This is a genomic window from Amycolatopsis sp. lyj-109, from assembly GCF_046548995.1.
In the GTDB taxonomy this organism is placed as follows: Bacteria; Actinomycetota; Actinomycetes; order Mycobacteriales; family Pseudonocardiaceae; genus Amycolatopsis.
In genome coordinates this window covers 280362-336446 of sequence record NZ_JAJPWR010000007.1, presented here as the reverse complement: position 1 = coordinate 336446, position 56085 = coordinate 280362, and the positions used below count along the sequence as shown (strand labels likewise).

At 67.9% G+C, this 56085-nt stretch carries 53 protein-coding genes and 6 pseudogenes (2 of these 59 running past the window's edge); 26 read left to right on the top strand and 33 right to left on the bottom strand.

Annotated elements, in window-relative coordinates:
• From ACLJQF_RS18505 to ACLJQF_RS18460, 10 genes and pseudogenes are all read right to left on the bottom strand, one after another.
• Positions 1 to 366 carry the beginning of an extracellular solute-binding protein gene (locus ACLJQF_RS18505; RefSeq protein WP_410610171.1) on the bottom strand. The gene continues 1008 nt to the left of window position 1, outside the view, so the window shows 366 of its 1374 coding nt (coding positions 1-366); the start codon lies at positions 364 to 366; the stop codon falls past the left edge of the window.
• A 276-nt stretch (positions 367 to 642) separates the two neighbouring features.
• A complete protein-coding gene (locus ACLJQF_RS18500; protein WP_410610169.1) occupies positions 643 to 1011 on the bottom strand; it encodes a DoxX family protein in 369 nt (122 codons plus the stop codon).
• Positions 1012 to 1060: 49 nt separating this feature from the next.
• Positions 1061 to 1828, bottom strand: a complete 768-nt coding sequence (locus ACLJQF_RS18495; protein ID WP_410610168.1) for a VOC family protein — start codon at positions 1826 to 1828, stop codon at positions 1061 to 1063.
• A gap of 70 nt (positions 1829 to 1898) precedes the next feature.
• Entirely contained in the window at positions 1899 to 2744 is an 846-nt protein-coding gene (locus tag ACLJQF_RS18490) for an ABC transporter permease (protein WP_410610167.1), read from the bottom strand.
• Positions 2741 to 3706, bottom strand: coding sequence for an ATP-binding cassette domain-containing protein (locus ACLJQF_RS18485; protein WP_410610166.1), 966 nt, complete (start codon positions 3704 to 3706; stop codon positions 2741 to 2743). The genes ACLJQF_RS18490 and ACLJQF_RS18485 overlap by 4 nt, the downstream gene beginning before the upstream one ends.
• A 103-nt stretch (positions 3707 to 3809) precedes the next feature.
• Positions 3810 to 4403 carry a PadR family transcriptional regulator gene (locus tag ACLJQF_RS18480; RefSeq protein ID WP_410610164.1) on the bottom strand — a complete coding sequence of 198 codons (594 nt, stop codon included), beginning with the start codon at positions 4401 to 4403 and terminating at the stop codon, positions 3810 to 3812.
• An 89-nt stretch (positions 4404 to 4492) separates the two neighbouring features.
• Complete coding sequence (locus tag ACLJQF_RS18475) at positions 4493 to 4912, bottom strand: DoxX family protein (RefSeq protein WP_410610163.1); 420 nt, start codon at positions 4910 to 4912, stop codon at positions 4493 to 4495.
• Positions 4913 to 5010: 98 nt separating this feature from the next.
• Positions 5011 to 5604 carry a PadR family transcriptional regulator gene (locus tag ACLJQF_RS18470; protein WP_410610161.1) on the bottom strand — a complete coding sequence of 198 codons (594 nt, stop codon included), beginning with the start codon at positions 5602 to 5604 and terminating at the stop codon, positions 5011 to 5013.
• A gap of 96 nt (positions 5605 to 5700) precedes the next feature.
• Positions 5701 to 6791 (bottom strand): annotated as a pseudogene (locus tag ACLJQF_RS18465) (Tn3 family transposase).
• Complete coding sequence (locus ACLJQF_RS18460; RefSeq protein ID WP_410610160.1) at positions 6743 to 7396, bottom strand: hypothetical protein; 654 nt, start codon at positions 7394 to 7396, stop codon at positions 6743 to 6745. The pseudogene ACLJQF_RS18465 and the gene ACLJQF_RS18460 overlap by 49 nt, the downstream one beginning before the upstream one ends.
• A gap of 122 nt (positions 7397 to 7518) precedes the next feature.
• On the opposite strand from ACLJQF_RS18460, the gene ACLJQF_RS18455 reads away from it, so the two are divergent.
• Positions 7519 to 7686, top strand: coding sequence for a hypothetical protein (locus ACLJQF_RS18455; protein WP_410610158.1), 168 nt, complete (start codon positions 7519 to 7521; stop codon positions 7684 to 7686).
• Between the two features lie 47 nt (positions 7687 to 7733).
• On the opposite strand, the gene ACLJQF_RS18450 is transcribed toward ACLJQF_RS18455, so the two are convergent.
• Genes ACLJQF_RS18450 through ACLJQF_RS18440 form a run of 3 tightly spaced genes read right to left on the bottom strand, consistent with a single transcriptional unit; the run spans position 7734 to position 10688 of the window.
• Entirely contained in the window at positions 7734 to 8366 is a 633-nt protein-coding gene (locus ACLJQF_RS18450) for a dTDP-4-dehydrorhamnose 3,5-epimerase family protein (protein ID WP_410610157.1), read from the bottom strand.
• Between the two features lie 27 nt (positions 8367 to 8393).
• Complete coding sequence (locus tag ACLJQF_RS18445; RefSeq protein WP_410610156.1) at positions 8394 to 9503, bottom strand: DegT/DnrJ/EryC1/StrS family aminotransferase; 1110 nt, start codon at positions 9501 to 9503, stop codon at positions 8394 to 8396.
• A 36-nt stretch (positions 9504 to 9539) separates the two neighbouring features.
• Positions 9540 to 10688, bottom strand: a complete 1149-nt coding sequence (locus ACLJQF_RS18440; protein WP_410610154.1) for a DegT/DnrJ/EryC1/StrS family aminotransferase — start codon at positions 10686 to 10688, stop codon at positions 9540 to 9542.
• 281 nt (positions 10689 to 10969) lie between these two features.
• On the opposite strand from ACLJQF_RS18440, the gene ACLJQF_RS18435 reads away from it, so the two are divergent.
• From ACLJQF_RS18435 to ACLJQF_RS18420, 4 genes are read left to right on the top strand one after another with little or no spacing between them, the layout of a single operon-like run.
• Positions 10970 to 12625, top strand: a complete 1656-nt coding sequence (locus ACLJQF_RS18435; protein WP_410610152.1) for an MFS transporter — start codon at positions 10970 to 10972, stop codon at positions 12623 to 12625.
• Complete coding sequence (locus ACLJQF_RS18430; protein WP_310974013.1) at positions 12622 to 13368, top strand: class I SAM-dependent methyltransferase; 747 nt, start codon at positions 12622 to 12624, stop codon at positions 13366 to 13368. The genes ACLJQF_RS18435 and ACLJQF_RS18430 overlap by 4 nt, the downstream gene beginning before the upstream one ends.
• Positions 13365 to 14207, top strand: a complete 843-nt coding sequence (locus ACLJQF_RS18425; protein WP_410610150.1) for an alpha/beta fold hydrolase — start codon at positions 13365 to 13367, stop codon at positions 14205 to 14207. The genes ACLJQF_RS18430 and ACLJQF_RS18425 overlap by 4 nt, the downstream gene beginning before the upstream one ends.
• An 11-nt stretch (positions 14208 to 14218) precedes the next feature.
• Positions 14219 to 15583 carry a nucleotide disphospho-sugar-binding domain-containing protein gene (locus tag ACLJQF_RS18420; RefSeq protein ID WP_410610149.1) on the top strand — a complete coding sequence of 455 codons (1365 nt, stop codon included), beginning with the start codon at positions 14219 to 14221 and terminating at the stop codon, positions 15581 to 15583.
• Between the two features lie 329 nt (positions 15584 to 15912).
• Here the strand turns inward: ACLJQF_RS18420 and ACLJQF_RS18415 are convergent, their stop codons facing one another.
• Complete coding sequence (locus ACLJQF_RS18415) at positions 15913 to 16470, bottom strand: hypothetical protein (RefSeq protein WP_410610148.1); 558 nt, start codon at positions 16468 to 16470, stop codon at positions 15913 to 15915.
• 251 nt (positions 16471 to 16721) lie between these two features.
• On the opposite strand from ACLJQF_RS18415, the gene ACLJQF_RS18410 reads away from it, so the two are divergent.
• The 5 genes and pseudogenes from ACLJQF_RS18410 to ACLJQF_RS18390 all read left to right on the top strand — a co-directional run.
• Complete coding sequence (locus ACLJQF_RS18410) at positions 16722 to 18476, top strand: amino acid adenylation domain-containing protein (RefSeq protein ID WP_410610146.1); 1755 nt, start codon at positions 16722 to 16724, stop codon at positions 18474 to 18476.
• A 17-nt stretch (positions 18477 to 18493) separates the two neighbouring features.
• Positions 18494 to 18706, top strand: coding sequence for an MbtH family protein (locus tag ACLJQF_RS18405; RefSeq protein ID WP_410610145.1), 213 nt, complete (start codon positions 18494 to 18496; stop codon positions 18704 to 18706).
• On the top strand, positions 18706 to 19761 hold the full coding sequence (gene hppD, locus ACLJQF_RS18400) for a 4-hydroxyphenylpyruvate dioxygenase (protein WP_410610143.1): 1056 nt from the start codon (positions 18706 to 18708) through the stop codon (positions 19759 to 19761). The genes ACLJQF_RS18405 and hppD overlap by 1 nt, the downstream gene beginning before the upstream one ends.
• 263 nt (positions 19762 to 20024) lie before the next feature.
• Positions 20025 to 21416, top strand: coding sequence for a condensation domain-containing protein (locus tag ACLJQF_RS18395; protein WP_410610141.1), 1392 nt, complete (start codon positions 20025 to 20027; stop codon positions 21414 to 21416).
• 195 nt (positions 21417 to 21611) lie between these two features.
• Positions 21612 to 22059: pseudogene (locus ACLJQF_RS18390) on the top strand (IS5 family transposase); the annotation flags it as partial.
• Between the two features lie 47 nt (positions 22060 to 22106).
• Here ACLJQF_RS18390 and ACLJQF_RS18385 read toward each other — a convergent pair.
• From ACLJQF_RS18385 to ACLJQF_RS18355, 7 genes and pseudogenes are all read right to left on the bottom strand, one after another.
• Positions 22107 to 22427, bottom strand: a pseudogene (locus tag ACLJQF_RS18385) (AMP-binding protein); the annotation flags it as partial.
• Between the two features lie 48 nt (positions 22428 to 22475).
• Positions 22476 to 23024 carry a hypothetical protein gene (locus ACLJQF_RS18380; protein ID WP_410610140.1) on the bottom strand — a complete coding sequence of 183 codons (549 nt, stop codon included), beginning with the start codon at positions 23022 to 23024 and terminating at the stop codon, positions 22476 to 22478.
• Positions 23024 to 23197 (bottom strand): DUF6222 family protein, encoded by a 174-nt coding sequence (locus ACLJQF_RS18375; RefSeq protein ID WP_378195736.1) that lies wholly within the window; start codon positions 23195 to 23197, stop codon positions 23024 to 23026. Before ACLJQF_RS18375 ends, ACLJQF_RS18380 begins: the two co-directional genes overlap by 1 nt.
• A pseudogene (locus ACLJQF_RS18370) lies at positions 23194 to 23678 on the bottom strand (flavin reductase family protein). The gene ACLJQF_RS18375 and the pseudogene ACLJQF_RS18370 overlap by 4 nt, the downstream one beginning before the upstream one ends.
• 100 nt (positions 23679 to 23778) lie before the next feature.
• Positions 23779 to 24232: pseudogene (locus ACLJQF_RS18365) on the bottom strand (acyl-CoA thioesterase).
• 2 nt (positions 24233 to 24234) lie between these two features.
• Complete coding sequence (locus ACLJQF_RS18360; protein WP_410610138.1) at positions 24235 to 30060, bottom strand: SDR family NAD(P)-dependent oxidoreductase; 5826 nt, start codon at positions 30058 to 30060, stop codon at positions 24235 to 24237.
• 221 nt (positions 30061 to 30281) lie between these two features.
• Positions 30282 to 30552 (bottom strand): annotated as a pseudogene (locus tag ACLJQF_RS18355) (4-hydroxyphenylacetate 3-hydroxylase N-terminal domain-containing protein); the annotation flags it as partial.
• 106 nt (positions 30553 to 30658) lie between these two features.
• Here ACLJQF_RS18355 and ACLJQF_RS18350 point away from each other — a divergent pair.
• The 9 genes from ACLJQF_RS18350 (at position 30659) to ACLJQF_RS18310 (ending at position 36605) form a co-directional block, all read left to right on the top strand.
• Positions 30659 to 31054, top strand: a complete 396-nt coding sequence (locus ACLJQF_RS18350) for a thiamine pyrophosphate-binding protein (protein WP_410610137.1) — start codon at positions 30659 to 30661, stop codon at positions 31052 to 31054.
• Complete coding sequence (locus tag ACLJQF_RS18345) at positions 31051 to 31173, top strand: hypothetical protein (RefSeq protein WP_410610136.1); 123 nt, start codon at positions 31051 to 31053, stop codon at positions 31171 to 31173. The genes ACLJQF_RS18350 and ACLJQF_RS18345 overlap by 4 nt, the downstream gene beginning before the upstream one ends.
• 62 nt (positions 31174 to 31235) lie before the next feature.
• A complete protein-coding gene (locus tag ACLJQF_RS18340; RefSeq protein ID WP_410610135.1) occupies positions 31236 to 31376 on the top strand; it encodes a hypothetical protein in 141 nt (46 codons plus the stop codon).
• Positions 31377 to 31439: 63 nt separating this feature from the next.
• Positions 31440 to 31913: an SgcJ/EcaC family oxidoreductase gene (locus tag ACLJQF_RS18335; RefSeq protein ID WP_410610134.1), complete on the top strand. Its 474-nt coding sequence runs from the start codon at positions 31440 to 31442 to the stop codon at positions 31911 to 31913.
• Positions 31914 to 31963: 50 nt separating this feature from the next.
• Positions 31964 to 32419: an SgcJ/EcaC family oxidoreductase gene (locus ACLJQF_RS18330; protein ID WP_410610132.1), complete on the top strand. Its 456-nt coding sequence runs from the start codon at positions 31964 to 31966 to the stop codon at positions 32417 to 32419.
• 158 nt (positions 32420 to 32577) lie between these two features.
• Complete coding sequence (locus ACLJQF_RS18325; protein WP_410610130.1) at positions 32578 to 33042, top strand: AMP-binding enzyme; 465 nt, start codon at positions 32578 to 32580, stop codon at positions 33040 to 33042.
• Positions 33043 to 33059: 17 nt separating this feature from the next.
• The gene (locus ACLJQF_RS18320; protein ID WP_410610129.1) at positions 33060 to 34604 is read left to right on the top strand and encodes a 4-hydroxyphenylacetate 3-hydroxylase family protein; all 1545 of its coding nucleotides are present in this window, start codon (positions 33060 to 33062) and stop codon (positions 34602 to 34604) included.
• 34 nt (positions 34605 to 34638) lie between these two features.
• The gene (locus ACLJQF_RS18315) at positions 34639 to 35880 is read left to right on the top strand and encodes an acyl-CoA dehydrogenase family protein (protein ID WP_410610128.1); all 1242 of its coding nucleotides are present in this window, start codon (positions 34639 to 34641) and stop codon (positions 35878 to 35880) included.
• A gap of 38 nt (positions 35881 to 35918) precedes the next feature.
• On the top strand, positions 35919 to 36605 hold the full coding sequence (locus ACLJQF_RS18310; RefSeq protein WP_410610126.1) for an O-methyltransferase: 687 nt from the start codon (positions 35919 to 35921) through the stop codon (positions 36603 to 36605).
• A gap of 497 nt (positions 36606 to 37102) precedes the next feature.
• On the opposite strand, the gene ACLJQF_RS18305 is transcribed toward ACLJQF_RS18310, so the two are convergent.
• Genes ACLJQF_RS18305 through ACLJQF_RS18295 form a run of 3 tightly spaced genes read right to left on the bottom strand, consistent with a single transcriptional unit; the run spans position 37103 to position 38572 of the window.
• A complete protein-coding gene (locus tag ACLJQF_RS18305) occupies positions 37103 to 37861 on the bottom strand; it encodes an IS3 family transposase (RefSeq protein ID WP_410610124.1) in 759 nt (252 codons plus the stop codon).
• Positions 37861 to 38325 carry a hypothetical protein gene (locus ACLJQF_RS18300; protein WP_410610123.1) on the bottom strand — a complete coding sequence of 155 codons (465 nt, stop codon included), beginning with the start codon at positions 38323 to 38325 and terminating at the stop codon, positions 37861 to 37863. Before ACLJQF_RS18300 ends, ACLJQF_RS18305 begins: the two co-directional genes overlap by 1 nt.
• Before the next feature lie 49 nt (positions 38326 to 38374).
• Entirely contained in the window at positions 38375 to 38572 is a 198-nt protein-coding gene (locus ACLJQF_RS18295; RefSeq protein ID WP_410610122.1) for a hypothetical protein, read from the bottom strand.
• Between the two features lie 227 nt (positions 38573 to 38799).
• Here ACLJQF_RS18295 and ACLJQF_RS18290 point away from each other — a divergent pair, with 227 nt between their 5' ends.
• The 3 genes from ACLJQF_RS18290 to vanX are packed head-to-tail and all read left to right on the top strand — an operon-like array spanning position 38800 to position 41388.
• Positions 38800 to 39780: a D-isomer specific 2-hydroxyacid dehydrogenase family protein gene (locus ACLJQF_RS18290; protein ID WP_410610121.1), complete on the top strand. Its 981-nt coding sequence runs from the start codon at positions 38800 to 38802 to the stop codon at positions 39778 to 39780.
• The gene (vanA, locus tag ACLJQF_RS18285) at positions 39767 to 40783 is read left to right on the top strand and encodes a D-alanine--(R)-lactate ligase (RefSeq protein ID WP_410610120.1); all 1017 of its coding nucleotides are present in this window, start codon (positions 39767 to 39769) and stop codon (positions 40781 to 40783) included. Before ACLJQF_RS18290 ends, vanA begins: the two co-directional genes overlap by 14 nt.
• On the top strand, positions 40780 to 41388 hold the full coding sequence (gene vanX, locus ACLJQF_RS18280) for a D-Ala-D-Ala dipeptidase VanX (RefSeq protein ID WP_410610119.1): 609 nt from the start codon (positions 40780 to 40782) through the stop codon (positions 41386 to 41388). The genes vanA and vanX overlap by 4 nt, the downstream gene beginning before the upstream one ends.
• 255 nt (positions 41389 to 41643) lie before the next feature.
• Here the strand turns inward: vanX and ACLJQF_RS18275 are convergent, their stop codons facing one another.
• Both ACLJQF_RS18275 and ACLJQF_RS18270 read right to left on the bottom strand, forming a co-directional pair.
• Complete coding sequence (locus tag ACLJQF_RS18275; protein WP_410610118.1) at positions 41644 to 42717, bottom strand: sensor histidine kinase; 1074 nt, start codon at positions 42715 to 42717, stop codon at positions 41644 to 41646.
• Positions 42718 to 42727: 10 nt separating this feature from the next.
• Positions 42728 to 43405, bottom strand: a complete 678-nt coding sequence (locus tag ACLJQF_RS18270; protein ID WP_410610117.1) for a response regulator transcription factor — start codon at positions 43403 to 43405, stop codon at positions 42728 to 42730.
• A gap of 87 nt (positions 43406 to 43492) precedes the next feature.
• On the opposite strand from ACLJQF_RS18270, the gene ACLJQF_RS18265 reads away from it, so the two are divergent.
• Positions 43493 to 43969 carry a D-alanyl-D-alanine carboxypeptidase family protein gene (locus tag ACLJQF_RS18265; RefSeq protein WP_410610116.1) on the top strand — a complete coding sequence of 159 codons (477 nt, stop codon included), beginning with the start codon at positions 43493 to 43495 and terminating at the stop codon, positions 43967 to 43969.
• Here the strand turns inward: ACLJQF_RS18265 and ACLJQF_RS18260 are convergent, their stop codons facing one another.
• Complete coding sequence (locus tag ACLJQF_RS18260) at positions 43970 to 44824, bottom strand: SDR family oxidoreductase (RefSeq protein ID WP_410610115.1); 855 nt, start codon at positions 44822 to 44824, stop codon at positions 43970 to 43972. It abuts the gene before it with no gap.
• A gap of 62 nt (positions 44825 to 44886) precedes the next feature.
• Between ACLJQF_RS18260 and ACLJQF_RS18255 the strand changes: the two genes are divergently transcribed.
• Together ACLJQF_RS18255 and ACLJQF_RS18250 are read left to right on the top strand one after the other, a co-directional pair.
• Positions 44887 to 45795 (top strand): helix-turn-helix transcriptional regulator, encoded by a 909-nt coding sequence (locus tag ACLJQF_RS18255; RefSeq protein WP_410610114.1) that lies wholly within the window; start codon positions 44887 to 44889, stop codon positions 45793 to 45795.
• Between the two features lie 48 nt (positions 45796 to 45843).
• A complete protein-coding gene (locus ACLJQF_RS18250; protein WP_410610113.1) occupies positions 45844 to 47226 on the top strand; it encodes a hypothetical protein in 1383 nt (460 codons plus the stop codon).
• Between the two features lie 9 nt (positions 47227 to 47235).
• On the opposite strand, the gene ACLJQF_RS18245 is transcribed toward ACLJQF_RS18250, so the two are convergent.
• The 4 genes from ACLJQF_RS18245 to ACLJQF_RS18230 form a co-directional block, all read right to left on the bottom strand.
• The gene (locus ACLJQF_RS18245; protein WP_410610349.1) at positions 47236 to 48588 is read right to left on the bottom strand and encodes a hypothetical protein; all 1353 of its coding nucleotides are present in this window, start codon (positions 48586 to 48588) and stop codon (positions 47236 to 47238) included.
• A complete protein-coding gene (locus tag ACLJQF_RS18240; protein WP_410610112.1) occupies positions 48585 to 49181 on the bottom strand; it encodes a hypothetical protein in 597 nt (198 codons plus the stop codon). Before ACLJQF_RS18240 ends, ACLJQF_RS18245 begins: the two co-directional genes overlap by 4 nt.
• Positions 49178 to 50119: a ParA family protein gene (locus tag ACLJQF_RS18235; protein WP_410610111.1), complete on the bottom strand. Its 942-nt coding sequence runs from the start codon at positions 50117 to 50119 to the stop codon at positions 49178 to 49180. Before ACLJQF_RS18235 ends, ACLJQF_RS18240 begins: the two co-directional genes overlap by 4 nt.
• 120 nt (positions 50120 to 50239) lie before the next feature.
• Positions 50240 to 51538: a cytochrome P450 gene (locus ACLJQF_RS18230; RefSeq protein WP_410610109.1), complete on the bottom strand. Its 1299-nt coding sequence runs from the start codon at positions 51536 to 51538 to the stop codon at positions 50240 to 50242.
• A gap of 314 nt (positions 51539 to 51852) precedes the next feature.
• Between ACLJQF_RS18230 and ACLJQF_RS18225 the strand changes: the two genes are divergently transcribed.
• On the top strand, positions 51853 to 53976 hold the full coding sequence (locus tag ACLJQF_RS18225) for a putative bifunctional diguanylate cyclase/phosphodiesterase (protein ID WP_410610108.1): 2124 nt from the start codon (positions 51853 to 51855) through the stop codon (positions 53974 to 53976).
• Here ACLJQF_RS18225 and ACLJQF_RS18220 read toward each other — a convergent pair.
• Both ACLJQF_RS18220 and ACLJQF_RS18215 read right to left on the bottom strand, forming a co-directional pair.
• Positions 53919 to 54839: a DMT family transporter gene (locus ACLJQF_RS18220; protein WP_410610106.1), complete on the bottom strand. Its 921-nt coding sequence runs from the start codon at positions 54837 to 54839 to the stop codon at positions 53919 to 53921. The two genes, ACLJQF_RS18225 and ACLJQF_RS18220, sit on opposite strands and share 58 nt — an antisense overlap.
• A 27-nt stretch (positions 54840 to 54866) precedes the next feature.
• Positions 54867 to 56085: the 3' portion of an MMPL family transporter gene (locus ACLJQF_RS18215; RefSeq protein WP_410610104.1), read on the bottom strand. The gene runs 902 nt beyond the window's last position; the window shows 1219 of its 2121 coding nt (coding positions 903-2121); its start codon lies beyond the right edge, outside the window; its stop codon occupies positions 54867 to 54869.

The following is a 56085-nucleotide window of genomic DNA, read 5'->3' as shown; positions in this document are numbered from 1 at the left end:
ACGCTCCCCCAGCACTTCCTTGCGGCCGCCGAGAGCCCTCTCGATGGACGTAAACACCGGCTTACCGTCTGGCGTGTAGGTATCGTAGGCGAGTTGGGTCGCGGTGGCGTAGTACTCGGCGATGTCCGGTGCCTCCCCGCGCTCGGCGGCGCGCGCGACTTCTTCCGCCATCGTCCAGGGATCGTGACCCTCGACGCGCACCGCGTACTCTGGGTGGGCCCGCTCGAACTCGCGGGCCATTTCCAGAATCGGTTGGAGGTATTCTTCACCGTCGTAGGTTCCGGACGGGCGAGCTTCACCACCGGGCGGAGTGAATTGATGTTCGATGATCCACGCGGTAATGACGGTCACGCCTGACCCGGTCATATTCTGCTCCGTTCTCGCCTACGTGAACTGCCAGTGTCCAGACGCCGCATGCGCGAGGACGCGCCGCTATTGTTTCAGCGGCCGGACGGATCCGGCGTCTTCTCAAGTGCGACGTGACTTGCCTTGGGTCGAGGCATACGGCAATCCGTGAGTTCGGCGATGAGCAGACCCGGCTCGACCGCTGGGAGCCCGACCTGAATGACGTTGGGCCGGGGAGTTGCGTGACACGTGAGTGGACGCGGCAGCTCCGGATCGAAGCTGCCGCGTGACGACCTCCTAGAGGGTCTCTATCCAGAACCGGCCGACAGCAACGAACGCCGCGAGCAACCCGAGCACGAGCGGCGAAACGAACTGTTCCTTGCGCCGGATGTGCACGACTATCGCGCCGATCATCGTCAGGAGCAGGCCTGTTGCGGCGGTTGGGACGAGCCAGGTAGCCCCCGAGACGAACGCGGGCGCAATGAGGCCGATCGCGCCAAGGATTTCGAGCGTGCCGATGGTCTTGATCTGGGCGTCGGAGAAGTCCTCGACGTAGGTCATGCCCTTGTCGTACAGCTTCTTCTTCGGTGTGGCGAGCTTGCTGGCTCCCGCCCCCAGGAAGGCCAAAGCGAGCAGTCCGGACACGATCCACAGTGCAATGTTCATTGCGATTCCTCTCGAACTTGATGCTTCAAGAAAGTAGCTGACCGCCAGTTCAGTTCGTCATCGCCGCACCGACATCGAACTCCGTGCCGAACGGGTCCGTGATGTTCGCGACCCGCCCGTAGATCATGTCGTAGGGCTCGGCCGAGGTCCCACCCGCGTCGACCGCTCGCCGCGCCGCCGCATCGGCGTCGTCCACCTGGAACAAGGTTCCCCAACGGGACTTCGTGGCCTTTGGGTCACCTGCGATGCCGCCGATCTCGTGGCCATCCGGTCTGCGCAGGAACGTGAAGTCGAGCTCAGGCATGTCCGGGTTGGCATCCAACGTGTAGCCGAAGACCTCGACGTAGAAGTCGCGCGCGGGCCCGGATTCCGCGGTGACCAGGTCGTTGCGGAGCAGGGTGTTCGGCTCGTTGACGATCTCGCAGCCGATGTGGGCATCGGCCTGCCACAGTCCACACTGCGCACCGGTGGTGTCCTTGATGATCGCCGTCCGGCCCTGGTCCAGCACGTCCATCGGGCCGGTGATGATCGAGCCGCCCGCGTCCCGGGCTCGGGCGGCCGCGGCGTCACAGTCATCCGTCGCGAAGTAGACGTTCCACCAGAAGTCCGTGGCGTCGGGATCGGGGTTCGGCCTGATGGCCGCGACGGGCCTGCCCCGTAGCAAGCACTGGGTGTAGTGGCCGAACTCCGCCGGTCCCACATCGAACTCCCAACCGAACAACGCGCCGTAGAAGGTCATCGCGCGGTCGAGATCCGGGATGCCCAGGTCGATCCAGGTCGGTGTGCCAGCCGGCCGCGTGGTGGTCAGCTCGCTCATCGTCTCTCCTTGTCGTGTCCGGGCCTGGTACCGGTGTTGGCGTTGGCCGGGTGGGCCGGGTTGTCGGGATCTATTTCTTGTTGCGGTAGAGAGCCATGGTGATGGGGCCGAAGACCGCGATGAGAAGTATGGCTGAGATGAGCACCCAGCCGATTTCCCCGGCGGGGACCGAGCCGTGCATCAGGCCGCGTACCACGGTCGCCAGGTGGCTGATCGGGTTGACGTCGATGACGGCCTGCATCCACCCGGGCATCGTCTTCGGGTCGACGAAGATGTTGCTCACGAATGTCAGCGGGAACATGACCATCATGCTGACCCCCGCGACCGAGTTCGGTGTGCTCATGATCAGGCCGAGCATCGTCCACAGCCACGACAGGCAGAACGAGAACACCAGCAGCAGCGCGACCGAGAGCACCACGCCGGCGGCGCCACCCTCCGGCCGGAATCCGAGGAGCAGGCCGAGCGCGATGACGATCACCGACCCGATCGAGTAGCGCACCAGGTCGCCGAGCAGGGCGCCGACCAGCGGGGATGGTCGCCAGATCGGAAGTGACCGGAACCTGTCGAACACGCCTTTCTGGATGTCGGTGTTGAGCGTGATGCCGGTGTTCATGGTGATCATGACGTTCGCCTGCACCAGGATGCCGGGCAGCAGGAACTGCAGGTATTCCTGTGTCGATCCGGCGAGCGCGCCGCCGAAGAGGTAGGTGAACATCAGTGTGAACATGATGGGGAACATGGTCACGTCGACGAGCTGTTCCGGGAGGTGTTTGATCTTCAGCAGGGCGCGCCAGCCGAATGTCAGCGAGGTGCGCACCGGGCCGGGGCGGGCCGGGCGCTCACTGGCCAGGAGCACACTGCGCAGCGCGTCCTCGGTGACTGGCGCCGATGCCTTTTCTGCGGACATGGTGGTCATGCTGCATCCTCCTCGGGGGTCTTCTCGGCGGCGTGTCCGGTCAGGGTGAGGAACACCTCGTCCAGGCTCGGCTGACCGAGCGCGAACTCGGTGACGTCGATGCCGCTGCGGGACAGTTCGGCCAGGGAACGGGCGACCCGTTCGGGGTCGGAGATCCTTGCCGACAGCGCGGCCGGGTCGGCGGAGAGCTCGATCGGCTCGTCGAGCGCGGCGGCGAGGACCCGTTCGGCGTCGGCCCGCTGCTCGGGCGCACGTAGCCGTACGTTCAGCGAGCCGGCGCCGACCGATGCTTTGAGCTGGCCGCTTGAGCCCTCGGCGATCACCTTCCCGTGGTCGATCACCGCGATGCGGTCGGCGAGCTGGTCGGCCTCGTCGAGGTACTGGGTGGTCAGCAACACGGTGGTGCCTTCGGCGACCATGCCCCTGACGATCTCCCAGACCTGGTTCCTGCTGCGCGGGTCGAGTCCGGTCGTGGGTTCGTCGAGGAAGATCAGTTCGGGGGTGACGACCAGGCTCGACGCGATGTCGATGCGCCGGCGCATCCCGCCGGAGTACTTCTTCACCTGCCGGTCGGCGGCATCGGCGAGGCCGAACGCGTCGAGCAGGTCGGCCGCCCGCGCCCGGCCTTGGTGGCGTGAGAAGCCGAGCAGCCTGGCGAGCAGCAGCAGGTTCTCCGCCCCGGTGAGGTCCTCGTCGACCGACGCGAACTGCCCGGTGAGGGCCACCTTGCTTCGCACCGCCTGGGCGTCACGCACGACGTCGTGGCCGAGCACGTGCGCCTCTCCGGCGTCGGGTTGCAGGAGCGTGGCCAGCATGCGGATCGTGGTGGTTTTGCCCGCCCCGTTCGGACCGAGCACGCCGTACACGCCCCCGGCGCGCACGGCCAGATCCACACCGGCGACCGCGTGGGTCTTGCCGAAGCTCTTCTTCAACCCTCTCGTCTCGATCGCGAGCTTTCCCATGGGTTCGAGTCCTTCTCTCGGTGTTGCGAACGGATTAGTTGAGCCTAGTCAAGCTTGACTACTTGATCAGAGTATACGAGGAGGAACGTCTAGTCAAGTTTGATTAGAGGTGCATCTTGAGGTGATCGGGGACCGTTTGCCACGAACCCGGATCATCGGCCATGGTGTAGGCGCCCTCAGACAGTCGTTTGCTCAGGCTCTTCGCCCACTCCAGTTCGGTGCGTGCGTGTCCCGCCCACAGTTCGACCTGCTCGCGGACGTGTTCGGGAATGTCGGGGTTCGGGTTCTCCCACCCCTCGGCCTGCACTACGAGCTCCGCTTCCAGGTGCGCGACCCGCTCGCTAACGTGCGCGATGGCATCTGTCCTGGTCAGCATGGGCAACATGGCGATGGACGCGTTGAGCATGTCCGGGTCCTGGGTGCGCCGCAGACCGTCGCGGACCAGTTCGACTATCTCGTCACGTCCCCGAGCTGTCGCGCGGTACAGAACGCGCTCCGGCCCGGAGTTGCCCGGCTCGGCGTGTTCGGTGAGGAGGCCATCAGCCGCCGCCTTCTTCAGTGCGTGATAAATCGAGCCGGGCTTGATCTTGGCCCAAATCTCCGCACCCCAGCTCTGCAGTTCGGACCGCACCTGGTAGCCATGCGCGCCGCCGGAGAGGTGCACGATACCGAGTACCAGGAGCTTCGTCGCCGACATGCGCCCACTCTGCTGAATGTGCCGTCGGCGGACGTCACGCGGAGTGTCATCTCGTTCATGGCTTCGCCCCACTTCTCGATGCGTGTTCGTCACCGTCGGAGCATGTCGACCAGGCTTGAGGTCCTGGATCTGCGAGCCCAGGCGATCACCGCAGCTCCGACCAGGAGGGCCAGTGGCAGCCACGGGCTCTCCTCCAGAAGGAACACGTTGGTGATGGCCGCGCCGACCATCACGGCGGCCAGCCCGAGAGCGGCGAGGCTCGAGAGCAGCGGGATCAGCAGCCCGACCGCGCCGGCGATCTCCAGGACGCCGACCACGTAGCGCAGCCACTGACCCGCTCCGATCTCGGTGAACATTTCAACCATGACGGGTGCGCCGGTGACCTTCATGATGCCGCCCCCGGCGAACTGGAAGGCCAGGCCTGCCTGCAGCACCCACAACCCGACGTTGGTTGCGCGGCCAGGCTTGCGGGCGATCGCCGGAGCGTTGGTGTGCACTGTGGTGCTCATCGCACGGTCTCCTTCTATCGGCGAACGGATTGGTCGAGCTAGTCAAGTTTGATTACTTGGCCAGAGTGCCACGAGGAGGAACGTCTAGTCAAGGTTGATTAGAAGCGCATCTTGAGGGGATCGTGGACCGTTTGCCACGAACCCGGATCATCGGCCATGGTGTAGGCGCCCTCAGACAGTCGTTTGCTCAGGCTCTTCGCCCACTCCAGTTCGGTGCGTGCCTGTCCCGCCCACAGTTCGACCTGCTCGCGGACGTGTTCGGGAATGCCGGGGTTCGGGTTCTCCCACCCCTTGGCCTGCCCTACGAGCTCCGCTTCCAGGTGCGCGACCCGCTCGCTAACGTGCGCGATGGCATCTGTCCTGGTCAGCATGGGCAACATGGCGATGGCCGCGTTGAGCATGTCCGGGTCGTGGGTGCGCCGCAGGCCGTCGCGGACCAGTTCGACTATCTCGTCACGTCCCCGAGCTGTCGCGCGGTACAGAACGCGCTCCGGCCCGGAGTTGCCCGGCTCGGCGTGTTCGGTGAGGAGGCCATCAGCCGCCGCCTTCTTCAGTGCGTGATAAATCGAGCCGGGCTTGATCTTGGCCCAAATCTCCGCACCCCAGCTCTGCAGTTCGGACCGCACCTGGTAGCCATGCGCGCCGCCGGAGAGGTGCACGATACCGAGTACCAGGAGCTTCGTCGCCGACATGCGCCCACCTCCGCTCAATCTGCTCGGACTCGCTCCGCGCTGCTCGACAAAGTTCAATCGCCTCGGCAGCCAGCGCAAGCGCTGCCTGCGCTCGGTTCACTCACTTACAGGCTCTAGCATATGAGCATCCCGGTACTGACCGCGGTGAGCACGCCGAACCCGATGCGGGCTGACCGTGCCGGAGGCGGCGACATTGCGCGATCTGGTGTTCGCCGGTGCGGCGCTGCACAACGCCGTCGAGCGGGACGAAGCCGGGACAGCGCACGCCTCCTCGGCGACGACGTCCTGCAGGAGCAGGGTGTTGATGTGGACCAGGGCGGCTTGTAGGATCCGCAGGCAGGCCACGCTCATCTCCTGCTCGTCGGCCCGGTTGGAGGCGATCTCGGCGCCCTTCCCGTAGTACAGGACCGCCTTGGCCCGGTTGAACGCCTCGACCACGTTCAGGCCTTCGGTGATCTCGCGTTGCAGCTCCCGGTTGCGCACGTAGCGGGCCACAAAGATCGTGCGTTGCGCGCGGCCGACTTCGAGCATCGCCTGGTATGTCGGGTGGGACGCGGACCGGGTGAAGCGGCGCAGGATCGCCTCGGTGGAGGCGGTGCCGGTGCGGATTGCGGTGGCGTACTTGATCATCTGGTCGTACTGCTGACCGATCAGGTGCCACCGGATCGGACGGGTCAGTGCCGGTCCCAGCCGCGGGTAGGCCTCCGGCTGCCCGGCGACCGGTCGGTTGAGGCGGATCTTGTTAGTCGCCTTGATCCGGCGCAGCAGGTCAAACCCAACAGCCGGGTGATGCCGAAGACGATCTCGGACTGGCCGTGGGAGTCGACGTAGTTGCTCTCCACGCTCATGGTGTTGCCGTGCCGGACCGCACCCTCGACCATCGCGTGCACCTCCGAGGCCGACGCCCGCAGCCGCTGGGAGTGCACCACCATCGAGCCGCGCTCCACGTGCCAGTAGATCAGGATGCCGCGGCCTCCGTAGCGGGAGTGCCACTCGGTGAAGATGTTCTGATCCCAGGAGCTGACGTGGGTCGGGTCGGAGGCGACCGTGGTCGACCCAGGCCCCCACAGCGACTCCCGCCGCGACGCGAAGGTGGCGTTCGCGATCGCGACGGCGACCTGAGCGGCGGCCTCGCGGGTCACGTAGCGGCGCCGGGCGTAGCGCAGCTGTTCCCTCGCTGTGGGCATGCCCGCCGCCGGCGGCGACCGCGCGGATGCCGGTGTTGGTGCCGTAGGCGTAGATCGCCAGCATCAGCCGCTCGCCGAGCACGTCGACCGGCAGCGCGCCGCCGACGGCGACGGCACTGACCTGGTCCAGGCAACCGGTGCGCAAGCACCGTCTCTTTCAACACGTCGATCAGCGCGACGGTGCCCCATCCCCGGCCGACCTCGGCCTTCAGCCGGCGCAGACTCACCGGCTCCGGTGCCGCCTCGTGCTTGGACAAGGTGATCGGCCCGGACGCCCGGTCGGTGACCTCCAACCAGTCCAGCCCGGGCAACGCATCGTCGAGCTGTTCGAGGGCGGTGGTCATCTCGGTGCACAGCTGGTCGATGAACACACTCGGGTCCAACGGCTTGCGCAACTCGCGATAGTGCTCCTGACGGCGCTGGGCGAAGTCGGCCGGCAGATCCTGTTCGGGGTTGCGCCACGCCTGAGCGTCGACCACCCAGATCTCCTTGCACCGCAACAGCTCCCGCAGCGCCTGGAACGTGGCAACCTCGTACACCATCCGGGCCACCCGTACCAACTCTCGTAGCGTCGTCTCGCCGCCGGTCACCGCCGGGAACACCACCTCTCGGACCGCGTCATCGGGACGCTGCAGAGAGCATCGGCAATCTGAAAGAGGATGTTCTCCTTACCGGTCACCTTCTGCACTACGACGGGCGCGGGGTCTGCCGTATCTACGAGATGGCGATGAGCGATCACGAAGGGAAGCTCTGGCGCAACGCTGACCCGTACCCGCAGCGCTTTACGGCGACGATCAGCCCGGATGGCAACACGATCACAGGTCGCTGGGAGAAGGCCACCGATGGTGAGACCTGGGAAACCGACCTTGATCTGATTTATCGCCGAGCGACCTGAATGCAGAGCTCACCCCCAGGTGCGGGCGCGCCGTGAGGCGCTGATGGTCAGGCGGACTTGAGATCCTCGCCGTCGCCCTGTCGCCGCAGCTCGGCGTCGAGCTGGACGCACCGGTCGTACTCGGGCAACAGTCCCTGCCGGGCGGCGTCCTCGAGCGAGATGGCGTCCCGGTCCCGGGGCGAGAGGATCATCTCCAGCCCGTCCGGGATCGGCAGCGCCAATCGAGGGTCCAGCGCCGAGACTGCGAGTTCGTCCTCGGGGACGTAGCCGCCAGTCAGCATGTAGGACATCACCGTATCGTCCTCGAGGGCGATGAAGGCGTGTCCGACCCCCACAGGGAAGTACACCGACCGGAACGATTCCTGGTTCATCTCGACGCACTCCCACCGTCCGTAGGTCGGTGAGCCCACGCGCAGATCGACGACGATGTCCAGGGCGCTACCGTGGGCGCAGCTCACATACTTCGCGACTCCGGGCGGCGTTCGGGTGTAGTGGATCCCGCGGAGCGCCCCGCGCCGGGACCGGCTCTGGTTAGCCTGTCGCACGGGAAACGTGTCCTGGTCCCGCGCCTGGGCGAGTGCGGGTCCTTGGAACGGTGCCACGAAGAGCCCCCGCTCGTCGGGGTACGCCGAGGGCGTGAACTCGAGCGCACCCTCGACAGCCAGTTCTCGGATCTCCACGTGTCTACTCCCTTTCGTCGAGCCGTCTCAGATTCTTCCCAGCACGTCACGAAGGGCTTCGACGGTGTGGTCCTGATCGTCGCGCCGCAGCGAAGCAAACATCGGCAGGGAAAAGATCTCGCCCGCGAGTTTCTCCGTTACCGGTAGCGAGCCCTCTCGGTACCCGAGATAGGCGAACCCCGTCATCAGGTGAACCGGCCACCGGTAGCTGACGTTCAGCTGAACACCATGCTCCCGCATCGCCGCGATGATCGAATCGCGTGCCGGGTGCCTCACCACGTAGACGTAGTAGACGTGCTCGTTTCCCTTCACGGTCGACGGCAGCGTCAGCGCGGTATCGCCAAGATCGCGCCCGTAGCGCGCTGCGACCGCGCGTCGTTGGTCGATGTAGCGATCCAGCCGGGTGAGCTTCTTCCGCAAAATCTCGGCGTGCACTTCGTCGAGTCGACTGTTGTGCGCCGGCGTCGCGACGGTGTGGTAGTCGGACTCCATGCCGTAGAAGCGCAAGCGGCGCAGTGCACGGTCGGTCTCCTCGTGCGGCGTCAGCACCGCACCGCCGTCGCCGTACGCACCGAGGACCTTGGTCGGGTAGAACGAGAAGCTGGAGGCATCCCCCCAAGTACCGGCAACCTGTCCATGCTGGCGGGCGCCGTGTGCCTGGGCGCAGTCCTCGACCACGACCAGTCCGTGCTCACGGGCGATCGCGCTCACAGCGGCCATGTCGACGCACTGTCCGTAGAGATGGACCGGGACGATCGCCTTGGTCCGAGCCGTGATCGCAGCACTGATGAGGGTCGTGTCCATCAGGAAGTCATCCTCGCGGACGTCGACGAAGACCGGTGTCGCACCTGTCGACACGATCGCGACAACGGTGGGAGCCGCGGTATTGGACACGGTGATGACTTCGTCTCCCGGACCGATGCCGAACGCCTCCAGTGCAAGCTTGATGGCGTTCGTGCCGTTGTCGACGCCTACGCAGTGTGCGACGCTATGGTAATCGGCGAACTCCTGCTCGAACATGTGCACGCTCTTGCCGAGGATGAGCTTTCCGGAGCTGAAGACCGTGTCGACACACTCGAGTATCTCCTCGCGCTCCTGCTGGTACTCGTCGAGATAGCCCCATACGTGGACCGTCATCGTCAACTCCATTTCTGCTTTCGGTCGCGGGGCGTCTTATCGCGAGTTCGCGGAGGCCGACGACACCGCATTGCGGAACTCCGCGGCAATGCGTTCTACGTCAGCGTCGGTCAGCGCCTGGTGCAGGGGCAGGCAGAGCGTCCGGTCGACAGCGCGCTCGGCGCGGGGCAGGCTCGCCGCCGATCCGTAAGCCCGGACACGGTGCAGTGCCGGGTAGCGGAAGGTGGTGTAGATGCCGCGGTCGAGGAGCGTTTTCGCCACCCGGTCGCGCACCTCGGGCTCCATCTGGACCCAATACAAGTAATAGGACGACCGGTGGTCGGCGGGGAGCGGCGGGGGAGTGCGAACACCGGTCAAGTCGACGAGTTCGCGGTCGTAGAATTCGGCGACCGCCCTGCGGCGCTTGACGAATGCCTCCACCTTGGGGAGCTGCACCAGCCCCATCGCCGCCTGCATGTCATTCATGACCGAGCGGCCGGAGAACGACGAGACCTCGAACTCCCACCAGCGCGAGTCGACCAGGGGTGCTTGCGACAGCCCGCTGAACTGTTCCAGCCCCAGGTACGCCAGCTTCCTGGCGCGCGCGACCATCTCGGGGTCGCGGGCCCACAGCATGCCACCGTCGCCGGTGACCAGAATCTTCATGCTGTCGAAGCTCCACAGCCCGATATCGCCCACGGTTCCACACGCCTGCTCGCCTGCGCGCGACGCGACCGAGCAGGCCGAATCCTCGATGAGCAGGATGCCGCGCTCCCGGCACAGACGGGCGATCTCGACGACATCGCCCGGGTAGCCTCCGTAATGGAGAAGGACCACTGCCCGGGTCCGCTTGGTCAGTGCTGCCTCGACGTCGTCGACGGTCGGGTTCAGCGTCCGCTCGTCGACATCGCAGAAGACAGGACGCGCACCCGTCGCGGCCACTGCATTGCCCGCGGCGACGTAACTGACGGTCGGCAGCACTGCCTCACAGTCCGGGCCGAGATCGGCGAGCTTCGCAGCTATGAAAAGGCCTGCCGTGCACGAACTGATCGAGGCCACCTGTTCGGCGTCGACATCGAGGTGCCCGGCGAACGCCTGCTCGAAAGCATCCGCCCGAGGACCCTTGCCCAACCAGGACGAGTCGAAGACCTCTGCGAGCGCGGCAAGTTCGTCCTCGCCCACTGTCGGCTGGAAGATTCTGATCACCGAGGCCTCCTGTACTCCGACGTCTCCAGCCGGTGGCTGGTCCTTTTCGTCTGTGATAATGAGTATGCAGATCACCGTTGCCGGTGACCAGGCTGCCGTGCACTCGCCGACTATGAGAATCTCACGAAACCGGTGGGATAGGTCCAGGTTCGGTTCGTGGAATTCTCCGTTTCGCCGTCCGATGGACCGTGTTACTCTTTTTAATAAATATTTGAGGGAACGGCCTTTCGGCGTGGCACGATGCGAATCGAGCAACGTCCGACACTATCGGAGGAGTACTCGTGGCCGAATTAACCCCAAGCGAGCACGGGAAACGAGCGGTATTCGGGCTCGTCATCCTGGCGCTGCCGACGCTGATGATGGCCATGGATCTCAGCATTCTGTACGTGGCGGTGCCGGCTCTGTCGGTAGATCTCGGTGCAAACTCGACGGAGCAGTTGTGGGCTCTGGACATCTACGGTTTCGTGGTCGCCGCACTCCTGATCACCATGGGGAATCTCGGTGATCGCATCGGACGTCGGCGCCTGCTTCTGATCGGGGCGGGCGCGTTCGCCGTGGTGTCGGCGGTGGCCGCGTACTCGCCGAGCATCGAGGTGCTGATCGCGGCGCGTGGTGTACTCGGCATCGCCGGAGCAACTCTCATGCCTTCGACGCTGGCGCTCCTCAACAGCCTGTTCACTGACAAGCGGCACCATGCCATGGCCATCGGCGCCTATATGAGCTGCTTCATGGGCGGTATCGCGCTCGGCCCGGTCGTCGGCGGCGTCCTGCTCGAGCACTTCTGGTGGGGCTCAACGCTCCTCCTTCCAGTACCTGTGATGGTCCTGCTGGTGGTGGCCGCTCCTTTCCTGCTGCCCGAGGCGCGGGGCGGCGAGATCCGCGGCCGCATTGACCTGCTCAGCGTCGTACTCTCGCTCGTCGCGATCCTCCCGTTCGTCTACGGCGTGAAGGAGATCGCCAAGAACGGCCTCACGGTCATCGCCGTCCTTGCCCTCGTCGTCGGGGTACTCGCGGGCGTGATATTCGTGCGGCGGCAGAGTCGTCTCGCCGAGCCGCTCCTCGACGTCTCGCTGTTCCGCAACCGGGTCTTCGCCTCGGCAGCGACCCTCATGTTGCTGATGGGGATCATGTCCGGGTACGCCTTCCTCGTCGCGCTGTACCTCCAATCGGTGGCCGGTTACTCCCCGCTCTCGACGGGCTTGTGGCTGATCGCCCCCACGTTCGCGGGCATGGTCGGGTCCATGCTGGCCCCGGCGTTCACGCGCCGCATCCCGCCGGGCAAAGTGATCGTTGCGGGCATGATCATCTCGGTGCTCGGGCTCGTCGCGGTGACCCAGGTTGGCCCGGAGAGCGGCGTGGCCCTGCTCATGTCCGGGTTCGTGGTGGCGTCGCTGGGGTCCGGTCCGGCGGGCGCATTGGGAGCCGGGCTCATCATGACTTCGGCTCCGCCGGAGAAGGCGGGCTCGGCGGCTGCTGTCTCGGAGACCAGTGGTGACTTCGGTGTCTCCCTCGGCATTGCCTTGACAGGCAGCATCGCCGCGGCCATTTACCGCAGCGCCTTCAGTGACCCTGTTCCGGGCGTCGACGCCGCGACCGCACGGGAGAGCGTCGCCGGCGCGATGTCGGTGGCCCAGGGTACTCCAGGGCCGGCCGGTGAGGAGCTGGCGCGTAAGGCGGCCGAGGCATTCACCGATGGGCTCAACGTGGCCGCCGCCTTCGGGGGTGTAGTCGCGCTCGTTCTCGCAGTCGTCGCGGGCATCTCGCTGCGCCACGTCCCAGCCCACGGGGACGGCAAGGATGGGGCCGACGATGGCGGCACCGCCTCGCCCACGGATACGGATGCGTCGACCGACGACCGCGGCACTGTTCGCGACCTCGTGGACGAGCAGGGCATCGACGGCGCCGAAGACACCGAGCATTCGCGGACGAGCCGATGACGTACGGAGCCGATTTCGTCGACATCTACGAGACGGTCTACAAGGCTCGTGGCAAGGACTGGGTGCGTGAGGCCGAGGCGGTCGTCGCGCTCGTGCGCGAGCGGTATCCGCACGCCGGATCGTTGCTCGACGTGGCCTGCGGGACAGGAGCCCACCTGGAGACGTTCGCAGAGCTGGTGGGCGACGTCGAGGGGGTCGAGCTCTCGGAGCCGATGTTGCGGCGCGCATGGGACCGCTTCCCGTCCCAGGTGCACCGCGGCGACATGCGCAACTTCCGGCTGCCGCGCCGGTTCGACGCCGTCACCTGCCTGTTCCATGCCATCGGGTACGTCGAGAGCCGCGAGGAACTCCATGCGGCGATCCAGGCGATGGCCGAACACCTGGTTCCCGGCGGCGTGCTCGTCGTCGAGCCCTGGTGGTTCCCCGAGAATTTCCTCGACGGGTACCTCGCCGCCGACTCGGCGCATGTCGAGGGGAGCGCCATCGCTCGGGTATCGCACACCTCGAGTCAAGGTCGTCACTCGCGGCTCGAGACCCGGTACCTCATCGCCCGCGCCGAAGGGATCCGGGAGGTCACCCAGGTCCACGAACTCATGCTCTTCACCCAGGATGAGTACCTGCAGGCCTTCGAGGAAGCCGGCTGCCCCGCAACGTACTCCGCCGAAGGCATCAACGGGCGGGGCATCTTCGTCGCAGTCAAGGGTTCCAGCACCGAAACCCAAGGCGAGGGGGAGCCGTCATGAGCACCTTCGGTACAGTGCGCTCCCCGGACGGGACGCGGATCGCGTACGAGCGCTTCGGCAGTGGTCCCGCCGTGGTACTCGTGTGTGGGGCGATGGACGACGGCACCGAGAACGCTCCGCTCGGTCTCGAACTCGCGTCGCGGTTCACCGTCTACAACTACGCGCGGCGCGGCCGGGGCGACAGCGGGGACGTCGCACCGTACGCCGTTCGCCGCGAGATCGAGGACTTGGCCGCGGTGATCGACGAAGCCGGCGGGTCGCCCCATGTCTTCGGGGCGTGCTCAGGTGGGGCGCTGGCGTTGGAGGCAGCGGCGGCTGGTGTCGCGATGAACAGGCTGGTCGTCTACGACTTGCCCTACGACATGGGTGCGGACGCGGAGGTTCAGCACCGTCGGTACATACAGCGCGTACGGGCCCTGCTCGACGAGGGCCAGCGGTCCGAGGCGTTCGAGCTCTCGATGCGCGCTTGGGGCTCGCCGGAGGAGTCGGTGCGGCGAGCAAGGAAGCATCCGAAGTGGTCACACCTGATCAGTCTGGCTCATACGCTGCCTTACGACGCCGCCTGCATGGGGACCACCAATCAGCCACCGGCCGAGCGGTTCTCACGGATCCGCGTGCCCACGCTTGTGCTCAACGGCAGCGCGTCGCAGGACCACCCGACAATGAGCGAGCTCCGACCGAACTTCTTCGGTGAGGCGGCCGACGCCGTGGTCGCCTGTGTCCCCTCGGCACAGCGCGGCGTCGTCGCCGAAGGACCGCACGTCATCGACGCCGAGAGGCTGAAGGGCCCGGTCGGCGACTTCCTGCTCGACGAGTCCCCTGCCCGCACAACTGTGTGAATGGAGAAGCCATGCGTGTCATGATCACGTGCTTTCCGGCGCCCGCTCACTTCTGGCCGCTCGTACCCTACGCGTGGGCGTTGCAGAGCGCGGGTCACGATGTGCGGGTGGTGGCGCCGTCCGGGTTCCCCTCCCCCTCCGGCATCATATCCACGGACTTCGCGCAGCGCGTAACCGAGTCCGGCATCGTCGCTGTACCCTGTGGGCCGCAGACACCGCTGGCGGTACACGATTGCGACGACCCGGGCTACGCCGACGTGCTCCCGAACCCGGACGAGACCGAGCGATACGTGCGGGCGTTGTCCGTGCACGAGCGCGTCGAGCGTGACATGTGGGACGTCTTCTACCACTACGCGATCCTCGCCATCCGGAACTACCAACCGCCGCGGCCGCGCGAGGACATCGACGATATCGTCGCTTTCGCGAAAAGCTGGCGCCCGGATCTCGTGCTGTGGGAGCCGTGGTTCCCCTGCGGCGCGGTCGCAGCCAAGGCGAGCGGAGCGGCCCATGTCCGTACCCTCATCTCTCCCGACTACACAGCGTGGGCTCACGAGCGGTTCGTGAGCAGGGGACTGCCGAGCATGCTGGCGGAGGCGATGCAACCGCTGGCCGACCACCACGGCGTGACGGTCGACGACGAGCTGTTGCTGGGGCAGGCGACGCTCGATCCGATCCCCGCGGGCATGCGGCTACCCACCCGGACTCCCACCGTTCCCGTCCGGTACCTGCCCTACAGCGGCGGGAGCGTGTCCGAGCGCTGGTTGCGGGACGAACCAACGCGACCGCGAATGGCGATCAGTCTCGGGGTCTCCGCCCGGGCCGTCGACAAGGGCGACAGCACGGGCCGGATCCCGGCGCTGCTCGAGGCGGTGGACGGGCTGGACGTCGAGGTGATCGCAACCCTCAACAAGGACCAGCTCTCCGATCAGGTCGGGACGCTGCCGGACAACGTTCGCGCCATGGACTACGTCCCCTTGTCACAACTGCTGCCGACCTGCTCCGCGCTGGTCAACCACGGGAGCTTCGGGACCGTCATAGCTGGTCTCGCCAATGCCGTACCGCAGATAGTGTGCGACACCGACGAGCCGACGAGGTTCTTCGGCCGCGCGACCCCGGACGGCGTCGAGTGGGATCGAACGTCGCCCAAACAAGGCTACTCGACCCTCACATCGAACTACCTGGCCGACCGGGGTGCGGGGAGCCGGCTCGACCACCAGAAGCAGTCAATCTCCGAGATCCGCTCGATGCTGCGTCGCGTCGTCGAGGACCCCGAAGTGCGCGACGCTGCGCTCCGACTTCGGGAGGAGGAGTGGGCGTCGACACCGACTCCCGCACAACTCGTGCCGTGGCTCGAGAAACTCGCCCAGGAACGCTGATTGTGGATCTCGACTGATGCGCCCCGGGTTCTGTGCAGGCTCTGATCTCACGGAGCGATCGCGGCCGAGGGTCAGCGGATGGCGGCGATCTGCCGGGTCGCGGGCCAGTTGGACGTGCACCCGGGGGCGTTGCGGACGTGGGTCTAGCGGGCCGAGATCGACGCCGGCACGGCACCCGGCCGCACCAGCGATGATGCGGCACGGATCGCCGAGTTGGAACGCGAGGTGCGTGAGTTGCGGCGGGCGAATGAGGTCCTGGAGACGGCCTCGGTGTTTTTCGCCGCCGCGGAGCTCGACCGCAAATCAAGGAGCGTCTGACGATTCCACGCCTAAATGGGAGGTTCCGCTCGCGGTGGTCGTCGACTATGTCGACGGCCACCGCGAGCGAGTTGTCGAGGGGAAGAAGCTCGGGGTCGCCAGCAGGTGGACCGGCCGGCCAGCCGCACCCAGACCTCGCCGAAGTCGACCTCGGCGTCCGCGCCCGGCCGATGAGGCTGCGGGATGAACACCTCGGCCGGCTCCCGGCCCGACTCGCGCCGGACCTCGGCGCGGCGCCAGCCCATGTAGTCCGACACCGTCGCATACGAGATGCCTTCCAGTTCGTGCTCAGCGACCAGCCGATCGAAGATCCGCCTCGCGGCATGCCGTTGCCTGCGAGGAGCGTCCAGATCCGCACGCAACATCGCGTCAACCGCCGGCTTGAACGGATCCAGCCGAGACCGACGCGGCGGCTGCTTCTTCCGCGGCTTCGGAAACGCCGAGGTCAACGCTTCGCGCACCGTCCGGCGATGCACCTGATACTTGCGCGCCAGAGCCCGAACCGACAAGCCCTCGATCCTCGAGTCCCGCCGGATCGCCGCGAACAACTCGACCTTGCTCCGTTGCACGCTGCGCCCCCACGGTCAACAGCGACGGCATCCTCCTCCGACGACTTTGGTGGGGCCAGAGCACGCCCGTAGACGGGGCCAGAACTCACCCTTCGAACCACGCTGGGGTGTGTTGGCCTGGTCGCAATATCGAAGACGCAGCCTTCGTTGGCGGCTGGAAGACTCAGAGAGTAGGGCAGGCCGGAGCGGCATGGACTTGTGCAGACCGGCAGTCCTGCCGCGCCGGGAAATATGCCGATGGGAGCTTCGATATGGCCGCTACACTGCCAGAGACCTTTTTGAATCAGGTTCGCCGGCGGCCCGAAGCGGTTGCCGTGCGGTCAGCCGACGGGTTTCTGACCTTCGATGAACTGAACCGCCGGGCCAATCGCTTAGCGAACCTTCTGATCGAGCGTGGAGTGGAAGCAGAGCAGCCCGTAGCGGTATGTTTCGACCGGTCGTTCGACCTGGTCGTTGCGACACTCGCGGTGATCAAGGCGGGCGCCACGTATGTGCCCCTGGCCACAACGATGCCGACGGAGCGACTGCGGTCGATCAGCGACCAACTCAAGGTGCGGATGGTAATCACCGACGGTTCGACGCCCGCGGCCACGCTGTCCAGCTTCGGCGAGGTGATCACGGCCAGTGACGCTGAACAAACGCCAGAGTCCGAACCGGTGGTTTCGGTAGCTGAGGACCAGCTTGCCTACGTTCTCTTCACTTCAGGATCGGGTGGCGCGCCTAAAGGTGTCGGAGTTTCTCACCGCAGTGTGATCGGGCTCATCGAAGACCAGACCTGGAACGATTCAGTGTTCAGTCGGATTCTCATGATCGCACCGTATGCATTCGGAATGTCGACGTTTGAATTGTGGGCACCGCTATTGCGTGGTGGACAAATTGTCCTGGCACACCCGGGCGAGTTCGACATCGATGCGCTGCGCGACGATCTTAAGCGGGGCGACGCGACCGCAGTTCACTTGACATCGGGGCTCTTCAGGCTCGTTGCCGAGGAGGATCCTGCCTGTCTTTCATCCGTGCGTGAAGTCATGACCGGTGGTGACGTCGTCTCGCCAGAGGCGGTGCGTCGGATCCTTTCCGCAAATCCGGATATCCGGGTTAGAGTGATGTACGGACAGACTGAGACCACTCTGTTCGCCACCCAGTTGCCGTTGACGCAGCACGCGCAGGTCGGTGCTTTCGTCCCGCTCGGTCAGGCTCTCGATGACAAGCGACTTTACGTGCTCGATGAGAGCTTGAACCGAGTAGCCGAAGGTGGGGTCGGCGAACTGTACGTTGCGGGCGGCTGCCTGGCGCGGGGGTATGTCGGCCGCCCTGATCTCACTGCGGAGCGGTTCGTTGCGGACCCGTTCGGCGCTCCGGGCGAGCGGATGTTTCGTACCGGTGATCTGGTCCGGCAGACCGCCGGCGGCTCGCTCGAGTTCCTCGGGCGGGCTGACCAGCAGATCAAGATCCGTGGCTTCCGGGTCGAGCTGGGAGAGGTCGAGGCCGCACTTCGAACGCATCCGGCCGTGGCGGATGCGGTGGTCGTCGGCACCTCGAGCGACGAGGATCAGCGGTTGGCCGCCTACGTCGTCCCCTGTGCGGGCGGCGTCGACTTCGGCGGGCTGCGCACCCACCTGGCCAGGGCTCTGCCCGATTACATGGTGCCCGCCGCGTTCACCGCCATCGACGCGATACCGGTAACCGTCAACGGGAAGGTGGATCGAGATACTCTGCCGGAGCCGGAGTTCGACCGGGCCAAGCAACATCGTGCGCCGCTCAGCCCACGTCAGGAAACGCTGTGCGCCATCTTCGGCAAGACCTTGAATGTCGACCAAGTCGGCCTCGACGACAGCTTCTTCGATCTGGGCGGGCAATCGCTCCAGGCGGCGCGACTCGTGTTGCGCATCGAGGCTGAGCTGGGCGTGAAGCTCAGCGTAGTGGAGATATTCGATATCCCCACCGTCGCGCTCATTGACCAGCACATCACCGCGATTCACGGCGACCAGGTCGCCAGGGCGAGCTAACAGGAAGGATTCCGGATATGTCGAATCCGTTCGACCGCGAGGACGGCCAGTTCATCGTGCTGGTCAACGAAGCCGGTCAACACTCCCTCTGGCCCGAGTTCGTGGTGGTGCCCGCGGGCTGGCGGGTGGCCCTCGCTGCGACAGATCGCACGTCCTGTCTGCGTTACGTCGCGAAGAACTGGACCGACCTCCGCCCACGTGGTGCTGGCCGCAACCAGGGTGCGGCGTGATGGCGCTCGAGCAGAACTCTGTCTATACGGGCATGAGGGTCGACCACGTTCGGTTCTTCGTCCAGGATTCCGCATCAGCGGCGGACCTGTGGACCCGAGGCTATGCCTTGTCGGAGTTCCAGCGGATCGAAGACGGCCGAAGCCGCACCGTCGGAGTTGGGCGCGGTGACATCCGGTTGCTGTTCACCGAGCCGCGTGTACCTGACCATCAGGCCGCCATCTACGTCTCCCGACACGGAGACGGAGTCGCCGACATCGGGCTCGGCGTGGCCGACGCTCGGACTGCGTTCCACGAGGCGGTAAGTCGCGGCGCTGTACCGCTACACGGGCCAACCGAAGATGACGGGGTGGTGACGGCGCGCGTCTTGGCCTTTGCGGATGTCGCCCATACCTTCGTGCAGCGCGCCGCGAGCGGACCGCTTCCCCTGGCCGGTCCGCCTTCCGCGCGTGACATCGGCGCTCCTGCTATCGACCACTTCGCTGTCTGCCTGCCCGGCGGGCAGCTCGATTCGACCGTGGCGTTCTACGAAGAGGTACTCGACTTCCGCGTCGTGTACGAGGAGAAGATATTCGTTGGTAGACAATCTATGAATTCCAAGGTTGTGCAAAGTACCTCCGGCGCCGTCACCTTCACTCTGATCGAGCCGGACTTGGCCAAGTCGCCAGGCCAGATAGACACCTTCCTGCGTGACCACGCCGGTGCGGGGATTCAGCATGTGGCGCTCCGGGTGACGGACATTGTGCGGGCGGTCGACCAGGTCCAGGCGGCTGGTGTTCAGTTCCTTTCAACGCCCGGACAGTACTACGACCGTTTGGATGAACGGATTGACCTGGAAAGGCATTCAATAGAAGAACTGCGCGTACGTGGCATTCTGGCTGATGAGGACCATGACGGGCAGCTGTTCCAGATCTTCGCCAAGCCGGTCGGCCCGCGCAATACCTTCTTCGTCGAGCTGATCGAACGCCTTGGCGCGACAACTTTCGGGAGCGGAAACATCAAGGCGCTCTATGAGGCGGTCATGCAAAGCCACGGTGCAATCGAGGGCGCAGCATGAGCGATGACACGTTCCCGCTTTCGCACACTCAGTCGCTGGTCGTGGTTGACCCAACAACGCGATCAGCAGCGCCGCGCCACCGGTGTTGAGGTCGACCGCCCAGGTCACCGGCACGGTCACCTCCGCATTCGGTTGGGTCATGGTCCCAGCAGACGACCTCGCCGACGTGTCCTTACACAGCGATCAGCTCGCACATCCCGATTAGCGGTCGAGCCGCGAACCCTACGACCGGCCCGAAACACCTGGCCAGAAGGTAAGAAACCATGACGACCATGGAAACTTCGACTGGCGCTGGCGAGCGGTGGCCGCTGTCAGCGAATCAAGAGTTCCTATGTGCCCTCGATCAGGGCGACGCCGAGGGGCCGTTTGGTCCTCGTCACCATATCGTCCACGGGTGGCGCATCCATGGACAGGTCGACGTGCAGGCGTTGCAGAGCGCGCTCGATGACATCATCGTGCGCCACGATGCGTTGCGCTCTGTGATCATCCGTGATCCGGAAGCGCGGTGCCAGGTCGTCCATCAGCCGACTCCCGCGGAACTGACCGTTCGGGACCTTCCAGGGATCGAGCCGGAAGAGCGGGGACGCCGAATCGACGCCTTGCTTGTCGAGGAGGAGACGGCCGACTTCGGCGCATCCTCGGTACCGAAACTTCGCGCGGTCCTCAACCGGTTCGACGACCACGACGCCCTGCTCGTGCTCGTCGTGCACCATGCGGCCGCGGACGGGTGGTCCGTGCAGGTTATCTTTCGCGATATCGCGGCCCGATATGCGACCCGGACCGGACACGAGGGCCATGAGCTCGCAGAGCCGCAGCAGTATCGCGACTTCACGACGTGGCAGCTTGCGAGATTGGGCGATCCCGCCGAGAATTCGTCGCGTCATTACTGGCAGGATAAGCTGCGAGGTGGGGAAACCCTGACCATGCCTGCGGACCGGCCGCGATCGAGGGGCTTGCCGCAGACAACAGCCATGTACCGGTTCGAAGTGGACGCTGAGCTGATGGCTGGCGTGTCCGCGCTAGCCAGGGAAGTGCGTGGGTCCTCCTTTATGGTGCTCCTCGCCGCTTTCACGATCGCGGTCAACCGGATGTCCGGAGCGACGGACATCTCCACGCCGACATTGACGCCTGGCCGTGAATATGGCCGTTTCGACGAGGCGGTCGGTCTATTCTTCAATTTCGTACCGATCCGCATGGATGTCACGGCATGCACCAAGTATCGGGACGTGCTGCAGCTCACTCGAAACACCTGTCTGGAGGCATACGTCCACGACATTCCGGCGATCCCGGGCGAAGCACCCGAGTTCATGCGACCGATGGCGGTGGACAATGAGGTTCCGATCATCTTCCAAGTCTTTCCCTTTCCCTTCCCTCTCGACGGCACCCGAGTGGGGGACCTGGAGTACAGTGAGATTCGGCGGCGGCTCGGCTCACAATCACGCACGTCGGATATCCCGGACGGCGTATTGTGGACACTCACCGTTGACACGACGGGCGAGCTTATCGGTAACATCGCGTACAAGGACGGGCTCGTTGACCGAAGCTCTATCGCGCAGTGGGTGAGCCGATTCCGTGCTGAACTGAAGAACTTGGTGACCGGCCCCGACGGCGTGGTGCTGCTTCTGCGAAGTGCGTCGCGTAATTTGGTCGAGTGATTGGAGCAGCGGTGATGAGCCCATTCGACGACAAGTGAGCGATTCATAGTCTCGGCAACACCGGCAATCAGCACGCATTTGTGGCCACAACTCGTCAGGAACCAATTCCTCAACCATGCCAACAGGATCTAATACAGCCTCTCTAAGAGCGTGTCTCACGTGGATTTTATGATCTTGTGTCCATGATCTTGGGTCGTGGTTGATCGGTTGTCGATGCGGTTGGTGCCGGACGAGTTGTGGGTGCTGGTGGAGCCGTTGGTTCCGGAGTTCCGGGCTTGTCGGCAGGGTGGCGGGACGGCGCCGTTGCCGGCTCGTGCGGTGTTCACCGCGATCGTGTACGTGTTGGCCAGTGGGTGTTCGTGGCGGGATCTGCCGCCGTTGTTCGGGGTGCCGTTTCAGACCGCGCACCGACGTTTCGGCCAGTGGACCAAGGCTGGGTTGTGGCGTCAGCTTCACCATGCGGTATTGGAGGAGTTGGGCAGCTGTGGGTTGATCGACTGGTCCCGCGTCATCGTTGATGCGGCATCGGTGCGTGCGAAGAGGGGGATCGCTGACCGGGCCGAGCCTGGTCGACCGCGGCAAGCCCGGTTCGAAGATCCACGTCATGTCCGAACGCGGTGGGGTGCCACTTGTCGTTGGTGTGGTGTTCACCGCACCGCGGTGGTTGATCATCACGCCCTTGGGTGCACCGGTCGAACCGGAGGTGTAGATCACGTAGGCGAGGTCGTCCGGGCCCCGGTCCGGCGTGCTCACCGGCTCCCGCGTGCCCGGCTCGGTGTCCGGGACGTCCAGCACGACGGCGCCGTCCGGCCAGTCCACCCCTTCGACCAGGCAGGGCTGGGTCACCACGACGGCGGCGCCCGCGTGGTCGAGCAGGTGGTGCAACCGATCCCGCGGCACCCGCGGATCCACCGGCACGAAGAACCCGCCCGCCGCGGGCACCGCGAGCGAGGCGACGACCTGCTCCCACCCCTTGCCCATGACGATCGCGACGGCGTCACCGGGCCGCATACCCGTCGCGAGCAGCCGGGCGGCGAGCCTGTTCACCCGGTCGCCGAGCTACCGGTAGGTCAGCTGCCCGCCCGGGTGGATGACCGCCGGCTCTTCGGAGTGCCGCAACGCGGCGTGGTGGAACAATTCGTGCAGCAACCGCTCGGAATCGGCGAATTCCGTGGCCGTATCGTTCGATTCTGCAATCATGTCGTTGTCGTCCACCGACAACAGCGTTCCGCCGATCGAAATATACGCGCCCAACATAGTGTGTCGCTGAATTGTCGATAGAATGGAAGTGGTATGCCGAATTTTCCGGCGCGCCACGATATTGCATTTTTCCAAGATGTCCAGTTCGGTGGACGAGTCCGGATCGAGCAGCAGCTCCAGCCGTTCCCGCGCGGTGCGCTTGCCGAGCGAGTGCTGCCGCTCGACCGCCTTCCGGTTCCCCGCGACGATCTCCGCGCGCAGCAGGCCGTGCCGCTGCCTGAGCGAGCCCATCGTCGGCGGGGCCTGCTCCGGTTCCGGCTCGCCGACGTCGCCGGGCCGCACCACCCGCAGGCTCGCCGCCCGCACTCCGGCCGGCGGCCGCGAGTGCTCGGCCGGGTCGGAACTCATCAGGCGGCCCTCCGGTCCTCCCGGACGTCGTGGTTCTCGCGGCCTCGCCGCGCCCACTCGCGTTCCATTTCGGCGACGAGGTCGCTCCACACGATGCCCCGGCCGAGCCGGCCATCCGGTTCGGGGGTTCTCGGCTCGATCGGGACGGGCACCGCGGCCTGGTTGGTAGTCACGAGATGGCCTTTCTGTCGTGGGCTGGCACGGTGCCGGTGTGCTCGAACCGGCCGCCGTGAAAGAGCAGCGCCGAATCACCCACGCCGCGAGTGGCTTCGAGCACCTCGCCGACGAAGATCGAGTGGTCGCCCCCGCCGTACACCTTGACCAGCTCGCATTCCAGCCAGGCAAGGGCACCGGCGACCAGCGGGGTACCGGTACGCGGGCCGCGCACCCACTCGATGGCGTCGAACTGGGCCCGGCCGCGCGGCCGCCGCGAGTCGGCGAAGTGCCGCGCCACCTCCTGCTGGTCCCCGGCGAGCACGGAAACCGCGAACGACCGCGCGGACATGATCACCTCGTGCATCCGCGCCGCCTTGGCCACGCAGCACAGCACGAGCGGCGGCTCCAGCGACACGACGTGAACGCGTTCGCCGTCATCCCGTGGCCGTCCCGGCCGCCCGCGGTGAGCACGGTGACCCCGGTGGCGAACTGCGCCATCACCTCGCGCTGCGAGGCCTGCCTCGACAACCGTTGCGTCGGCGGGCGCGGCAACCTGGCTATCGGCCGATGGTCACCTGCGGAACCGTCGTCGGCCACGTCATCCTCCCGCGGTCAGCATGGCCGCGTTCGCCGAGTACGGAGCGAGCGCGGCACGCAGCTCCTCGGGAACCCTGGCCGGGACGGTGTTCGTGTTCGGGCCGCGCATGCACGCGATCCGCTGCCTGCCGCGGGCGACCAGGATCTCGCCGTCCTCGTGCAGGTGCACGTAGTCGAAGCTGAACTGGATCTGGGTCTGGGTCAGCTCCTCGAGCCGCATCCGGATGGACAGCTCGTGGAACGCGGTGATCTCGGCGAAGAACTCACACTCGACCTTCAGCGTGAACAGCTTCAGGTCGTCGCGAACCTCCGCCAGCACGGTCGGTGCCTTGATCCTTGAGGAACGTCTCCCGGCAACGTCCCTGCCAGCGCAGGTAGTTCACGTAGTAGACGTTGCCGACCAGGTTGGTCTCCTCGAACCCGACGGTGTGCCGGATCTCGTAGTAGTCCGTCATGCTCAGGCTTCCTCTCCCGCGAGTACCGCGAACACCACCGGGGCGGGCCGGTCGTGCACCACCGTCGCCCAGGTCGCGATCTTCGCCCCGCCAGCGGACAGCACGGCCCAGCCGTCCTGATGCACCCGGTGCACGGCCAGCGACTGGGTCAGCTCACCGGTCTTGCGGACGCACTCCAGCGCGGTCCACACCCTCGTGCGCGACACCGTCACCGGCTCGCCCGACTCGACGGCGAGCAGGTCGCTCACCGCGAGCAGCTCGGCGCCGAGCAGGCCGGCCCAGTCCTGTTCGCCGCGCTCGGTGGCGGCCTCGGCGTCGCAGGTGAGCTTGCCGGAACCGGCCACCACGAACGTCAGGCCCGCGGTGTGCGAGGCCGAGACCTCGAACCCGTCCGCCTCCGGCTTGCCGTCCGGGCGGTAGCGCAGCCGCACCAGCCTGCCCGCCGCCCTGCTCGCGGCCAGCTCGGTCTGTGCCCTGCGCTGCGCGGTCGTGCCGACGTCGCCGTCGGCGGGGTCGGGCTCGACTACCACCGCCCGGTGGCCACCGAGCACCCGCTCCAGCGCACGCTCCACATAGGATCCGAGTACGGCCGGAACCCACGGTCCGGCGCCGTCCCGCTTGCGGACCGCCCGCAGGGTCAGCCCCTCCCAGCGCTCCACCAGCTCGCCGTCCTGGGCCCGCACGTCGAGGTCGTAGACGTAGGTGTCGCCGTCCTGCGACCGCTCCACCGCGTCCAGCACCACGTACTCCAGGGCCTGCTGCCGCTCGCGGTCGGCGAGGTACAGCCGCTCGATGCCCTGCGGCAGCAGCGTCGCGTCCGGGACGCAGCACTGGATCGCGTGCATCATCGCGTCCCGCGTACCCGGGTCGGCCAGGATCCGTTCCTGCGGAAGGAACGGCGCGAACCACGCGGCCTCGGACCTGGTGGAGATCTCGGCCACCGCCTGCCGCGCGCTCGCCCTGCGGTAGGCCAGCAGCCGCTGGAACCGCTTGCCCTGGAACAGCACGCTGCCGTAGAGCTCGGTCACCGGGTCCACCGGAACCGCCGACAGCTCGTGCGCCCCGGTGACCTCGCCCCGTTCCGGCTCGGGGCCGGAGTACCTTAGCCTGGCCCGGAAGTGGTCCGCGCCGAACCCGGTGTCCCCGCTGCGGATCACGACGTCGACCGTGTCCTGGTCGCGGACCAGTGCGGCCACCCTGATCGTGGTCGAGCCCGTGCGGGGCACCACGATCGGCCGGAGGAACTCGACGCCGTCCAGCCGCGGCGAGCCCGTCCGCCCGCTCACCGCCGCGGCCACCTGGGTCATCGCCTCCATGCCCAGCACCGCGGGGAAGAGCAGGTCGCCGTCGAGCAGATGGTCGCCGAGATAGGGATCGCTGCCGTCGGCGAGATCGGCCTCGGTGATCAGCTCGATCCCGGGGTAGTGCACGACGGCCCTGTCCACGAACCTGGTCAGCGGCAGCTCGGGCCGCTCGATGGGCAGCGTGGCCAGCCCGCCCGTGCGGCCACCGACGACGAGCACCGGCGGCGCCCCTGGGTCGGCGAGCACCTGGCGCAGCACGTCGATGCCGTTCTCGGTGGAGATCGGGGTGATGCCGTCGCGCTGCAACGCCTCGACCACGCCCAGCTTCTCGCCCATCCCGGCGCCGGACCACACCGACCACTCCATCGCCACCACACGGGCCCCTGGGTGTTCCTGGCCGAACCGCAAGGTCAGCTCGGACATCCAGTCGTTGGCGGTGGCGTAGTGCGCCTCTCCGCGCAGGCCCGCCCTGCCGATGATGCTGCCGAAGGTCACCAGCAGCTTGATCCGGTCGGCGTCCACAGCGGACAGTACCGCTTTCAGGCCGTCCACCTTGGGCGCCACCGTCGAACGGAATCCCTGCTCGGTAAGGGAGAACAGGGCCGCGGGTTCGTTCCGCCCCGCCCCGTGCAGCACCGCGGTGACCTGGCCGAGGCTGGCCTGCACCTGCTCGACCGCCTCGCCCACCTGCCCGGCCGACGTCACGTCGGCCCGCACGTAGCGGTACCGCACACCCGCCGCGTCGAATCTGGACAGGTTGGCCGCCAGCTCGGTGTCCTCGGCCGGGTCGGCCCTGCCGAGCAGGGCCAGTTTCGCCCCGGAATCCTTCGCGATCGCCAGCGCGCACTCGGCCGTGATGCCCTTGCCGCCTCCGGTGACCAGCAGTACGTCGCCCTCGCCGAGCGGCGACGTGCCGGGTTCGACCGTCCTCGCCTGCCTCGCCTCCAGCATCGGCACGGTCCGCCTGCCGTCGGCGGTGTACCGCACCTCGGCGAAGTCCGTCGTGGCCGCCACCTCGGCGACCACGGTGGACACCGCGTCGGCGAGCGCGTCGCCCGAGGGCACGATGTCGTCGAGGTCAACGATCGTGGTTCGCGTCGAAGGGTCCTCCAGCCGCAGCGTCCTGGCCAGCCCGGCCGCCCCGAGCCCGCGCTGCACCACGACGAACCGGGTACCGGTCGGTGCGGCCAGCGCCGCCCTGCCCGCGTCGAGGAACAGGCCGAGGTGGCCGGCACCGCAGTCGGCGGGCAGGCACAGCAGCACGCCGTCGCCGACCCCCGCGCCGGCCAGCGCGGCTCGCAGCGGTTCGGCCAGCGGGTGGCCGTCCGGGGCGAACACGGTCCACTCGTGCGTCGCGCCCCCCGCCGAGCCGAGATCGGCGCCCGGGCGCGGCCGCTCGACGTAGTCCACGGCGAACGAGCGCACCCACGGCTCGACGCCCGGCACCTCGCCGGCCCCGGACGTCTTGTCCTTGGCCTGCTCGGTCTCGGCCAGCTCGTCGATCATCTCGGCCAGGTCACCGAGGCACGCGGTGGCGACGTTGGGCATGCCCTCCAGCGGCGGGCGGCCGAGCGCCCTGGTCACCTCGTTGACCAGCTGGCCGACCGTGATGGAACTCAGGTGCAGGTCGTCCAGCGGGTGGCTGTCCGCGGTGACGGTCTCCAGCGGCAGCTCGACGCGCTCCGCGGCCAGCTTGCGCAGCAGATCCAGCGTGCTGCCACCGCCACCGGTCGGTTCGGCCGCTTCCTGCCTTGGCCGCTCGGCGGGTTCGGCGGACACCAGCGCGGCGTCGATCGCCGGAGCCGACTCACATGGGCTGGCCAGGAAGGTCATATCGCCTTCGAGCGAGATCGGCCGCACAACCCTGCCCTCGAACAGGGCCTCGGTCCGCACGGGCGCGCCGAGGCTGAACGCCGCGCCCGCGACGGAAAGCAACGACGACAACGAGCCGCTGTCGGTGTCCACCGACAGCACCGGGGTACCCGGCGCGATCGACTCGAGCAGCCCGGCGAGTACCCGGCCGGGACCGACCTCGAGCACGAGATCGCAGCCCTCGGCCGCCTTCGCCGCGGCCTCGCGGAACCGCACCGGCAGCACGACCTGGTCGCGCAGGAGCTCGCCGAGGTCCTCGGCGCCGTGCAGCACCTCACCGGTCACGGTGGACACCACCGCCCCGCTGAGCCGGTCGAACCCGAACCCGGCCAGTTGCTCGGTCAGCGCCTCGGCGGCCGGTTCGACGGCGGGCGAGTGGAACGCGTGCGAGACGTTGATCCTCGTCGCGGTCACGCCGGCGGCCCGCGCCTTCGCGCACACCCTTTCCACCGCCTCGGCGGGGCCGGAGATCACGGTCTGCCTCGGCGCGTTGTACCCGGCGATCACCACGTCTTCGCCGTCGGCGAAGCGCTCCACGCCGTTCGGGTCGGTGGCCAGCCCGGCCATCGCCCCGTCGCCGTGGCTGGCGCTCGCCATCACCTTGCCGCGGATCGCGGCGAGCCGGAGCACCTGCGCCTCGTCCATCGCCCCGCCCCAGTGCAGCGCGACCAGCTCGCCGAGGCTGTGCCCGGCCGCGATGGCCGCCTCGATACCGAGCTCGCCGAGCACCCGCAACGCCGCGAGGGAGCCGGTGACGATGCGGGGCTGGGCCACCTCGGTCGCCACCTGGTCGCCGCCCTCGGGCAGGTTCGCGATCCGGAAGATGTCGTCGGCCGAGAGGAACCGGCGCCGCAGCGCGCCGGCGGTACCCCGGCCAGAGCCCTGCCCGGGGAACAGGTATGCGATGCGCGGGGCACTCGTCCTGGCCGCGGCGAAGACGCCCTCACCGGCGGCGAAAACACTGGTCGCCCCTCCTTCGAGCGTGCTGAGCAAGCGGGTCAGCTTGCGCTCGGCCTCGTCCGGCGTGCTCGCCACGACCGCGGCCCGCGCGGCCCCGCCGGTCAGCGTGCCCGCCAGCGCCCCGGCCAGGTCGGTCAGCTCGGCCATCGCCAGCTTGCCGACGAACCCCGCCACCTTTTCGATCCGCTCGCGCAGCTCGGCGAGGTCGCCCGCGTCGAGCAGGAGCAGCTCCGCGTCCTGCCTTCCAGTGACCAGGTTCCTCGTGGTGTCGTCCAGTTCCACGCGCCGCGGCACGCCGGGGGCCTGCTCGACGGCGATATGCGAGTTGATCCCGCCGAAGCCCATCGCGGAGACCCCGGCCCGGACCGGCCGCTCGGCGGGCCACAGCCCCGCCTCGCCCGGCACGTACATCGCCGCCGACTCCGCCAGCAGCTGCGGGTGCGGGTCGACGTGGCCGGTGGCCGGTGGGATCACCTGGTGGTATACGGCGAGGGCCGCCTTGATCAACCCGGCGACCCCCGCCGCTGCCTTGGTGTGCCCGAGGTTTCCCTTGATGGTGCTGAGCGCGGCCGGTTCGGCGCTCGCGTCCGCGTCCCGGCGGGCCGACGAGAGCGCCTCGATCTCGGTGGCGTCGCCGACCGCGGTCCCGGTGCCGTGTCCCTCGAAATAGGACACCGTTTCCACGCCGTAGCCCGCGCGGCCGTAGGCCCGCGCCAGCGCGAGCCGGTGGCCGCCGACCTCCGGCCGTGTGATGCCGCCCTTGCCGTCCGAGGAGATTCCCCAGCCGGTGATCGAGGCGTAGATCCGCGCGCCCCTGGCGAGCGCGTCGCTCTCCCGCATCAGCACCAGCATCCCGGAACCCTCGCCAGGCCAGAAGCCGTTCGAGCCCCGGTCGTAGACCTTCATCTCACCGGTGGCCAGCGCGCCGGTCTTGGCGAAGCCGATCACCTCGAACGGGTCGATCGAAAGGTCGACGCCACCGGCGAGCGCCACGTCCAGCTCACCGTCGGCCAGCGCGTTCGCCGCCGTCGCGACGGACAGCAGCGACGACGAGCACGCGCCGTCGACGGTGAACCCGCCGCCCTTGAAGTCGAAGTGGTTGCAGATCCGGCCCGCGATCGTGTTGGCGAGCCCACCGGCGAGCGTGTCCTCGTCGATCCCGGGGAACGGCGCCTTGTACCGCTGCTCCAGCTCGCCGAGGAACGTCGCCGTCTCGTCCTGACCCCAGCCCTTCTCAGTCAGCGCGGCGGCCACGGTCCGCCGGACGTAGGGCCAGCGCAGCCGCATGAGGTTGGCCCTGGAGAACTCGCCGGTAAGGCTGTTGCCCAGAACGACACCGGTCGACTCCCTCGGCAGTCCTTCGCCGCCGGGCAGTCCGGCGTCGGCCAGCGCCCTCGACGCCACCTCGAGCGCCAGCCAGTGGGTCAGGTCGGTGGAGCGGTACGTGCTCCCCGCGACCTTGTACCGCACCCGGTCGAACTCGAAGTCGCGCAGCACGGCCGCCTGCTGCGAGTAGAACCGGTCCGGGGCTTCGGGATCGGGTGACCAGTAGTCCTGGCTGTTCATCCGTTCGTCCGGCAACCGCCGGAAAGCCCGGCGCCCCGCCAGCACGTTTTCCCACAGCTCACCCGGCGAGTTGGCGTCCGGATAGCACAGACCGACACCGACGATCGCGACCCGCTCGACACCCATCAGGACCACCACATTCCCGCCGTTCGCGCATCCCGTCCGCCACGACATACGGCCACCGTCCTGGCGTTCGCAAGAATGCGCGAAACGTCAAAGCTGCTCATGGACTACCTTCCATATCGTTCGAAACGCACGGCCTGCCGCGCAGGAATCGTGCGAGAATCGCTGTTGTCGCGGGCAGCAATCGAGAAGACGCGGTCGCCGAGGCGTTCGGGAACGCTTACCGCGATGGACCGCTGGTCGGCGACCAGATCGTCGGCACTGCGCGGGGTGGTGAAGAAGCTGTGCGTCGGCCCGTCCACGGCGTCGCCCGGCCGCAGCAGGTCCTCGCGCCGGGCCGGGTCGTGCAGGGGCGTCGTACATCCGTGCCGTCATCCGCACCGGGTTTCGGAAGGCAGGATGGGTCGTCACGTCCTTCACCCGGTCGCCGTAGAGGTAGATCTCCCTGCCGTCACGGATGCTCTCGACGTACTCGTCGCCGGTCAGTGGCCCCATTCATGTGGTCAAGCGTCACAGCACGGTTCTCACCAGGGCGTCTCCGACCGTGCGCTTCTCGTGCCGATCGCCCTGCCGGAAGCAGCCAGGGAGACGCACCGGTTCCGTGGGTGCTGCGAACGTGGTGCCACATAAGCCATTCATCGACGATGGGACGCGGGACATGACAGACCTGGTGTCCGTTCTGGTGAGGGAGCTCGCCCGTGACGGCGTACGGCAGGCGTTCGGCGTCGTCGGTGCGGGCAATTTCCTCGCCGTCGCCGGCCTGATCCGGCACGGCGTCGACTACGTGGCCGCCCGGCACGAAGGCGGGGCGATGGCGATGGCCGACGCCTACGACCGGGCCACCGGCGAGATCGCGGTCTGCGCCACCACGCATGGAGCCGGTCTTTCCAACACCGCCACGGCGTTGAGCGAGGCGGTGAAACATCGCAGCTCCGTGATCGTCATCTGCGGCGATGCGGCGATGCGGCGACCGGCGGCCCACGCCCTTTCGACATGAACACGGCCGGATTCGCCGACGCGATCGGTGCCCGCGCGGTCCGCGTGACGGCAGGCGAGCCGGTGCGGCGGACGGCGGCACGGGCGCTGGCGCTCGCCCGCGACGGGGACGCCCGGTGATGTTGTGCCTGCCTGCCGACCTGGCCTCCGCCGCATGTTCCGGCGAAGGGGAACCGGCGGTGGTGAGCGAGCCGGTCCGCCGGCCCGCATGCCAGCCGGCGGAAGTGGACGCCGTCCTGCACCGGCTCGCCACGGCGCGCAGGCCGCTGGTGCTCGCCGGGGCGGGCGCGGATCGGCAAGCGAGGAGACGGCCGGGCCCGTGACCGGCAACCATAATCGACAGGCCATTACTGGAAGTGCCTGTCCTGATTTCGAGAGGACGTTCAATGACCGCGATTCATGAGGCCGAGGCGACCAGCGACGCCCTGGACGCTTACTACGGCGAGTTCACCGGCGAGAAGCAGAAGGAAGCCCTTGGCGTGCCGCTGCGGCTGATCGAGGCGTGGTCGCGCAACGACGCGACCGACGTCGCGAAGGTGTTCACCGAAGAGGGTGTGATGCTGCTTCCCGGCGATGTCTACAAGCGCGGCCGCGAAGAGATCCAGGCTTTCATGGCGGCCGCTTATTCCGGTCCGTTCAAGGGAACGGGCGTAACGGGACGACCGGTCGATTTTCGGTTCGTCACCGACGACGTCGCCGTGTTCCGGACGCACGGCGGAATTCTCGCGCCCGGGGAGACCGAGATCGCGCCGGAACTGGCGGTGCTGTCGAGCTGGGTCGTCGTGAAGCGGGACGGCCAGTGGCAGCTCGCCGCCTACCAGAACAGCCCGCGTGGGGGCGGCGCGACCCTGCGCTGGTAATCCGCCGCGATCAGCAAACAACTGACAAGACTCGCTTGGAGGACGAACCAATGAGCAGCAACGCCGAAGCCCTCGTGGAGGGTGCGAAGAAGTGGGCGTCGCACTACGGCCCCTACCCCAACGGGGTCGAGGGTGCCGTGGTGACCGCGCAGCTGCGCGTACGGGCGGGGTGGGACGCGAACGACGCCGACGCCATCGCCGACCTGTTCGTCGACAACGGCAGCATGCTCGTGGGCGATGCCCAGCTGAGCAGCCGTGAGGAGATCCGCGCGTACCTGGCCGACGCCTTCGCCGGTGGTTTCCAGGGAACCCGGCTGACCGACGAGCCGAAGGAGGTCCGCCTGCTGACCGACTCGGTAGCGATCGCGGTCACCGAGGGAGGTGTCGTCAAGAAGGGCCAAGACGGCATCGAACCGGAAGAGCTGGCCCGCTCGCTGTGGGTGCTTGTCAAGAAGGACGGCGACTGGCGGGTCATGTCGAGGCAGACGAGCCCTGTCAACAGTTAGGAGGGTGTGTCTCCTCGACCTCGACCTCGACCTCGACCTCGACCTTGATCGAGATTGAGGAGACATCCCCACGAAAGTGGCGGTCGGTGCGGTGGCGTCACGTGGCGTCACCGCGAGCAAAGCGGCCCAGCCGTGGTGTCGGCTAGGACCGCGCCGCCATGTCTGGCCGGGCCGAGGCCGCACGTCAGAACCAATCAGGCACAGGAGATGCGATGTCAGCCGATTCCATTCGGGACCTGTTCTCCGCTCAGGTCGAGCGGACGTTCGCCGGGTCGGACGAGCGGATGTACCGCACGGGCGACTCGGCTCGGGTCGGCAGGGACGGCGCCATCATCCATGTCGGACGCGCCGACGACCAGGTGAAGATTCGTGGCTTCCGAGTCGAGCTGGCCGCCGTCGAGGCAGCCTTGGCCGGACACCCCGGAGTCGATCAGGTGGTGGTCGTCGCCACCGACGTCGATCTGGACGCCAAACGACTCGTCGCCTACGTGGTCTCGAAATCCGCCGTCGACGTGGATTCGGTGCGTGCGCACGCATCCCGAACGCTGCCCGATTACATGGTCCCGTCCACGGTCGCCGGTCCCGCGGCACTTATCGACGCCACGCAGAGCACCGCGGCCTGAGAGACAAAGAGAACGCGATGACCGAACAGACCCGGCCGCTGACCGGCGCCGAATATCTTGAAAGTCTCCGCGACGGCCGCGAGATCTACCTCTATGGCGACCGAGTCAAGGACGTCACCGAACATCCCGCGTTCCGCAACCCGGCGCGCATGACGGCCCGGCTCTACGACGCACTGCACGACCCGGAGCATCGGGACGTGCTGACCACCGAAACCGACGCCGGCGGCCCCGGCGGCTACACGCACCGGTTTTTCACCACGCCGCACAGCGCGGCCGATCTGATCGCTGACCAACAGGCCATCGCCGCGTGGTCACGGCTGAGCTACGGCTGGATGGGCCGTGGTCCGGACTACAAGGCGTCGTTCCTCGGCACGCTCGGCGCGAACGCCGACTTCTACAACCCGTTCGCCGAGAATGCGAAGCGCTGGTACCGGGAGTCACAGGAGAAGGTCCTGTACTGGAACCACGCCTTCGTACATCCGCCGGTGGACCGGCACCGGCCGCCGGACGAGGTCGCCGATGTGTTCGTGCACGTCGAGCGGGAGACCGACAGCGGTCTGGTGGTGAGCGGAGCGAAGGTCGTCGCGACGAACTCCGCGCTGACGCATTACAACTTCATCGCCCACACCGGGTTGCCTATCAAAGACCGCAAGTTCGCCATTGTCGCCACCGTGCCGATGAACGCCCCTGGCCAAAAACTGATCTGCCGCCAGTCGTACGCCGCCTCGGCCGCGCTGACCGGCAGCCCGTTCGACTACCCGCTGTCCTCGCGGCTGGACGAGAACGACAGCGTGCTGGTACTGGACAAGGTGCTGATCCCGTGGGAAAACGTGTTCATCTATGGGGATACTGCCAAGGTCGGCATGTTTACCGGGTATTCCGGGTTCAACGAGCGCGCCATGTTCCACGGTTGTACGCGGCTCGCGGTGAAACTGGAGTTCATCGCCGGTCTGCTGGCCAAGGCGCTAGACATCACCGGGGTCTCCGAGTTCCGCGGGGTACAGACGCGACTAGGTGAAGTGCTCGCTTGGCGCAATCTGTTCTGGGGGCTGTCCGACGCCGCAGCGCGGAACCCGGTGCCGTGGCGGGGTGGCGCTGTCCTGCCCAACCCGGACTACGCCATGGCTTACCGCTGGTTCTCCCAGATCGGCTACGCGAGGATCAGGGAGATCGTGTTGCAAGATGTCGCGAGCGGACTGATCTACCTCAACTCCAGCGCGCAGGACTTCCACAACGACGACATCCGGCCGTACCTTGACAAGTACCTGCGCGGATCGAACGGGGTCGACGCCGTCGAGCGGGTAAAGGTGATGAAACTGCTCTGGGACACGGTCGGCACCGAATTCGGCGGCAGGCACGAACTCTACGAACGCAACTATACCGGTAACCACGAAAACACCAGGACCGAATTACTTCGTGGGCAACTCGGCGACGGCAAGCTCGACGGCTATCGTGCGTTCGTCGACCGCTGCCTTGCCGAATATGACCTGAACGGATGGCAGGTGCCGGACCTCGCCTCGTTCCCCGACATCGGCGCGGCAGGCCGCGCTCTACTTGGCTGACGTGATCATGTTTCGATGGAAGGACGGTCAGCACATGACAGCCGCCATGGATACCTCGGCGAAGGACTATCCGCTTCCGCCAGAGCCGGGCCTGACCGAGCACGAAGTCTTGGCCCGCGCCGAACGGATCGCCAAGACGCTCGTCGACCGACAGCAGGAGACGGAGGACCGCGGATTCTATGCGCTTGACACGCATGAACTCCTGCGCAAATCCGGCTTCTACCGGCTACTGGTGCCACGGCGATACGGCGGTTACGAATTCGGTATTGACACTCACATGCAGGTGGTTGCCAGGCTCGCGCGGGGGTGCGCGTCGACGGCGTGGATGTATACCCTTGGGGCGTCCCACGCCCATCTGATTGCTACTCTTTATGGCGAACAAGCGCAGAATGAGCTATTCGCGGGCGGTGACTTCATCTGCCCGGGAGTCATCGCGCCGGCCGGGTTCGCCGAGCCTGCCGAAGACGGCGGCTGGATCGTGGACGGCGTGTTCCGCTATGCCTCCGGCTCGCCCTACGCCACTCATTTCGTCGGCCAGACCTTCGTCGCGGGAGCGGAAGGAGAACCGCCCGAGCAGATGATGTTCATCGTGCCGAGGGACCAGTGGCGGCGGCTGGACGACTGGGGTTCCCAACTTGGTCTGAAAGGCAGTGGCTCGTACAGCATCAAAGTCGAGAAGGCGCATATCCCGGCGTACTACGCCCTGCCTGGTACGCATATGGGAATGACCTCCGTCGTGGGGGGAACGCCGGGGCTTCGGTTGCATGGCACCACCTTGTACGGCGGCAGCGTGCTGGCCCCGTTCAGCTTCCAGCTCGGCGCGCTGGCCGTGGGCATGGCTACCGCCGCACTGGATGTCTACGCCGAGCTGACGCGGGAACGTCTGATCGCGTATCCGCCGTTCGGACCGCGTGCTGAGGACCCGGATTTTCAGCTCCGTTACGGCGAAGCGGCCGGACGCATCGCGGCGGCACGGGCGGCGATGACGGACATGCTAAGGCAATGGCATGAGACGGCCGAGCAGGGGAATGTCACACGTGAGGTGGAGCTCCGGATGTCGATCATCAGCCGCGAGGTCGTGCGGCTGGCGTGGAACGCGGTATCCGACATTCTGTTTCCCACCGCCGGGACCAGCGCCGCCGTAGGTGCGGGTGAACGGCTCGAGCGGATCTGGCGGGATATGTCGACCCTGCATACGCATGCCGGAGTGCACATCTGGCTGGCCACCATCTACCCCCGTGAACTCGCTCAACTGGAACTAGGCATCGCGAGCTGAACTCACAACACGCTATCGCCGAGATCAGGAGGAACCGGGTGATCCACAGTTTGGTGCTGGACCAGCAAATCCTGGAGTACGTGCAGGATGTTTCCCTTCGCGAAGACGACATCGCGCGTGAGCTGCGGGCGGCCACCATGCGGCTCTCGTTCGAGCACGCCATGTTGACTCCACCAGAGGAGGCGCAGTTGCTTGGCTTCCTCGTCCGGCTGACGGGGGCCACGACCGTCGTCGAAGTCGGGACGTTCACCGGGTACGGCACGCTGGCCATGGCCCGCGCCGTCCCCGCACATGGGCGCGTCATCACGTGCGACGTCAACGCGGAGTGGCCCGAGATCGGCCGCCCTTTCTGGGAACGGGCCGGGGTCGCCGACCGTATCCAGGTGGAAATCCGTCCCGCCGTCGAGACCTTGGACGCACTGCTTGCCGACGGTGCCGCCGGCACTGTGGACTTCGCGTTCATCGACTGTAATAAGGAAAGCTATGCCGACTACTTCGAACGATGCCTAGAATTACTCCGGCCGGGCGGATTGCTTGTGCTGGACAACGTGCTCTGGTCAGGCAAGGTGGCGCGCCCCGACATCAGTGACCAGGAGACAGACTCACTCCGCGCGCTGAACGCCGCACTATGCGATGACGACCGGGTTGACCTGAGCATGCTGCCGGTCTTCGATGGTGTGACCCTAGCGTATAAGCGAGCCAACTACTCGCGCGCCGCAGCGTAGTCCACAGTAGTAGTTGAATTTGGTCAGGCACACCCCACGGCCCGCGCCGGGTTTGTCGCCGACGGAACCGGCCCGGACTGACTCGGGAGGAGGCCGTTGAGCTGCGCGAAGTCAAGAAGCGTAACCGGTTGCTGGAGCAGGAGAAGGTGGTCTGCAGCGCGCGGCGGCGTATCTGGCGCAGGGTAACCTGCCGGGAAAATAGTCTTCCCGCTCGTCCGTGAGCTGGTGACGTGCGGGGTCCTTGGTCTGTCTCGCCAGGGTCTGCCCCGGCAAGGCCACGGCCGATGCCGGAGTTCCTCTTCGAGTCCGCCCGGGCAACGAGCGATCTCCTGCAGTGCGGTGTCCTGACGCGATACCCGCGCATCGACTGGGTTTCTCGCACAGTGGCGGTGGCCTGCCCCCACTCACCGACCGGGTTGCAGTTGTTCCGGGACGTGTTTCTGTGAGGTTCCCCCCCGAACAGTGGACAGGTGATCAAGCAGCTTTCGCTGCGCCTGTCAGGGACTGCTCGTAGCAAACAGGGCTGAGCATCCCGATAGCGGAGTGACGCCGACTATTGTTGACCGTTTCAGCTTGTGCCTACCGCAGGCCTGGGCCGTCAACGCCGCGGTGAACTCCCCGCCACGATCAGAATGCAGCACAGTACCGGCCACACCGCGGCCGCGGCAGGCCACCGCCGCGTCGATGGCCTGACAGACCATGTCGGCGCCGATATGGTCGGCAACGACATGCCCGAGCACGCGGCGGGAATGCCCATCCCGGATCGCGCACAGATACACGTCACCCTCGCCGCAGGTGAGATAGGTGATGTCGGTCAACCACACGGCGTCCAGCCGCCCTTGGTCGAAACGACGGGCCACCAGGTCCGGTGGGAACGACGCCGCCGGGTCGGTCACCGTGGTGCGGACCTTGAACGTGCGCGGGCTGATGCCCTCGATCCCGAGCTCAGCCATGACCTTCGCGACGGTCTTCTCGTTCACCGTCTCACCACGATCCCGCAACTCCGCGGTGATCCGCGGAGACCCGTACGTCCCCTCGGACTCGGCGTGCACGTCCAGGATCTTCACCGCCAGGTCAGCACGCCGCTGCTGCCGCGGCGTCAACGCCGCCGCCGCCGCGCGTTTCACGTACGCGTAGTAACCGGATGCCGACACACCCAGCAGCCGCGCCATACGCCGGACCGAGAAGCGGTTGTCCCCGGGTGAGGTGGCGCCGGTGGCCTCGGCGGGCGTGTCGGGGCCGGCGTACTTGCCCATCAGATCGAACCGGGCCGGTTCTTCTGCATCGCGGCAAAGTACGCCGAGGCTTTTACCAAGAACTGGTTGTCCTTCTCCAGCTCGGCGACCTGCCTACGCAACCGTTGCAACTCTGAGGTTCCCCCCGAGGAGTGGATACCGAGGTTGTAGAGGTGGATGGCGTCGTCGACTTGCTCGGGCGAGAGGCCGCGGCGGCGCATCGGCACGCCGTGCCGGTGGAGGATGGTGCTGACCGTTCGCCGTTCGATGCCGAACCGGTCACCGAGTTCGTACACCGTCGCACCGGACCGGTAGTCGGCGATCAACTGCTCGATCTGGTCGGGGCCGAGTTGCCGGGCACGGCTGGGGCGATCCCGCTTGACCGGCGGCGGCTCGGGAGTATCGAGACTGGGAAGCTTCTCACGGAGCTCTTCCAGGGCTCTGACCTGGTCTTTTGTGTTCGAGTAAGGTCTCCTAACCTCCACGCTTTGGTGGCCCGTACCCGTGCAGGGTGCGGGCCTTTTGCGTTGAGCGTCAGCGTTTGCGGGGAAGTTGCCCCTGCTCGGCTTCCTCCTGTGTGATCGGTACCAGCTCGCCACCCATGCTGTGGCGCTCGAGTTTGCTGCGGAGGTAGCTGGTCCGCCAGCCTCCCCATGTCGTGATTTCCTCCATGTCGTAGCCCTGAGGACTGATCCACGTTCGGATCACCCAGGGCGCCCACACGTCGTCCACGAGCTTGAAGTAGCTGTACTTCCGTCGGCCTCGACGTCGCTCAGGCAACTGTCCGGTTCCCAGGCGAGCTCGTGGGTGAAAGTCTCCTCGTGGACGGCACCCTGCTCGTCGGCCCAGCGGCGGCAGGCCATGATCCCCTCGGTGTTACTTACCAGACGGTAACTTATCTTCGGTGTATCCAAAAGCGCATACGTGCCGGCAACGCCGTCTTCCCTTGACTGGTCGGCATGAGCGAACCGGCACTCGGGATGACGATCTATGGGTGTGCACCCGATGAGGCCCTGCTGTTCCGGGAAATGGCGCCGCGCTTCGGGGTGACGCCGACCATTACGGACGCCGCCCTGTGCGAGGCCAACGTCGGGCTCGCCGCCGGCCGCCGGTGTGTCAGCGTCGACCACAAGTCACCGGTCGACGACCGGATTCTTCTTGCGCTCAGCCGGATCGGCGTCACCTACCTCTCCACGAGGAGCGCCGGCTACGACCACGTCGATGTCGGCTACGCGCGGAGCGTCGGCATTTCCGTGGGGAACGTCGCCTATTCGCCGGACAGCGTTGCCGACTACGCGCTCATGCTCATGTTGATGCTGTCGCGGGACGCCCAGTCCGTCATCCGGCGGGCCGATGAGCACGACTACCGGGTGAACGACGTGCGGGGCAAAGAACTGCGCGACCTGACCGTCGGGGTGATCGGGACCGGGCGGATCGGCGCCGCGGTCGTCCGGCGGCTGCGCGGGTTCGGGGCCCGGGTGGTGGCGCACGACAGCCGGCCGCACGCGGACGTCGACTACCTGCCGCTCGAAGAACTGCTGCGGTCGAGCGACATCGTCACCCTCCACACGCCACTCGACGCCGGAACGCGGCACCTCCTGGATCGGGGACGGCTCGAGCTGATGAAGCCCGGTGCGTTCGTCGTCAACACCGGGCGAGGGCCGCTCCTTGATACCGGAGCCCTTGTCGAGGCGCTGGAAAGCGGTCGGCTGGGCGGGGCCGCACTCGATGTCCTCGAAGGGGAAGAAGGCGTCTTCTACGCCGACTGGCGGGGGCGGCCCGTCGAAAACGAACTGCTGGTGCGGCTGCAGAAACTGCCGAACGTGCTCGTCAGTCCGCACACCGCCTACTACACGGACCACGCGCTGCGCGACACCGTCGAAAGCTCCATCGTCAACTGCCTGAAATTCGAAAGCGGGGAACGGCATGGCCAAGGTTAGGCTCGGGATCATCTTCGGGGGCGGTTCCGAAGAACACCCCGTCTCCGTCAAGTCCGCGCAAGAGGTCGCGAAACACCTCGACACCCGGAAGTACGCACCGATCTGGGTCGGGATCACGAAGGCCGGCGCCTGGAAGCTCTGTGACGGACCGGAAGCGGGCTGGGAAGACGGGCGGACAGTCGTTCTGTCGCCGGATCGGAGCGTTCCCGGGCTGCTCGTCCTGGAAGAAGGGAAGTACGAGACGATCGAGCTGGACGTGGTGCTGCCGGTGCTGCACGGCAAGCTCGGCGAAGACGGGGCGATCCAGGGGCTGCTGGAACTCTCCGGCCTTCCCTACGCCGGCTGCGACGTCCAAAGTTCCGCCCTGTGCATGGACAAATCACTCGCCTACGTCGTCGCCCGGAGCGCGGGTATCGCCACGCCGAACTTCCGGACCGTTCGGGTGGGCGAGGACGTCGAAGGGCTCACCTATCCCGTTTTCGTGAAGCCAGCCCGTTCCGGCTCGTCGTTCGGCGTCAGCAAGGTGTCCGGTGCGGACGAGCTGGCGGCGGCCATCGCGACCGCGGCGCAGTACGACTCGAAGGTGCTGATCGAGGAGGCCGTTGCCGGCAGCGAGGTCGGGTGCGCGATCCTGGGCCGTGGCCCGGAGCTCTTCGCCGGTGAGTTGGACCGGATCGCCCTTTCCCACGGCTTCTTCCGGATCCACCAGGAGGACACACCCGAAAGCGGCTCCGAGAACTCGACGCCCGTCGTGCCCGCCGACATCCCGGCCGACATCCGCGCACGCGTCCAGGAGACGGCGAAAGCCATCTACCGCGCGTTGGGGTGCGGGGGACTGGCCCGGGTGGACATGTTCCTGACCGACGACGGCACGGTGGTCCTCAACGAGGTCAACACCTTGCCCGGGCTGACGTCGTACAGCCGCTACCCGAGGATGATGGCCGCCGCCGGCGTGCCGCTGCCGGACCTGATCGACCGGATCGTCGCCGGGACCGCCCGGTGAACGACGACTTCGCCTTCGTGGACGAGCTGGTGCCCGGCATCCGCTGGGACGCCAAGTACGCCACCTGGGACAACTTCACCGGCAAGCCGGTCGACGGGTACCTCGTCAACCGGATCGCCGGCACGAAGACCTTGTGCGCCGCCCTCGGGCAAGCGCAGGAGAAGGCCGCGTCCTTCGGTTTCGGCCTGGTGCTGTGGGACGGCTACCGCCCGCAGCGCGCCGTCGACTGCTTCCTGCGCTGGGTGGACCAGCCCGAGGACGGCCGCACGAAACTGTGGCACTACCCGAACATCGACCGGGCCGCGATGTTCGCCAAGGGGTACGTGGCCGCCAAGTCGGGCCACAGCCGGGGCAGCACCGTCGACCTGACGCTCTACCACCTCGACACCGGTGAGCTCGCGTCCATGGGCGGCGGCCACGACCTGATGGACGCGATCTCGCACCACGGCGCCCGGGGGATCCCGCAGGCCGAAGCCGGGAACCGCGCCTGCCTCCGTTCCATCATGGAGGGTTGCGGGTTCGCCGCCTACGACCGCGAATGGTGGCACTACGGCCTGAAGGACGAGCCCTACCCGGACACCTACTTCGACTTTCCCGTCGCCTAGTCACCGTCTGCCGTGGCTGGTGGTCGTGAGTGGTAAGTCGGGTTAGACCCGACGGTCACTTGACTACCTACGGCGCGGCGGGCGTCTCCCCCACCCCCGACACCCACACCCCCCGGCGGCCAACTCACCAACCGGAACGACCAACTCACCCGCGGGAACGGCCAACTCACCCACACCGCCGGCGAGTTGGCCGTTTCGGGCGGTGAGTTGGCCCTACTGACAACGTGGGTCGGCAACAGACCGTTCGCCAGAACCCTACTTACCACTCACGACCAGCTGCGGCAGCCGGACGGTGACGCGGAGACCGCCCGCCGGTCGCGGGATCAGCGTCAGCGTTCCGTCGTGGGCCTGGGTGATGCTCTTGACGATGGCCAGGCCGAGGCCTACGCCCGCCTGGTCGGTGCGGATGCGCTCGGTGCCGCGCTGGAAGGGCTCGGCGAGGGTGGCCACCAGGGGCCGCGGGAGGTGCTCGCCGGTGTTTTCGACGGTGAGCACCACCGCGCCCGGTTCGGCGCCGGTCGTCACCCACACCGCGCCCCGCTCGGGCAGGTTGTGGACGATCGCGTTGTGCACCAGGTTCGTCGTCAGCTGCAGCAGGAGCGCCGGTGAGCCGAACGCCGGCGCGGCGTCGCCGGACGTCTCGACGGTGACGCCCCGCTTCTCGGCGAGGGGCAGGAGCGTTTCGGCGGCTTCCTCCGCGACCAGGGACAGGTCGACGCGGTCGCGGTTGAAGGCCCGCTGCTCGGCGCGGCTGAGCAGCAGCAGGGCTTCGGTGAGCTCGATCGCCCGGGTGTTGACGACGCGAAGGCGTTCGTCGAGTTCGTCCGTGGTGCGCTCGGGATCGTTGCGGGCGACGTCGAGCAGGCTCTGCGTGATCGCCAGCGGCGTGCGCAGTTCGTGGGACGCGTTGGCGGCGAACCTGCGCTGCTCGGCGACGTGCGTCTCGAGCCGCGAGAGCATGGTGTCGAAGGCGTCGGCGAGCTCGCGGAACTCGTCGGCGCGGCCGGGCAGCCGGATGCGGTGGGAGAGCGAGCCGGTGGCGGCGACGCGCGTGGCGTCGGTGATGCGGGTCAGCGGGGCGAGCATCCGGCCGGCGAGGACCCACCCGCCCAGCAGCCCGAACACCAGCAGGAAGACGATCACGACGGCCATGAACGGGACGAAGGCGCGTACCAGCCGCCCGCGGTTGATCCAGAAGTTGCCCTCGGTGATGATCCAGCCGTTGGGCAGGAAATACAGGTAGAAGGCCAGCACCGCGCCCATCAGCAGGATGCCGGCCAGCATGACGAACCCGGCGTAGCTGAGGGTGAGCTTGAGGCGGGCGCTCAACCCCGGTTCCCTATCCACGACTGTCGTCGCCGGTGTCGATCCGGTAGCCGACGCCGGGCACGGTCGCGATGATCCCGGGTTCGCCGAGCCGCTTGCGCAGCACGGAAACCGTGATGCGCACGGCGTTGGTGAACGGGTCCGCGTTCTCGTCCCACGCCCGCTCCAGCAGTTCTTCGGCGCTGATCACCCCGCCCCCGGCCGCGACGAGGACTTCGAGCACGGCGAACTGCTTCCGCGTCAGGGCCACGTACCGGCCGTCACGGTAGACCTCGCGGCGGAACGGGTCCAGGCGCAGGCCGGCGATTTCGTGCACCGGCGGCCGGTTGTGCGCGCGCCGCCGGTCGAGGGCCCGGAGCCGGAGCACGAGTTCCCGGAGCTCGAACGGCTTCGTGAGGTAGTCGTCGGCGCCGAGGCCGAAGCCGGTGGCCTTGTCGTCGAGCCGGTCGGCGGCGGTGAGCATGAGGATCGGCATGCCGCTGCCGGAGGCGACGATGTGCCGGGCGATCTCGTCGCCGGACGGGCCGGGGATGTCGCGGTCGAGGACGGCGATGTCGTAGGTGTTGACGCTCAGCAGCTCCAGTGCGGTGTCGCCGTCGCCGGCGGTGTCCGCCGCGATGGCCTCCAGCCGGAGGCCGTCGCGGATGGCGTCGGCCAGGTAGGGCTCGTCCTCGACGATCAAGACACGCACCCCGCCGATGCTACGAGCGGGTGCATATCGGGCGCATATCGGAAAGCGCGTACGTGCCGGCAACACCGCGCGGCCTTGAGTGGCGCCATGACCTCCAGTCAACGCACGTTCCTCGGCCGGGGACACGGCGCCGTCCCGGACGGCCTGCCGGTCTTCGACGACGAGTCCCCGGCCGTGGCCAACCTCGATCCCGGCCTGCTCGACGCGCTCCGCCGGGCCGCGGTGGACGCCGCGGCCGACGGGGTGGCGTTCGTCGTCAACGGCGGGTGGCGTTCCTGGGCGTACCAGGAGCAGCTGCGCCGCCAGGGGATCGCGAAGCACGGCTCGGAAGCGGCCGCGGCCCGCTGGGTGACGACCCCGGGCCGGTCGGCGCACGTGCGGGGACAGGCCGTCGACATCGGCCCGCCCGCCGCCCGGAGGTGGCTGGCCGAACACGGTGCCCGGTACGGGCTGTGCCAGATCTACCGCAACGAGCCGTGGCACTACGAGCTGCGGCCCGAAGCCGTCGAACACGGGTGCCCGCCGATGTACGCGGACCCTTCGCAGGATCCGCGTACGCGCTGATCAGGCGAAGTCCGCCGCGTGGTCGCGGGCCCAGTCCGCGAGGGTGCGGGCGGGCCGGCCGGTCAGTTGCGGCACGGTCGGCCGCACGACGTCGGGCGTTTCGACCGTGTCCGACCAGTAGTGCAGGAGCATCGAGACGATGTCGTCGCCGACGCCGTAGGAGCGCATTTCGGCGCTGAACTCGTCCGGCGTGATCTCGGTGAAGTGCAGCTCCCGGCCGATGGCCGCGCCGATCGCGTCGAGCTGCTCGATCCTGGTCAGTGCCTGCGGGCCGGTCATGGGGTAGTGCTTGCCGGCGTGGCCGGGCCCGGTCAGCGCCACCGCGGCCACCGCGGCGATGTCGGCCTCGTGGATCGGAGCCTGCGCGGACGTCGGGTACGGCCCGCGGACGCCGCCGGTGAAGCGGATCGGCTGGGCCCAGGGCAGCAGGTTGCCGGCGAAGGTGCCGGGCCGCAGGATCGTCCAGTCCGCTCCGCTGTCGCGGACGGCGTCCTCGATCGCGGCGTGGTGCACCTGGCTGGCCGACCCGCGATCACGCTCGTGTTCGAGCGCGGCGGCGAGCGAGGAGAGCAGCACCAGGTGCGCCACGCCGGCGGCCGCGGCCGCCTTGACGAAGCCGGCCACCTCCGCGGCCGGGAAGACGAATGCGCTGTCGACGCCGTCGAACAGGCCCTCCGGCGGCGCCGCGGCCAGGTCACCGGCGACCAGCTCCACCTCGGTGGGCAGGTTGGCCGCTTCGGGGGAGCGGGTCAGGGCTCGCACCCGGTGACCGCCGGCGAGCAGTTCGCCGATCAGGTAGCGGCCGACGGTGCCGGTCGCGCCGGTGACGAGGACAGTCTTCTGGTTGGTGTTCATGAAACCCATGGTGCAGGCTATTGCGGCAAGATCCTTGCCTCGATCCAGCGCATTGTGGAGCCATGCCGAATCCGACCTCGCGCCTGCTGGCGCTGCTGACCCTGCTGCAGACCCGCCCGTCGTGGACCGGCGCGGAGCTGGTCGAGCGGCTCGAAGTCAGCCCACGGACCGTGCGCTACGACATCCGGAAGCTGCGTGACCTCGGCTACCCCGTCGAGGCGATCCCGGGGGTGGCCGGCGGCTACCGGCTGAGCGCCGGGACGTCCATGCCGCCGCTGCAGCTCGCCGACGACGAGGCCGTGGCCGTCGTCATCGCGTTGCGGACGGCCACCGGCAGCGCCGAGCTGGGCGAAGCCGCGGGCACCGCACTGGTGAAGCTCGAACAGGTCCTGCCACGGCGGCTGCGGGGCCGGGTCACGGCCATGCGTCAGTACACGGAAGCCGCGCGAACCCCGGGCGGTGTCGACGCCGACCTGCTGATCTTCCTCGCCGGTGCCTGCCGGGACCACCGCCGCGTCCGGTTCGACTACCAGGAGGCTCGTCGCGAGGTGGAGCCGCACCGCGTCGTCCAGGTGGGGCGGCGGTGGTACCTCGTCGCCTTCGACCCGGCCCGCGACGGCTGGCGGCAGTTCCGGCTCGACCGGATGACGGTGAAGCGCCCGGAAGGCGCGAGGTTCGTCCCGCGCGAGGCGCCGTCCGCGGCCGACGTGGTCCACGGCATCGACGCCGTCTTCGCCCGCCACCGCGCCGTCGTCCTGGTCCACGCACCGGCCGCGCAGATGACGGCCAAGCTGCCGACGGCGGTGCCGGTCGAGTGGGTGGACGAGGGGCGTTGCCGCGTGCACGCGACGGGCGAGTCGCCGGGCGCGCTGGCGCTCAACCTGCTGATGCTGGACGCGGACTTCGAGCTGGAGGAGTCGTCGGCCGAGCTCGACGCGGCGCTCGCCACCCTCCGGCGGCGGCTCGGCTGAGCCGCGAGTTGTACGTCCCCTGTACGCCTGCGCCGGATCATCCGCCGCATGTTGCGAACGGGCCTGTACACCCTGATCGCCGCCCTCTGCGCGGTGTTGCTCCCGGCGACGGCGGACGCCGCGCCCTCGCCGGGGGTGCGCGCGAGCTACGCGAACCCGGTGCGGACGGACGGCCACCTCGACGCGGCCGCCACGATCGACCGGCTGCGGACGATGAACGCGAACACCTACGCCTTCCTCGTCCAGAACGAGACCGACTGGCACGAGCTCGAGGCGTTCCTGCCCGAGGCACAGACGGCCGGGCTGATCGTGTGGACCTACCTCGTGCCGCCGACCGAGTGCCCCGGCGGGACGACCTGCACGCAGTACCTGCCCTACCAGAAGGACTACACCGCCTGGGCGAAGGCCATCGGTGCGCTGTCCCTGCGTTATCCGGTGCTCAAGGCGTGGGCGATCGACGACTTCAACCACAACCTGTCGTTCTTCTCGGCGACCTACACCAAGCAGATCCGTGACGCCGGCCGCGCCGTGGCACCGGGCCTGGAGTTCTACCCGGTCGTCTACTCGGACGCCATCACAACCTCCTTTGTGGACACTTACGGCGGGATCATCGACAGCCTGATCATGCCGTTCCGGGACGACCCGCACCGCAACACGGTGTGGACCGGCGGCGTGAGCGCCCAGCTGGACACCCTCGTCACCCGGCTGGCTGCGAAGAACCGCAAGCTGATCCTGATGGTGTACGCATCGACCCTGTCGGCCACCACGATCGCCCCGGACGTCGCTTACGTGCGCGCGGTGACCGCCGTCGGCATGCAGTACACCGCCGCGGGCAAGATCGCCGGGGTAATCCAGTACGCGCTGCCGCTCACGCCCGGCCGTCCACAGAGGTCGGACGAATCGTTCGCGCACACCGGCACCGGCGGCCTCGTCTTCACGGTGCAGCCGGACACGGCCACGAAGGCGGGTGACTTCGCCGCGGCGAGCACGACCATCCGGCTGGACGAAGGCTCGAGCTCGTGCCGGCTGGTGCTGTGGCACAGCGACGACCGGGCTGGCAGCAGCCCGGCCGGGTACCACCTCAAGCAGGCCCAGGTCGGCGGTACGCAGGTCTGGCAGCGCGATGTCGCCACCGAGGACACGGACTGGTACACCTCGGCGCCGATCGACCTGACCGCCCGGCTGACCGGCGGTTCGGCGACGTTGACCCTGCGGCTGTACGAGGCGAAGGCGGTGGCCGACTACGAGGTCGTGGCCCGCTTCGACGACGTGTCGCTGACCGGCTGCCACGTCGCCGACCCCGGTTTCGAAACCACCGGTGGGTGGACGTTCAGCCGCGGCAACGGTGCGGTGAACGCCGGGCAGCACACCTATGACCCGGCGTATTCGACGTCCGTGCTGGCCGCGGTCGGGGCGCTGTACGCGGCCTGACCCGCCGGCTCAGGCCGGATCGCGGTAGCGGTGCAGCAGGATGGTGAAGTTCCGCAGCTTGTCGACGACGTCTTCGGAGACCGGATCCGGGTGGAAGTGCATCACGCTGTTGCGGATCTGCCGGATCTCGTCCAGGCGGTCGACGAACTTCTGCCGGTCCAGCGGCCAGCCGAGCCGTACCCAGATGTCCTTGTTCTCCAGGATGCGCTGGTAGTCACCGAAAGCCAGCTGGTCGAAGCTCGTGACCGTCCGGCCGCACAGCGGCTGGACGGCCGGGAGGTCCAGGGCGCACCGCAGGATCCAGCGGAGTGTCTGGTCCAGCTCGCCCAGCTGGAAGAACGGCGTGGCCATCTCGCCGTAGCGCCGGGCGACGTCCGCGGTCGTGACGATGCCCTGCACGGCTCTGCTTTCGTCCGTGACCAGCACGAACTCCCGCTGCTGCAGGGTGGGCAGGACGTCGAAGAGGTCGCGGTCGTAGGCGACGACTTCGGCGCGGACGATCGCGTCGGCGACGGCGGCGTCGGGTTTCCGGTGCATCGCCTGGGCGATCGAGCGCCAGGTCACGGCTCCGCGGGGGTTGCGCGGGCCACTGAGCACGGCGAGCTGCGAGTAGTCGTTGAGGAGCATGGTGGTGATCGCTTCTTCGAGCGAGCTGCCGGGCCCGACGGACCCCACGCCGTCGAGCGGCGTCAGATTGCCCACCGTCAGGCGGACGTTCAGGTCGTCGCCGCCCTCGTCGTCTTCGGTGGCCGGCAGCGGATCGGGTGCCGCCGGTCCCTCGGTTTCGTCCGGGAGCGTGGTCAGGACGACCAGGGTGTCGAGGGTGACCGCGCGGAAGCCGGGGGACGTCACCAGCCCGTGGTTGGCCAGGTCCGCTTCGATCTGGCTGATCTGGTCGCCGCGATCCGCCACGCCCCACAGCTTCAGCAACTCGCGGACGGTGATGCGCTCGGGATCACCCCGGTCGGCGCGGGCGCGGGCCTGCCTCAAGCGCTCGTGGACGCGCTGCGGCGCCGGATCTTCGGTCTGCCGGTTCGCGGTCGAGATCGCTTGGTCGAGGAACTCCTGGCGCACCGAGTCCAGCAGGCGTTTCTCGGCCACCACCACCCAGGCCCGCCATCCGTCGACCGCGCGCATCCCGGCGGCCACCATCGCCGCGCGGGAGGGCGACCGGAACTCCTCGCCGTCGGGTTCGAGCCGGATCCGGCCGGTGCCGGTGACGGTCGCGTCGAAGGTCGCGCCGATGCGCTTGCGCTTGAACCTGAGTTTCGCCCCGGCCTCGAGCAGGCCGGCTTCCAGCAGGTCCGGCACCGTGACGCGGCGGCCGCCGATCAGGTGCATCGAACGGCCCTCGCCGGTCACCACTTCCGCAGCCCGGCGAACTTGCGCCGGGCACCGATGGCCTGCTTGAGCACCCGCCGCTTCAGTTCCTTCTGGCTCAGCCGCTCCACCCGGGTGAGCTGCAGTTCGGCGGCGACGGCGAGCAGGCTCTCCCGGCCGAGGTGCTGCGCATCCAGATAGGAAGCGCCTTCCTCTTCGGTTTCGGTTTCCCGCAGGTGCGTGGCGATGGCGGCCGCGTCGACGCCCGGGCTCGCGGTGACCTTCGGCGGCGCCGGCGGGCCGGCGACCGGCCGCGGAGCCGCGGGTGCCGGTCGTGGTTCGGCCGCGGGTGCGGGTGGCGGCTCGGCCGGAGGTGCGTCGGAGCCGCGGCCGGTGAGCAGGGCGATGAGCTTGGCCTTCGGGAGCTTGCTGTACCCGCGCAGAAGGCGGTTCTTGGCCAGCGCCCGCAGTTCGGTCACGGTCTTCGCCGACAGATCCGGTGCCGCCGGGGAAAGTCCGGCCACCGCCAGCCGGGCCGTCCCGTCGACGATCGCGTCCAGCGTGGCTTCGTCCTGCTCCGCGAGGAACTCGTACACCCGCGCCTGCAGGGCGGCGAGCCGTTTCAGGTCGGTCACCGGCGGTCACCGGACAGCGAAAGCGCGCTGAGGACCTCGTCGGCGAGCTCGTCGAACTCCCGCACGACTTCGTCCCGGCCGGTGGCGCGCAGCATGGCCGGCACGCCGTTTTCGCCGGCGTCCCCGAAGTGGCGCGGGCTGTTGCGGATGTGGCTCTTCAGCACCGGAACCTGCGAGTTCACCTGCACTTCCTGGATGTAGCCGTGCTGGGCGGCGGTCACCTGCTGGGAGTAGATCTGCACCATGGTGAACACCACGCCGAGGAACTCGGGTTCGATCGGCTCGTGCTCCCGCCCGCCGCCCTTGTGGTGGACGAAGTCGTTGAACTGCTGCACCAGGCCGGTGCAGTTGCCCACCAGGTAGTCCAGCCCGAGGGTGGACAGGTAGTCCGCCTTGGCCGGGACGAGGATCCGCTCGCTCGCGGCGATCGCGGTCTTGGTGACGAGGCCGAAGTTCGGGGCGCAGTCGATGAGGACCAGGTCGTACTCGGCGAAGAAACCGTCCTGCAGGGCCTGCCGCAGGCAGCCGTGCAGGTCCAGGAACCGCCGCTTCGAGCCGTCGAGGGTGGTCGTGCCGCCGAGCAGCGCGGCGAGTTCGAGGTCGATGTCGATCAGGCCGAGGTGGGACGAGATCAGGTCGATCCGCCCGCCGGTGCCGGCGAGGACGTCGTTCACCCGTTCCGGCGACACGACGAGGTGGGACAGCGGGATGTCCCGGCCGGGCAGCTCGGCGCCGTACCACTGCTTGATCGTGCGGCTGTCCGCCAGCCGCTCGTGCCAGTCGTCGATGGAGAAGAACGAAAACGTCAGGTTGGTCTGCGGGTCGAGGTCGAGCAGGAGCACCCGCAGGCCGCGGCTCGCGGCCACCGCGCCGAGGTTCGCGGTCAGCGTCGTCTTGCCCACGCCACCCTTGTAGTTCATGACCGCCACGACCCGCATGCGCACTCCCCGGTGGTCTCGTACCTGGGGCCCGTTTGTAGTACGCGGGCGAGCGGACCGGCGTGGATCGCCGTCAACTGTCCGGGAACTGTCCACGATCTGGCCGGTGCGCCGGCCGGGCTACCGGGGAACCGCCGTCATCGGGAGGCGGTCGGGGTACGCGGCGGAGGTGAACTTGACGCGGACCGGCTTGCCCGCCACCGGGACCAGCCGCCAGCGCGCGGCCACCGTGGCCAGCGTGATGACGATTTCGTTCTGGGCGAAGCGGTTCCCGATGCACTGCCGGTTGCCCGCCCCGAACGGCACGAACGCGCCCTTCGGCACCGCGGCCGCCCGGTCCGGGGCCCAGCGGCCGGGGTCGAAGCGGTCCGGGTCGGCGAACGACCTCGGGTCGTGGTGGAGCGCGTGCGGGCTGACGATCACTTCCGCGCCCTCCGGCAGCCGGACGCCGCCGAGGTCGACTTCGGTGAGCGTGCGGCGCATCAGCATCCACAGCGGGTACTGCCGCAGCACCTCGTCGACGACCTGCCGGACGTAGGTGAGCCGGGGGAGGTCCTCGACGGTGACCGGGCGGCCGCCCAGCACCTCGTCGAGTTCGGCGTGCACCCGCGCCTCGACGTCCGGGTGCCGGCCGAGCTCGTGGAACGTCCAGGCCAGCGCCAGCGCCGTCGTTTCGACGCCGCCGGTGAGCAGGGTGAGCACTTCGTCCCGCGCCTGCTCGTCGGTCATCCCGGCCAGCAGCAACGTCGAAAGCAGGTCGCCGCGGTCGGTGCCTTCGCGCCGCCAGTCGCGGATCACTTCGATGACGATCCCCTGCATCCGGACGATCGCCTCGTCGAACCTGCGGTTCCCGGGTACCGGGAGCTTTTCGACGAACTTGGGCGCCAACGCGCGAATCATCCCCTGCTGGATGATCAGGTAGATCGAGCGGCGAGCTTCGGCGATCGCCGCTTTTCCCAGCTCGGTGGAAAACAGTGCCTCGCCGACGATCGTCACCGCGAGGCTCTGCATGTCGTCGTCGATCTTCCGCACTTCACCGGCGCGCCACGAGTCACTCATCTCCGCCGCCGCGCGCCGCATGATCTCCGCGTACGCGGTCAGGCGATCGCGGTGGAACGCCGGTTGCATCAGCCGGCGCTGCCGCAGGTGGAAGTCCCCGTTCGAAAGCACCAAGCCATTTCCGACGAACGGCCGGAACTTGTCGAACATCGCACCCTTGCGAAACTTCGGCCCCTCGTTGACCAGCACCTCATGTGTCAATCGCGGGCTGCCGACGAAGTAGACCGGCGCCGGGCCGAGATAGAGTTTGACGATCTCGCCGTGTCCGGGCAATGTGTCGGTGAATGCGAAGCGGTGCCGGAGGAGTGCCGGAGTGTGCCCGAGAAAAGGCCACCGGCCCGGTGCGACCGGGACGTTCATGCGGACTCCTCGTTGCGCCAATGTGTGGATTTCCCAAGGAGAGGGCTCACGGTAGGCGCGTCCGGTCGAACGGGACAGTGCCCGATCGGGTGGTGTGGGCTCACGCGGATGGCCCAGTAGCCGAACCACGGGGAATCGCTAAGCTCTTTCCGGTCCGACTGAACTGAGAAGGTGTTGTTCGTGGCACGATCACCGGAATGGGCGCCACCGGGTGTCGATATCTCCGCCGGAATCGATATCGTCGAAGCCGGATCGGCCGGTCGTGTGGCGACGAACACCGGAATCGGCCGCAAGATCTGATGCGGATGTCCCCCATGCCGATGATCGAACCCCAGCCGGGCAAGCCCGCTGCACCCGATGCGGACCGCGCGCGGACCCTGCTCGCCCGGAAATGGGCGTACAAGCTCAGTGGCGTGACCGTCGTGTCGCTGAGCCGGGAAGAACTCGACGTGGAGCTCGGCGAGCTGCTGGGCACGCTCTGCGACGCCTTGCGCTGCACGTCCCCGGACCAGACCGCGGCGGAGCGAATCGGCAGGCGGCTGGTCGCACTCGGCTACGTGGGCGAGCCCGGGCTGCGGTGCACGCTCGAAGTCCTCGGGAAGGGGCTGCCCGAGCTGCCCGAAGTTCAGGCGGTGGACGGCGCCGCCGACCGCGTCGTGACGGCGCTCGGCGCACTGGCCTGCGGCTTCCTGCTCGCGCACGAGCGCAGCGTCCTCGATCAGCAGGAAATCATGCACCTGTCGCTGATCAAGGCGGTGCGAGACGCCCAGTGGAACCTGAGGCAGAGCGAAGCGCGCTTCGAAGAGGTGGTGACGTCGTCGGCGAGCGGCATCGCCGTCGTCGCGCTGGACGGCCGGATCGTGCGGGCCAACGCGGCGCTGGCCGAGATGCTCGGGCACCCGGCAGGCGAGCTGACCGGCTCGGTGCTGTACGACGTCGTCCACCCCGATTCGGTCGAGGTCCTCCGCGACGCGATGGTGGCGCTCCTGGGCGGCGGCAAGGAGCGGATCCGGCAGTCGGAGCGGCTGCTGCGCAAGGACGGCGACGTCGTCCGCATCTCGCTCACCGCGTCGCTGCTGCGCGACGCCGAGAACCGGCCGTCCCACTTCGTCGTCGTGATCGAAGACGGCACCGAGCTGATGCTGCTGCAGGGCGAGCTGAGCCGCCAGGCGCTGCACGACGTCCTCACCGGGCTGCCGAACCGCCAGTACTTCGGCACCCACCTGGAGACGGCGCTGCGGCGCGCCGACCCGGCGTACGGCGTCACGCTGTTGCACGTCGACCTCGACGCGTTCGGCATGGTCTGCAACAGCCTCGGCCGCCGGGTCGGCGAGCAGCTCCTGGTGCACTTCGCGCAGCGGCTCAAGGTGGTGATGGCCCGCGAGAAGGCGATGATCGCGCGGTTCCACAGCGACGAGTTCGGCATCCTGGTCGAGAACACCGAGTCGACGCCCGACATCGACACCATCGTGCGCGCGATCAACGACGAGCTCGCCGAGCCGTTCTTCGTCGACGGCCACGGGCTCGCGCTGTCGGCCAGCGCCGGGGTGGTGCACCGGCCGGAGCCGGGCATCGACCCGCTCGAGCTGCTGCGCCAGGCGGACCAGACGCTGCGGCGCGCCAAGGAGCGGCGGCGCGGTCAGTGGCGGATGTTCGACCGCGAGGCCGACGCCCACGACCGGCGGACGCAGGCGGTGGCCGTCGGCGTGGCCGGCGCCTGGGAACACGGCGAGATCGGCGTGCGGTACCGGCCGATGGCGCGGCTGGCGGACGGCGAAGTCGCCGGCGTCGAAGCGCGCCTGCACTGGGACCGGCCGGAGGACACGGCCCTTTCGCACGAGTGCTGCGTGGAGCTCGCCGAGTCGACCGGGCTCATGCTGCCGCTCGGCGACTGGCTGCTGCGCGCGGCGGGCCGCCAGGGCGAATGGTGGCGGCAGCGCACGGGGTTCGGCCTCCCGATGGTCGCCGGCCTGACCGGGCACCAGGTAGCGGACGACGCCCTCGGCACGCGCGTGACGCGGCTGCTGCGGGACACCGGCCTGCCGCCCGAACAGCTGATGCTCGGTGTCCCGGCCGGGGCGCTCCCGGTGTCCGGCGTCATCGAGAACGTCACCGCGCTGGCCGACCTCGGCGTGCACGTCATGCTCGACGAGTTCGGGCTGGGGCCCGACGACCTGCGGGCGATCAAGGACCTGCCGGTGGACATCGTGCGCGTCGACCGGCGCCTCGCGGAGTGGCAGGCGTGGTCGGACTCGACGTTCCTCGGCGCGCTGGTGCCGCTGGTCCGGCAGGTCGGCGCGACCCTCGTCGTCGACGGGATCCACACCGAGGACCAGGCGAGCTGGTGGCGCACGGCCGGCGCGGAGCTGGCGACGGGCGACTACTTCGGGGTGGCGAGGCCGCCCGCCGAGCTCGCCGGGGAGTTCGCCCGCACCTGAGGCTGCCACCGGGTCAGGCCGACGGCGACGAGCACGACAGCCATGCCGCCGATGACCCGGAGCGACAGCGGTTCGCCGAGGAAGAGCGCACCGAGCCCGACCGAGACCACGGGCAGCAGGTAGCCGACCGTCGCCGCGGCGGTCGGGCCTTCGTCCGTGAGGATCCGGTAGTTCAGGTAGAACGTGATCCCGGTCCCGAAGACGCCCAGGATCGTCACCGCGACGATGGCGGTGAGCGTCAGGTGCGGCGCCGTGGACGCGACCGGCAGCGCGAGGGCGGTCAGCGCGGTGGCGGTCATCAGCTGCGCGGCCGACAGCGCGAGCGGAGCGCCGTCCGGCGGCAGTTTCCGGGCCATGTAAGCGAACGCGATCGCGTAGCTGAGGCCGGCGCCGAGCAGGGCCAGCGCGCCCATGCTTAGCAGCCCCGCTTGCTGCCAGGGCGCGAAGATCACGATGATGCCGGCGAAACCGAGAGCCAGCCCGAGCAGCCGCGCGGGGTTGAGCCGCCGTTCCGTCCCGAGCGCGACGCCGATCAGCAGCGACCACAGTGGGGTGGTGGCGTTCATCACACCGGCGATCCCGGAGTCGACCGTGCGTTCCCCGATCGCGAACAGCGCGAACGGCAGCGCGTTGCAGAAGAACGCGGCGACGATCAGCCGCGCCCAGGTCCGGCGGTCCCGCGGGAGCCGCTGCCGGGCCGCGAACGCCAGGCCCAGCAGCGTCAGCGCGCCGAGAGCGCAGCGGACGAGGGTGAGGTGGACGGGGCTCAGCCCGGTCAGGGCCAGCTTGATCCAGAGGAAGCCCGAGCCCCACAGCAGGGCCAAGACCACTATGCGCACCGAGGCGCCCCGTCCACCGTTCATGAGAGCAACGGTGCCGAAGAAGATCCGTCAGGACAAGTGAAGAGTTCTGGACGGAGCTTTAAGGGTTTCTACAGTCTTCTCGCGCCAAAGCCGGTCGCCGAACAGCGCCAGCGCGGCGGGCAGCAGGACGCCCCGGACGATCGTCGCGTCGAGCAGGATCGCGAACGCCATGCCGAGGCCGAGCATCTTGTACTCGATCGCGGCGAGGCTGAGGAAGACGCTGAACACGCCGGTCATGATCAGCGCGGCGCTCGTCACCACGCCGGAACTGCTCGCCGTGCCTTCCACGATCGCCTGCCGGACCGGAGTGCCCGAGAGCCGCCGTTCGCGGATCCGGCTGAGGATGAACACGTGGTAGTCGGTGCTCAACCCGAACAGCAGCACGAAGAGGAACATCGGCAGCCAGCCGAGCACCCCGCCGTAGGGTGTGAAACCCAGCAGCGGCGCGAGAAAGCCGTCCTGGAACACGAGGGTGAGCACGCCGTAGGCCGCGCCGGCCGAGAGCAGGTTGAGCAGGATCGACACCACCGGCACCGCGACCGATCGGAACACCACGAGCAGCAGCACGAAGGCGAGCAGCAGGATGAACCCGAAGGTGTACGGCGCCCGGTCGAGCACCTGCGCGGTGAAGTCGTGCGCTTCGGCGGTCCGGCCCGCGACCGCGTAGCCGACGCCGTCGACCCGCCCGACCGTCCGCGGCAGCAGGGTTTCGCGCAACGTCGTGAGCGTGCGGCTCGCCGCTTCGTCGTTGCCGGTGCCGCCGAGCGGGATCCGGACGACGAGCGCCTGTCCCACCGGGACAACGACGGCCGGCCGCGGCACCTCGGCCGTGAGCTCCCCGATCGCCCGGCGCAGCACGGGTGTGTCGACCGGCCCGCCGCGGGTGTTCCAGAGGACGACGTGCGCGGGCATCGTGACGCCGGGAAACGCTTCCTGCATGCGCACGGCCGCGTCGATCACCGGGATGCTGCGCGGCAGGCTCTCGGTCGGCGCCGGGTCCTGCAGGCGCATCCCCAGCGCGGGCAAGGTGAGCAGCACGAGCAGCGCGGTGGCGAGCCCGCTCCAGAGCACGGGCCGCCGGGTGACGACGGTCGCCACCCCGGCCCAGAACCGCGAGCGGGTCCGGCGCCGGCCCAGCCACGGGATGCGGCCGCGGTCGACGCGGGACCCGAGCAGGGAAAGCGTCGCGGGCAGGACCGTCACCGCGGCCAGTACGGCCAGGCCGACGACGAGGATCGTGCCGGCG

Bases quoted from the DNA above. Each gene is read 5' to 3' on its own strand.
- ACLJQF_RS18360 (WP_410610138.1), bottom strand. From the start codon at position 30,060: ATGGGTGTCGAGCGGGTCGCGATCGTCGGTGTCGGTCTGTGCTATCCG.
- ACLJQF_RS18235 (WP_410610111.1), bottom strand. From the start codon at position 50,119: ATGCGGGTCGTGGCGGTCATGAACTACAAGGGTGGCGTGGGCAAGACG.
- ACLJQF_RS18315 (WP_410610128.1), top strand. From the start codon at position 34,639: ATGACAGCCGCCATGGATACCTCGGCGAAGGACTATCCGCTTCCGCCA.
- ACLJQF_RS18410 (WP_410610146.1), top strand. From the start codon at position 16,722: ATGGCCGCTACACTGCCAGAGACCTTTTTGAATCAGGTTCGCCGGCGG.
- ACLJQF_RS18480 (WP_410610164.1), bottom strand. From the start codon at position 4,403: ATGTCGGCGACGAAGCTCCTGGTACTCGGTATCGTGCACCTCTCCGGC.
- ACLJQF_RS18490 (WP_410610167.1), bottom strand. From the start codon at position 2,744: ATGACCACCATGTCCGCAGAAAAGGCATCGGCGCCAGTCACCGAGGAC.
- ACLJQF_RS18325 (WP_410610130.1), top strand. From the start codon at position 32,578: ATGTCTGGCCGGGCCGAGGCCGCACGTCAGAACCAATCAGGCACAGGA.
- hppD (WP_410610143.1), top strand. From the start codon at position 18,706: ATGGCGCTCGAGCAGAACTCTGTCTATACGGGCATGAGGGTCGACCAC.
- ACLJQF_RS18220 (WP_410610106.1), bottom strand. From the start codon at position 54,839: ATGAACGGTGGACGGGGCGCCTCGGTGCGCATAGTGGTCTTGGCCCTG.
- ACLJQF_RS18380 (WP_410610140.1), bottom strand. From the start codon at position 23,024: ATGAGTTCCGACCCGGCCGAGCACTCGCGGCCGCCGGCCGGAGTGCGG.
- ACLJQF_RS18290 (WP_410610121.1), top strand. From the start codon at position 38,800: ATGAGCGAACCGGCACTCGGGATGACGATCTATGGGTGTGCACCCGAT.
- ACLJQF_RS18230 (WP_410610109.1), bottom strand. From the start codon at position 51,538: ATGAACGTCCCGGTCGCACCGGGCCGGTGGCCTTTTCTCGGGCACACT.
- ACLJQF_RS18470 (WP_410610161.1), bottom strand. From the start codon at position 5,604: ATGTCGGCGACGAAGCTCCTGGTACTCGGTATCGTGCACCTCTCCGGC.
- ACLJQF_RS18445 (WP_410610156.1), bottom strand. From the start codon at position 9,503: ATGACGGTCCACGTATGGGGCTATCTCGACGAGTACCAGCAGGAGCGC.
- ACLJQF_RS18225 (WP_410610108.1), top strand. From the start codon at position 51,853: ATGCCGATGATCGAACCCCAGCCGGGCAAGCCCGCTGCACCCGATGCG.
- ACLJQF_RS18455 (WP_410610158.1), top strand. From the start codon at position 7,519: ATGAGCGATCACGAAGGGAAGCTCTGGCGCAACGCTGACCCGTACCCG.
- ACLJQF_RS18475 (WP_410610163.1), bottom strand. From the start codon at position 4,912: ATGAGCACCACAGTGCACACCAACGCTCCGGCGATCGCCCGCAAGCCT.
- ACLJQF_RS18255 (WP_410610114.1), top strand. From the start codon at position 44,887: ATGCCGAATCCGACCTCGCGCCTGCTGGCGCTGCTGACCCTGCTGCAG.
- ACLJQF_RS18345 (WP_410610136.1), top strand. From the start codon at position 31,051: ATGAACACGGCCGGATTCGCCGACGCGATCGGTGCCCGCGCGGTCCGC.
- vanA (WP_410610120.1), top strand. From the start codon at position 39,767: ATGGCCAAGGTTAGGCTCGGGATCATCTTCGGGGGCGGTTCCGAAGAA.
- ACLJQF_RS18265 (WP_410610116.1), top strand. From the start codon at position 43,493: ATGACCTCCAGTCAACGCACGTTCCTCGGCCGGGGACACGGCGCCGTC.
- ACLJQF_RS18395 (WP_410610141.1), top strand. From the start codon at position 20,025: ATGACGACCATGGAAACTTCGACTGGCGCTGGCGAGCGGTGGCCGCTG.
- ACLJQF_RS18430 (WP_310974013.1), top strand. From the start codon at position 12,622: ATGACGTACGGAGCCGATTTCGTCGACATCTACGAGACGGTCTACAAG.
- ACLJQF_RS18250 (WP_410610113.1), top strand. From the start codon at position 45,844: ATGTTGCGAACGGGCCTGTACACCCTGATCGCCGCCCTCTGCGCGGTG.
- ACLJQF_RS18405 (WP_410610145.1), top strand. From the start codon at position 18,494: ATGTCGAATCCGTTCGACCGCGAGGACGGCCAGTTCATCGTGCTGGTC.
- ACLJQF_RS18320 (WP_410610129.1), top strand. From the start codon at position 33,060: ATGACCGAACAGACCCGGCCGCTGACCGGCGCCGAATATCTTGAAAGT.
- ACLJQF_RS18485 (WP_410610166.1), bottom strand. From the start codon at position 3,706: ATGGGAAAGCTCGCGATCGAGACGAGAGGGTTGAAGAAGAGCTTCGGC.
- ACLJQF_RS18420 (WP_410610149.1), top strand. From the start codon at position 14,219: ATGCGTGTCATGATCACGTGCTTTCCGGCGCCCGCTCACTTCTGGCCG.
- ACLJQF_RS18500 (WP_410610169.1), bottom strand. From the start codon at position 1,011: ATGAACATTGCACTGTGGATCGTGTCCGGACTGCTCGCTTTGGCCTTC.
- ACLJQF_RS18330 (WP_410610132.1), top strand. From the start codon at position 31,964: ATGAGCAGCAACGCCGAAGCCCTCGTGGAGGGTGCGAAGAAGTGGGCG.
- ACLJQF_RS18305 (WP_410610124.1), bottom strand. From the start codon at position 37,861: ATGGGCAAGTACGCCGGCCCCGACACGCCCGCCGAGGCCACCGGCGCC.
- ACLJQF_RS18335 (WP_410610134.1), top strand. From the start codon at position 31,440: ATGACCGCGATTCATGAGGCCGAGGCGACCAGCGACGCCCTGGACGCT.
- ACLJQF_RS18495 (WP_410610168.1), bottom strand. From the start codon at position 1,828: ATGAGCGAGCTGACCACCACGCGGCCGGCTGGCACACCGACCTGGATC.
- ACLJQF_RS18425 (WP_410610150.1), top strand. From the start codon at position 13,365: ATGAGCACCTTCGGTACAGTGCGCTCCCCGGACGGGACGCGGATCGCG.
- ACLJQF_RS18260 (WP_410610115.1), bottom strand. From the start codon at position 44,824: ATGAACACCAACCAGAAGACTGTCCTCGTCACCGGCGCGACCGGCACC.